This window comes from Paenibacillus sp. LRG-1 (assembly GCF_057220305.1).
Window position 1 is genome coordinate 3,502,745 of the sequence record NZ_CM170126.1, and the last position, 57,671, is coordinate 3,560,415.

Annotated in this window: 56 protein-coding genes (2 of these 56 running past the window's edge); 14 read left to right on the forward strand and 42 right to left on the reverse strand. The window is 47.7% G+C overall.

Going from position 1 to position 57,671, the window contains the following annotated elements:
- The 5 genes from ACUUJN_RS15480 to hydF all read left to right on the forward strand — a co-directional run.
- Positions 1-468 carry the 3' portion of a 4Fe-4S dicluster domain-containing protein gene (locus tag ACUUJN_RS15480; RefSeq protein WP_053325642.1) on the forward strand. 183 nt of this gene lie to the left of the window's left edge, so the window shows 468 of its 651 coding nt (coding positions 184-651); its start codon lies off the left edge, out of view; the stop codon is at positions 466-468.
- Between the two features lie 32 nt (positions 469-500).
- The gene (locus ACUUJN_RS15485; RefSeq protein ID WP_254664471.1) at positions 501-2,006 is read left to right on the forward strand and encodes a [FeFe] hydrogenase, group A; all 1,506 of its coding nucleotides are present in this window, start codon (positions 501-503) and stop codon (positions 2,004-2,006) included.
- Positions 2,007-2,071: 65 nt separating this feature from the next.
- Positions 2,072-2,662 carry a 4Fe-4S dicluster domain-containing protein gene (locus tag ACUUJN_RS15490; RefSeq protein ID WP_028540676.1) on the forward strand — a complete coding sequence of 197 codons (591 nt, stop codon included), beginning with the start codon at positions 2,072-2,074 and terminating at the stop codon, positions 2,660-2,662.
- Positions 2,659-4,107, forward strand: coding sequence for an aspartate ammonia-lyase (locus ACUUJN_RS15495; protein ID WP_076159271.1), 1,449 nt, complete (start codon positions 2,659-2,661; stop codon positions 4,105-4,107). The genes ACUUJN_RS15490 and ACUUJN_RS15495 overlap by 4 nt, the downstream gene beginning before the upstream one ends.
- Positions 4,094-5,347 carry a [FeFe] hydrogenase H-cluster maturation GTPase HydF gene (hydF, locus tag ACUUJN_RS15500; protein WP_053325645.1) on the forward strand — a complete coding sequence of 418 codons (1,254 nt, stop codon included), beginning with the start codon at positions 4,094-4,096 and terminating at the stop codon, positions 5,345-5,347. The genes ACUUJN_RS15495 and hydF overlap by 14 nt, the downstream gene beginning before the upstream one ends.
- A 147-nt stretch (positions 5,348-5,494) precedes the next feature.
- Here the strand turns inward: hydF and hydG are convergent, their stop codons facing one another.
- From hydG to ACUUJN_RS15550, 10 genes are all read right to left on the reverse strand, one after another.
- Positions 5,495-6,907 carry a [FeFe] hydrogenase H-cluster radical SAM maturase HydG gene (gene hydG, locus ACUUJN_RS15505; RefSeq protein WP_013310651.1) on the reverse strand — a complete coding sequence of 471 codons (1,413 nt, stop codon included), beginning with the start codon at positions 6,905-6,907 and terminating at the stop codon, positions 5,495-5,497.
- Between the two features lie 49 nt (positions 6,908-6,956).
- Positions 6,957-8,009, reverse strand: coding sequence for a [FeFe] hydrogenase H-cluster radical SAM maturase HydE (hydE, locus tag ACUUJN_RS15510; RefSeq protein ID WP_226887778.1), 1,053 nt, complete (start codon positions 8,007-8,009; stop codon positions 6,957-6,959).
- 256 nt (positions 8,010-8,265) lie between these two features.
- Positions 8,266-9,882 (reverse strand): alkaline phosphatase, encoded by a 1,617-nt coding sequence (locus ACUUJN_RS15515; protein ID WP_484668690.1) that lies wholly within the window; start codon positions 9,880-9,882, stop codon positions 8,266-8,268.
- 90 nt (positions 9,883-9,972) lie between these two features.
- A complete protein-coding gene (locus ACUUJN_RS15520) occupies positions 9,973-11,139 on the reverse strand; it encodes an amidohydrolase family protein (protein WP_484668691.1) in 1,167 nt (388 codons plus the stop codon).
- The gene (locus tag ACUUJN_RS15525; protein ID WP_028540671.1) at positions 11,129-12,199 is read right to left on the reverse strand and encodes a pyridoxal-phosphate-dependent aminotransferase family protein; all 1,071 of its coding nucleotides are present in this window, start codon (positions 12,197-12,199) and stop codon (positions 11,129-11,131) included. Before ACUUJN_RS15525 ends, ACUUJN_RS15520 begins: the two co-directional genes overlap by 11 nt.
- Positions 12,186-12,968 (reverse strand): ABC transporter ATP-binding protein, encoded by a 783-nt coding sequence (locus ACUUJN_RS15530; protein ID WP_075154381.1) that lies wholly within the window; start codon positions 12,966-12,968, stop codon positions 12,186-12,188. Before ACUUJN_RS15530 ends, ACUUJN_RS15525 begins: the two co-directional genes overlap by 14 nt.
- Positions 12,965-13,738, reverse strand: a complete 774-nt coding sequence (locus ACUUJN_RS15535) for an ABC transporter ATP-binding protein (protein ID WP_048481509.1) — start codon at positions 13,736-13,738, stop codon at positions 12,965-12,967. Before ACUUJN_RS15535 ends, ACUUJN_RS15530 begins: the two co-directional genes overlap by 4 nt.
- Positions 13,723-14,589 carry an ABC transporter permease gene (locus tag ACUUJN_RS15540; protein WP_484668692.1) on the reverse strand — a complete coding sequence of 289 codons (867 nt, stop codon included), beginning with the start codon at positions 14,587-14,589 and terminating at the stop codon, positions 13,723-13,725. Before ACUUJN_RS15540 ends, ACUUJN_RS15535 begins: the two co-directional genes overlap by 16 nt.
- Complete coding sequence (locus tag ACUUJN_RS15545) at positions 14,586-15,584, reverse strand: ABC transporter permease (protein ID WP_484668693.1); 999 nt, start codon at positions 15,582-15,584, stop codon at positions 14,586-14,588. Before ACUUJN_RS15545 ends, ACUUJN_RS15540 begins: the two co-directional genes overlap by 4 nt.
- A 4-nt stretch (positions 15,585-15,588) precedes the next feature.
- A complete protein-coding gene (locus ACUUJN_RS15550) occupies positions 15,589-17,190 on the reverse strand; it encodes an ABC transporter substrate-binding protein (RefSeq protein WP_076264847.1) in 1,602 nt (533 codons plus the stop codon).
- Between the two features lie 274 nt (positions 17,191-17,464).
- On the opposite strand from ACUUJN_RS15550, the gene ACUUJN_RS15555 reads away from it, so the two are divergent.
- Complete coding sequence (locus ACUUJN_RS15555) at positions 17,465-18,382, forward strand: LysR family transcriptional regulator (RefSeq protein WP_023989111.1); 918 nt, start codon at positions 17,465-17,467, stop codon at positions 18,380-18,382.
- A 339-nt stretch (positions 18,383-18,721) separates the two neighbouring features.
- Here the strand turns inward: ACUUJN_RS15555 and ACUUJN_RS15560 are convergent, their stop codons facing one another.
- The 5 genes from ACUUJN_RS15560 to ACUUJN_RS15580 all read right to left on the reverse strand — a co-directional run bounded on the left by ACUUJN_RS15560 (position 18,722) and on the right by ACUUJN_RS15580 (position 22,592).
- A complete protein-coding gene (locus ACUUJN_RS15560) occupies positions 18,722-18,862 on the reverse strand; it encodes a hypothetical protein (protein ID WP_023989112.1) in 141 nt (46 codons plus the stop codon).
- Positions 18,863-18,944: 82 nt separating this feature from the next.
- Complete coding sequence (locus ACUUJN_RS15565; protein ID WP_068941624.1) at positions 18,945-19,745, reverse strand: hypothetical protein; 801 nt, start codon at positions 19,743-19,745, stop codon at positions 18,945-18,947.
- Positions 19,746-19,816: 71 nt separating this feature from the next.
- Complete coding sequence (locus ACUUJN_RS15570; protein WP_028540666.1) at positions 19,817-20,236, reverse strand: hypothetical protein; 420 nt, start codon at positions 20,234-20,236, stop codon at positions 19,817-19,819.
- A 234-nt stretch (positions 20,237-20,470) separates the two neighbouring features.
- On the reverse strand, positions 20,471-21,751 hold the full coding sequence (locus tag ACUUJN_RS15575; RefSeq protein WP_279832814.1) for a helix-turn-helix domain-containing protein: 1,281 nt from the start codon (positions 21,749-21,751) through the stop codon (positions 20,471-20,473).
- A 22-nt stretch (positions 21,752-21,773) separates the two neighbouring features.
- The gene (locus ACUUJN_RS15580; RefSeq protein ID WP_484668694.1) at positions 21,774-22,592 is read right to left on the reverse strand and encodes a carbon-nitrogen family hydrolase; all 819 of its coding nucleotides are present in this window, start codon (positions 22,590-22,592) and stop codon (positions 21,774-21,776) included.
- A gap of 176 nt (positions 22,593-22,768) precedes the next feature.
- On the opposite strand from ACUUJN_RS15580, the gene ACUUJN_RS15585 reads away from it, so the two are divergent.
- The 7 genes from ACUUJN_RS15585 to ACUUJN_RS15615 all read left to right on the forward strand — a co-directional run bounded on the left by ACUUJN_RS15585 (position 22,769) and on the right by ACUUJN_RS15615 (position 30,147).
- On the forward strand, positions 22,769-23,950 hold the full coding sequence (locus ACUUJN_RS15585) for a pyridoxal phosphate-dependent aminotransferase (RefSeq protein WP_264453645.1): 1,182 nt from the start codon (positions 22,769-22,771) through the stop codon (positions 23,948-23,950).
- 241 nt (positions 23,951-24,191) lie between these two features.
- A complete protein-coding gene (gene proB / locus ACUUJN_RS15590; protein WP_028540662.1) occupies positions 24,192-25,397 on the forward strand; it encodes a glutamate 5-kinase in 1,206 nt (401 codons plus the stop codon).
- A gap of 12 nt (positions 25,398-25,409) precedes the next feature.
- Positions 25,410-26,702: a glutamate-5-semialdehyde dehydrogenase gene (locus ACUUJN_RS15595; protein ID WP_418026289.1), complete on the forward strand. Its 1,293-nt coding sequence runs from the start codon at positions 25,410-25,412 to the stop codon at positions 26,700-26,702.
- 39 nt (positions 26,703-26,741) lie between these two features.
- The gene (gene proC / locus ACUUJN_RS15600) at positions 26,742-27,608 is read left to right on the forward strand and encodes a pyrroline-5-carboxylate reductase (protein ID WP_023989119.1); all 867 of its coding nucleotides are present in this window, start codon (positions 26,742-26,744) and stop codon (positions 27,606-27,608) included.
- Positions 27,605-28,816, forward strand: a complete 1,212-nt coding sequence (locus ACUUJN_RS15605) for a 2,3-diketo-5-methylthiopentyl-1-phosphate enolase (RefSeq protein WP_264453644.1) — start codon at positions 27,605-27,607, stop codon at positions 28,814-28,816. The genes proC and ACUUJN_RS15605 overlap by 4 nt, the downstream gene beginning before the upstream one ends.
- Positions 28,813-29,490 (forward strand): 2-hydroxy-3-keto-5-methylthiopentenyl-1-phosphate phosphatase, encoded by a 678-nt coding sequence (locus tag ACUUJN_RS15610; RefSeq protein WP_023989121.1) that lies wholly within the window; start codon positions 28,813-28,815, stop codon positions 29,488-29,490. Before ACUUJN_RS15605 ends, ACUUJN_RS15610 begins: the two co-directional genes overlap by 4 nt.
- Complete coding sequence (locus ACUUJN_RS15615; protein WP_023989122.1) at positions 29,491-30,147, forward strand: methylthioribulose 1-phosphate dehydratase; 657 nt, start codon at positions 29,491-29,493, stop codon at positions 30,145-30,147.
- A 201-nt stretch (positions 30,148-30,348) separates the two neighbouring features.
- Here the strand turns inward: ACUUJN_RS15615 and ACUUJN_RS15620 are convergent, their stop codons facing one another.
- From ACUUJN_RS15620 to ACUUJN_RS15750, 27 genes are all read right to left on the reverse strand, one after another.
- On the reverse strand, positions 30,349-30,960 hold the full coding sequence (locus ACUUJN_RS15620) for a flavin reductase family protein (RefSeq protein ID WP_028540656.1): 612 nt from the start codon (positions 30,958-30,960) through the stop codon (positions 30,349-30,351).
- A 163-nt stretch (positions 30,961-31,123) separates the two neighbouring features.
- Entirely contained in the window at positions 31,124-31,906 is a 783-nt protein-coding gene (locus tag ACUUJN_RS15625) for a hypothetical protein (protein WP_484668695.1), read from the reverse strand.
- A gap of 1 nt (position 31,907) precedes the next feature.
- On the reverse strand, positions 31,908-33,173 hold the full coding sequence (locus tag ACUUJN_RS15630; protein WP_069079757.1) for a multi-tm2 domain protein: 1,266 nt from the start codon (positions 33,171-33,173) through the stop codon (positions 31,908-31,910).
- A gap of 93 nt (positions 33,174-33,266) precedes the next feature.
- The gene (locus ACUUJN_RS15635; protein WP_023989126.1) at positions 33,267-33,737 is read right to left on the reverse strand and encodes a hypothetical protein; all 471 of its coding nucleotides are present in this window, start codon (positions 33,735-33,737) and stop codon (positions 33,267-33,269) included.
- Complete coding sequence (locus ACUUJN_RS15640) at positions 33,734-34,408, reverse strand: RNA polymerase sigma factor (RefSeq protein WP_305954142.1); 675 nt, start codon at positions 34,406-34,408, stop codon at positions 33,734-33,736. The genes ACUUJN_RS15635 and ACUUJN_RS15640 overlap by 4 nt, the downstream gene beginning before the upstream one ends.
- A 136-nt stretch (positions 34,409-34,544) precedes the next feature.
- Complete coding sequence (locus tag ACUUJN_RS15645) at positions 34,545-35,273, reverse strand: DnaD domain-containing protein (protein WP_049828339.1); 729 nt, start codon at positions 35,271-35,273, stop codon at positions 34,545-34,547.
- A 3-nt stretch (positions 35,274-35,276) separates the two neighbouring features.
- Complete coding sequence (gene asnS, locus ACUUJN_RS15650; RefSeq protein ID WP_013310674.1) at positions 35,277-36,572, reverse strand: asparagine--tRNA ligase; 1,296 nt, start codon at positions 36,570-36,572, stop codon at positions 35,277-35,279.
- Between the two features lie 132 nt (positions 36,573-36,704).
- The gene (locus ACUUJN_RS15655; protein ID WP_023989129.1) at positions 36,705-37,901 is read right to left on the reverse strand and encodes an acetate/propionate family kinase; all 1,197 of its coding nucleotides are present in this window, start codon (positions 37,899-37,901) and stop codon (positions 36,705-36,707) included.
- The gene (locus ACUUJN_RS15660; RefSeq protein WP_023989130.1) at positions 37,898-38,770 is read right to left on the reverse strand and encodes a 3-hydroxyacyl-CoA dehydrogenase family protein; all 873 of its coding nucleotides are present in this window, start codon (positions 38,768-38,770) and stop codon (positions 37,898-37,900) included. The genes ACUUJN_RS15655 and ACUUJN_RS15660 overlap by 4 nt, the downstream gene beginning before the upstream one ends.
- Before the next feature lie 136 nt (positions 38,771-38,906).
- Positions 38,907-40,409, reverse strand: coding sequence for an AAA family ATPase (locus tag ACUUJN_RS15665; protein ID WP_338532510.1), 1,503 nt, complete (start codon positions 40,407-40,409; stop codon positions 38,907-38,909).
- A complete protein-coding gene (locus ACUUJN_RS15670) occupies positions 40,402-40,935 on the reverse strand; it encodes a hypothetical protein (protein ID WP_053325660.1) in 534 nt (177 codons plus the stop codon). Before ACUUJN_RS15670 ends, ACUUJN_RS15665 begins: the two co-directional genes overlap by 8 nt.
- 542 nt (positions 40,936-41,477) lie before the next feature.
- A complete protein-coding gene (locus ACUUJN_RS15675; protein WP_075154387.1) occupies positions 41,478-42,002 on the reverse strand; it encodes a cell wall elongation regulator TseB-like domain-containing protein in 525 nt (174 codons plus the stop codon).
- Positions 42,003-42,039: 37 nt separating this feature from the next.
- Positions 42,040-43,341: an amidohydrolase gene (locus tag ACUUJN_RS15680; protein ID WP_484668696.1), complete on the reverse strand. Its 1,302-nt coding sequence runs from the start codon at positions 43,339-43,341 to the stop codon at positions 42,040-42,042.
- Positions 43,328-43,981, reverse strand: a complete 654-nt coding sequence (locus ACUUJN_RS15685) for a redox-sensing transcriptional repressor Rex (protein ID WP_013310684.1) — start codon at positions 43,979-43,981, stop codon at positions 43,328-43,330. Before ACUUJN_RS15685 ends, ACUUJN_RS15680 begins: the two co-directional genes overlap by 14 nt.
- A 44-nt stretch (positions 43,982-44,025) precedes the next feature.
- Positions 44,026-46,893 carry an ATP-dependent DNA helicase DinG gene (dinG, locus tag ACUUJN_RS15690; protein ID WP_023989136.1) on the reverse strand — a complete coding sequence of 956 codons (2,868 nt, stop codon included), beginning with the start codon at positions 46,891-46,893 and terminating at the stop codon, positions 44,026-44,028.
- A gap of 157 nt (positions 46,894-47,050) precedes the next feature.
- On the reverse strand, positions 47,051-47,683 hold the full coding sequence (locus tag ACUUJN_RS15695; protein WP_023989137.1) for a tetratricopeptide repeat protein: 633 nt from the start codon (positions 47,681-47,683) through the stop codon (positions 47,051-47,053).
- An 82-nt stretch (positions 47,684-47,765) separates the two neighbouring features.
- Positions 47,766-48,149: an aspartate 1-decarboxylase gene (gene panD, locus ACUUJN_RS15700; protein WP_013371641.1), complete on the reverse strand. Its 384-nt coding sequence runs from the start codon at positions 48,147-48,149 to the stop codon at positions 47,766-47,768.
- Entirely contained in the window at positions 48,142-49,080 is a 939-nt protein-coding gene (gene panC, locus ACUUJN_RS15705) for a pantoate--beta-alanine ligase (protein ID WP_484668697.1), read from the reverse strand. Before panC ends, panD begins: the two co-directional genes overlap by 8 nt.
- Positions 49,077-49,976: a 3-methyl-2-oxobutanoate hydroxymethyltransferase gene (panB, locus tag ACUUJN_RS15710; protein WP_279832776.1), complete on the reverse strand. Its 900-nt coding sequence runs from the start codon at positions 49,974-49,976 to the stop codon at positions 49,077-49,079. Before panB ends, panC begins: the two co-directional genes overlap by 4 nt.
- Before the next feature lie 345 nt (positions 49,977-50,321).
- Positions 50,322-51,296 (reverse strand): biotin--[acetyl-CoA-carboxylase] ligase, encoded by a 975-nt coding sequence (locus ACUUJN_RS15715; RefSeq protein WP_279832773.1) that lies wholly within the window; start codon positions 51,294-51,296, stop codon positions 50,322-50,324.
- Positions 51,289-52,611, reverse strand: a complete 1,323-nt coding sequence (locus tag ACUUJN_RS15720) for a CCA tRNA nucleotidyltransferase (RefSeq protein WP_279832770.1) — start codon at positions 52,609-52,611, stop codon at positions 51,289-51,291. The genes ACUUJN_RS15715 and ACUUJN_RS15720 overlap by 8 nt, the downstream gene beginning before the upstream one ends.
- A gap of 55 nt (positions 52,612-52,666) precedes the next feature.
- Positions 52,667-53,830, reverse strand: a complete 1,164-nt coding sequence (gene bshA, locus ACUUJN_RS15725) for an N-acetyl-alpha-D-glucosaminyl L-malate synthase BshA (protein WP_279832767.1) — start codon at positions 53,828-53,830, stop codon at positions 52,667-52,669.
- Between the two features lie 206 nt (positions 53,831-54,036).
- The gene (gene bshB1, locus ACUUJN_RS15730) at positions 54,037-54,729 is read right to left on the reverse strand and encodes a bacillithiol biosynthesis deacetylase BshB1 (RefSeq protein ID WP_484668698.1); all 693 of its coding nucleotides are present in this window, start codon (positions 54,727-54,729) and stop codon (positions 54,037-54,039) included.
- Entirely contained in the window at positions 54,726-55,163 is a 438-nt protein-coding gene (gene mgsA, locus ACUUJN_RS15735; RefSeq protein WP_013310694.1) for a methylglyoxal synthase, read from the reverse strand. The genes bshB1 and mgsA overlap by 4 nt, the downstream gene beginning before the upstream one ends.
- Before the next feature lie 56 nt (positions 55,164-55,219).
- Positions 55,220-56,023, reverse strand: a complete 804-nt coding sequence (dapB, locus tag ACUUJN_RS15740; RefSeq protein WP_279832764.1) for a 4-hydroxy-tetrahydrodipicolinate reductase — start codon at positions 56,021-56,023, stop codon at positions 55,220-55,222.
- Positions 56,024-56,054: 31 nt separating this feature from the next.
- Positions 56,055-56,573 carry a tetratricopeptide repeat protein gene (locus ACUUJN_RS15745; RefSeq protein WP_013310696.1) on the reverse strand — a complete coding sequence of 173 codons (519 nt, stop codon included), beginning with the start codon at positions 56,571-56,573 and terminating at the stop codon, positions 56,055-56,057.
- Positions 56,574-56,623: 50 nt separating this feature from the next.
- Complete coding sequence (locus ACUUJN_RS15750; protein ID WP_340958751.1) at positions 56,624-56,953, reverse strand: nucleotide pyrophosphohydrolase; 330 nt, start codon at positions 56,951-56,953, stop codon at positions 56,624-56,626.
- 214 nt (positions 56,954-57,167) lie between these two features.
- On the opposite strand from ACUUJN_RS15750, the gene ACUUJN_RS15755 reads away from it, so the two are divergent.
- Positions 57,168-57,671, forward strand: partial view of a YitT family protein gene (locus tag ACUUJN_RS15755; RefSeq protein WP_023989149.1) — the 5' portion only. It continues 366 nt past the right edge of the window; only the first 504 of its 870 coding nucleotides appear in the window; the start codon lies at positions 57,168-57,170; the stop codon falls past the right edge of the window.

The window sequence follows — 57,671 nt, forward strand, 5'->3', positions numbered from 1 at the left end:
GGCATAGGAGCTTCGGTCGGAACCGTCAGCGTACCTGTTGTACCCAAGGTGTATGTTGTACGTACAGGGGAAATGTATATGCCGGTGCAATGCCGGCATTGCGAAAATGCCCCCTGCGCACATGCTTGTCCGGTACAGGCCATTCGTCAGGAGGACGGCGTCGTCATGATAGATGAGGAACGATGTATCGGCTGTACCTCCTGTGTTTTGGCCTGCCCCTTCGGGGCAATTGAGGTGTCTCCGGTCTACCGGGCAGGACACGTTGTAACGCAGTCCGGCCTGACTCACCGTGCAAATCGAGTCGCCCTTCCCCGCACCGCAGCAAGCAAATGCGATCTGTGCGCGGAAACAGAGAACGGACAGCCTGCATGTGTAGAGGCCTGCCCGAATCATGTCCTACGGCTGGCCAAAGGTATATCCGACTCACCTCCAGAGCCTCGGCGGGAAGTCTTTTTCCCACGCCTATAAGGTCAAAATCAGCCGCAGAAAGGTAGAAAACCATGTCAACCACAATAGACAAGATCTCTTCGCCTCCTTGTATGAAGACGACTGATTGCACAGACCCTGTCATTCATATTGACCCTACGCTCTGCACAGGATGCAGACGTTGTGCTGGGGTTTGTCCAGTAGATGCCATAGAGGGATTGCCCGGAGAACCGCAAACCGTTAATGCAGACCGATGTGTTATTTGCGGTCAATGTGTACAAATATGCAGCGTATACGCATCTGACTGGGCAGGTTCATCTCCACAGGAAGGCGCCGCTAGACGGCTGGAACGTATCCAAGAACGCGATATGCCTTCCGACATCAGAGAGCCGCTATTCGCTGCCTATTATAGCTACAACTTGAATAAGGTAGCCGATATGATGACCAAACCTGGACAGTTTCGGATCGTCCAATGTGCTCCGGCCATTCGTGTTTCACTCGCGGAGGAATTTGGAATGCCGTTCGGCACCTTGACGCCTGGGAAAATGGCTGCTGCTTTGCGCCGCCTTGGCTTCGACCGGGTATACGACACCAACTTTGGAGCTGACGTGACCATCATGGAGGAAGGCACTGAGTTAATTCGTCGCGTGACCGAAGGCGGTCCCTTACCCATGTTCACATCCTGCTGTCCAGCATGGGTACGATATGCAGAGATCGAATATCCCGATCTGCTAGACCATCTATCCAGCTGCAAATCTCCGATGCAAATGTTAGGAGCGCTAATCAAATCTTATGGTGCACAACTGGACGAGGTGGAACCTGCGAATATATACAGCGTTGCCATCATGCCCTGTACCTGTAAACAATTTGAGTGCGATCGTCCCGAAATGGAATCTGACGGTTACCGTGATGTGGATGAGGTACTGACCACACGTGAACTTGCATACTGGATCAAGCAGCGCGGAATTGATTTTGCGAACCTGCCTGATGAAGAATTCGATTCACCGTTAGGGCAATATTCAGGTGCAGGCTCCATTTTTGGAGTCACTGGAGGAGTCATGGAAGCTGCCATCCGTACAGGTTACGAGCTGCTGACAAATGAAAAACTGCCGAAGCTCCAGCTCGATTTTGTACGTGGTGAGGAAGGCATTCGAGTAGCTGAGGTTCAGGTAGGAAAGCTGCAGCTCAAGGTAGCGGTCGTCGCCGGGCTACAACATGCCTATCAGCTACTGGATCGTGTCCAGGCGGGCGAATGTGATTATCATTTTATTGAGGTGATGGGCTGCCCTGCTGGATGTATCAGCGGAGGGGGACAACCCAAGCTCATGTTAGAAAAGCAACGAATTGAAGCTTATCGGGCACGTAAATCCTCCATCTATGGACATGATGCTGCACACCAGGTACGAAAATCGCATGAGAACCCTCACATCATCAAACTTTATGATGAATTTCTAGGTGAGCCGCTGGGTCATGTGTCGCATCATCTGCTGCACACCACCTTCCAACAACGGGGGCCCGGCAAGCAAAGCCGCAGCAACACTATTTCCACCAAAGGGGATGCGGATTACTCCATTCATTAATACATTAAGTTATTTTTATGCTGTATACATTATTTTTGTCGTAAGTTAGAGAGGAGTCGAATTGTATGAACCGTTTTGTTTTAGCTGATCCCGATCAATGTATCGGCTGTCGTACCTGTGAAATCGCATGTGTCATCGCACATTCAGCGGAGAACCCTTTTATCTCGCCGGATGATGAGTTTCATTTTCACCCTCGTCTGAAGGTTATCAAATCATTTGGGGTCACTGCACCCGTTCAGTGTCGTCACTGTGAGGATGCTCCATGCGCCAACGCTTGTCCGAACGGCTCTATTACGAACGCAGATGGCTGCATTCTCATTAATAGCGAAAGCTGCATTGGCTGTAAAACCTGCATGATCGCCTGCCCTTACGGCGCGATTAACATGGTACCCGAGTATCGAAACGGGCAGCCTGTCGTGCAGGATGGATTGTATACCAATATGTCAGGACGCCTGCAACCCAAAGAGCGCATGATTGCCAGCAAATGTGATTTATGCGAAGGCGTGGACGGCGGTCCGGCCTGTATTGGTAAATGTCCAACACAAGCCCTCAAGCTGGTCGAGCCAGATCTGGTTCATGCCCGGGTTGAAGAAAAACGCGCTGCAAGTGCACGTCAGCTACTGCATATGACACGCATTCCGGCAACGGGTCTATGACCGAAGGTTTCCCTCTGTCTACAAATACGCGAACCGAACGGGATGCGCTAGGAGAGATGGAAATTCCCGCAGATGCCTTTTACGGTATTCACACCGCACGCGCGATGAACAATTTTGCGGTCAGTGGCAGACCCGTGAACCAAAACCTGATCCACGCTCTTGTGTTGGTAAAAAAAGTAGCCGCTCAAGTGAATGGTGAGCAGAAACGGCTCCCTGCCCAACGGGCCTCTGCCATTGTAAATGCCTGCGACGAAATACTCGCCGGGAGGCACCAACATATGTTTACCGTGGATGCCATGCAAGGCGGCGCAGGCACCAGTACCCATATGAATGTAAATGAGGTCATTGCTAATTTGGCCATCGTACAGCTAGGAGGCAGACCAGGGCAGTATGAGATTATACATCCTCTGGATGATGTGAACTGCTGCCAGTCTACGAATGATGTCTATCCCACAGCGCTACGAATTGCAGCAATACGGCTGCTTCGGCCTTTATGTGACACGATGTCTTCGTTACAGGATGCTTTACAGCACAAAGAAACGGAATATGCTGACCTGCTCAAACTAGGCCGCACTCAGCTAATGGATGCCCTGCCCATGATGGCCGGGCAGGGCTTTGGTGCCTACGCAAAGGCTATAGCGCGCGACCGCTGGCGTCTCTATAAAGCTGAAGAGCGGCTGCGGGAAATCCCTATTGGAGGCACGGCGATTGGCACAGGTATGAACGCGCCCCGCGCTTACAGCTATCGGATGGTCGAAAAGCTGGCGGATGAGACTGGTTTTGGACTGAGTCGCAGCGACCACCCGATGGACCCGATTCAAAATATGGATGTCTTTGTGGAGGTGTCCGGTCTACTCAAATCAGCCGCCGTGAATCTGTACAAAATATCTGGCGATTTTCGCCTACTGGCCTCTGGTCCTTTCGGTGGTATTGGCGAATACACGCTGCCTCCAGTTCAGGCCGGATCCTCTATTATGCCTGGCAAGGTCAATCCGGTAATAGCTGAAATGGCAGGACTAACAGCCATGCGTGTGATAGCCGAAGATGCGGCTATCACTATGGCCGCTGCCTCCGGTCAGTTGGAACTAAACGCATTCCTGCCGCTGATTGCCGAATCGCTGCTGGAATCGCTACATATTCTGAACAGCGCGGTTCGACTATTCGAGGAAAGATGCGTACGCGGCCTGATCGTGCGTGAGGAACGCTGCACTACAAATCTGCGTAACTCAGCCGTGATGGCTTCTGCGCTGGTCGCGGAGCTTGGCTATGATGAAGCTGCCTCCATTGCATCTGCAGCCATTGTGCAAGGTCGCACACCAGAGGATATTGCAGAAGATCGCGGCCTACTGACCCGTTCGAGGATTGACCAATTATGCCATCCCTATACAGTAACCAAACCCGGAATTCCGGGGCAGGAAGAAGGAACTCACCATGGGAATGAATGATACCCCTCGTAGCAACCGACCACATATTGTCCTGCTCGGTCGCCGCAACGCAGGCAAATCCAGCATTCTGAACACCCTGACGGGTCAGCCCGTCGCTGTGGTATCTCCTGTAGGAGGAACGACCACGGACCCAGTTTTCAAACCGATGGAGCTGCTCCCAGCGGGTCCCATTGTTCTGGTGGATACCGCCGGACTGGACGATGAGGGTGAGGTCGGGGAGCTGCGCCGCAACAAAACGCTAGAAATACTTAATAGTACAGACTTGGCCTTGCTCGTTATCGACGCCACCGTTGGAGTCGGACCATTCGAGCATGAGCTACTCGAAAAGCTCCGCAACAAAAAGATTCCTGTTATTGGGGTATTGAATAAGGTAGATACCCTTACTGAATCAGATAAAACGGCTACAAAGCTGGCAACTGAATTGGATCTCACCCTAATTCCTTTCAGTGCATCTTTGCTCCGGGGAGACACGGAACTGAAAAAGGCTATCACGAATACTCTCCCCCAAAACGAGGATCGTTTCCGTATCGTCGGTGACCTGTTGTCACCCGGCGATGTTGTTGTGCTGGTCGTCCCAATCGACAAAGCTGCACCAAAAGGCCGATTGATCCTGCCACAGCAGCAAACAATCCGCGATACACTAGAGAGCGATGCCATCGCCGTAGTGACCAAAGAACATGAACTACGATTGACGCTGGAGAGATTGGGACGCAAGCCTCGCTTGGTCATTACCGATTCACAGGTTTTTATGAAAGTAGCGGCCGACACGCCCAAGGATGTGCCTCTCACCTCTTTTTCCATCCTGTTTGCCCGTCATAAAGGCGATCTGGACGAACTGGTACGAGGTGCAAGAGCCATTGATCGCCTCAAGGATGGAGACCGTGTACTCATTGCCGAAGCCTGCACTCACCAATGCCAATCTGACGATATTGGTCGAGTGAAAATTCCCCGCTGGCTCCGCCAAACGATAGGCAAACGTCTCATCATCGAGCATGCATCCGGCTCCAGCTTCCCTGATGATCTGAGCGAATATGCACTGGTTATTCATTGCGGTGCATGCATGCTCAATCGGCGTACGATGCTTCATCGAATGTCGGAAACGAAAGCTGCCGGAGTGCCGATTGTGAACTATGGTATTTTCATCGCTTATGTACAGGGGGTCTTTCCCCGTGCTATTGAATGCTTCCCATCTGCTATGCTGGCATGGGAGCAAGCTGTAGAAGCCGGCAGTTATTCCTAAAAGACCTCATCTCATCATTAATATTTTTTTCCAGACGCACAAAAGCAGTCGCGCTGATTCCAACGCGACTGCTTTTTATTTTCAAGTTCTATTATAAATCATGAGAATTTTCATAGTGTGAAATGATACTACGAATAATATAAATTGCTAAAAATACAAATCACGTTCGCCTGCTTCCAGTCGCTCCAGTCTGTCAAGCGTCAAACGGCGCGTCGATTCACGTGGTATACGCTCCAAATTCTCTCGCAGAGCGGCAGCTCCCAGTTCACGCGCCTCCTCATCCCCATAATCCAGCAGATATTCTTGGAAGGTTAGCAGCGAATTCGGCTGGCACACATTATGAATTTGTCCTGATTTGGCAAGCTCCATGAAACGATCTCCAGTTCGCCCCTCACGGTAGCAAGCTGTGCAGTAGCTCGGCATATATCCACCACGGCACAAACTTTTAATAATTTCCGATGGTGAGCGATGATCCCCTACCTCAAATTGAGGCTTATCATCAGTTTCCTGTTTTGCATATGCCCCTACGCCTGTAGCTGAACCTGCACTAATCTGCGACACGCCTAGACCAATGACGCGGTCCCTATATTCCGGCTCCTCGCGTGTGGACAGGATCATACCAGCATAAGGGACAGCCAGTCGAAGAACGGATACAATTTTCATAAAATCCTCATCGTTGACCAGGTACGGATATCGCTCCAGGTCTACATTTTCAGCCGGACGCAATCGTGGAACTGAAACCGTATGAGGGCCACACCCAAAGGCTTCTTCCAAGTGCTCGGCATGTTTCAGCATCGCTACGGTTTCATAACGGAAATCATACAGACCGTACAACACACCGATCCCCACATCATCTATACCCGCACGCATGGCTCTGTCCATTGCGGTGGTGTGCCAATCAAAGTCCCGCTTTGGTCCCTGCAGGTGGAATTTACGATAGCTTTCCCGATGATACGTTTCCTGAAATAAAATATACGTACCAATGCCCACCTCTGCCAGCTTCCGATAGTCCTCCTCGGTTGTGGATGCAATATTCACATTGATCCGCCGAATGCTGCCGTTATCTACCTTGACCTCATAGATCTGGCGCAGACAATCGACGATATAGTCAATGGGACAATGGACTGGGTCTTCCCCCGCTTCCAGCACGAGCCGCTTGTGTCCCAGTTCTTGAAGCACTCTAACCTCCTCCACCAATTCCTCCGGTGTCAGACGGCTACGAGTAAAGCTGTCATTGGTATGTTTATAACCACAATATTCGCAGTTATTCACGCAGTGGTTGCTTACATATAAAGGGGCGAACAGCACAATCCGGTTGCCATAAATTTGTTCTTTGACTGCTCTCGAAGATTTGAACATCTCTTCCAATAATTCAGGATCATCCACATGCAAAAGAGCCGCCGCTTCACTCGCACTCAGTCCCCGGCAGGCTCTCCCCTTTTCTAAAATTTCTAAAATACGGTGTCGATCTGTTGCCTCTTGTTTCCCCTGCTCCACTGCTGCCATAATCTCTGCTTCATTAATAAAATCCGCCGACACTTTCTCCCGTACTCCACTCACGTATACCCATCTCCTTATTTATGGTTACTGCAATGTTTCCGTTATGGCCTCACAAAGTTTCCTGTCTCATAAGCTGTCGTTGCACCCTCAAACTATCGCCACGCCCCATATCGACTTCAAATCCTGCTCCACGGATTCGCAGCTCCAAGCAATGTCGACATTGGGCAGACTCATCGCCCAAACATATTTTATTCTCATAAATCGCATACTTAGGTCTCACCGCTAGTGGCGACAAATTGGGCATCACCACATTGGCCCCTGCCTGAAGCGCCTTCTCCCTGCCTTGGGGATGAATCGTTCCCATTGCCGTGGACGCCGGAATAAGTGCATCTGGAACGACCAATCGGGATAACGAAATAATATCGAGTGCCTTTTCCATGCTCCCCTGACTGGCATCCCGAAGCGGCGTGTTGCTATGCGGTAAAAAGGGGCCAATTCCGATCATATCTGGTGACAGGCTGTGCAGATAGACCAAATCGTCTGCTAATTCACTATTCGTTTGTCCTGGTAACCCCACCATACATCCGGCCCCGATCTGAAAGCCGATTCGTTGCAAAGCCAGCAGACGGCTGCGCCTGCTTTCCATCGTCATCGTCGGATGCAGCTTGGCGTACAAACGGGGGGAAGCTGTCTCATGCCGCAGCAAAAAACGGTCCGCGCCCGCCTCGTATAATTGCTCATAAGTTTCATCATCCCGTTCACCGATGGACAGTGTAACCGCCACATCCGCAAAACGGCTTTTAATTTCGCGAATCAATTTCGTCAGCCGTGCTGCTGTAAACCAGTAATCTTCCCCACTTTGCAGCACAAAGGTCCGATAACCGAGTTCATACCCCTCCGCACAACAGGCCAGAATTTCTTCTGGCTGCAAACGGTAACGATCTGCCTGTTTATTCGAAGCGCGCAGCCCACAGTACATGCAGTCCTGACGACATATACTGGAGAATTCAATTAATCCCCGTAAAAAAACACCTTTGCCATAGCGCTCCAATTTGGTGCGAGCTGCCAGGTGGCGCAGTTGAGCCCGAAGCGTTGGCTCATCATCCAGACGTGTCAGCAGCTCCATCATTTCCATATGCGTCCATTCCTTGCCGTCAGCCAAACGCAGTAATAATTCGTCCGTGACTCATCCCTTCTTCCCTCGTCCATCCGGACTTCACATCATCAGCGGCTTGTACCGTACATGTATTATTCTAGCAATATCGGAGAGGATGTAACGTGATTAGTTTCACAAAAAATCCCATTTTATAAAAACCTCCTCCAACTTCTGCCCCAAAAAATACACATTTATATCAACACACAAAAAAGCTGTCTCTTCCTCTAATGGAAGAAACAGCCCTTGTCGATGGTTCTGCTTATTACTGAATCAAATCAATCGCCTGCTGGGGTACAAAATAATCAACGCCGTTAAATACAACTACACCGTTGAGCGTGGTATTTTTACCATTCAACGTAGCGACATTTTTGTATACCGGAAGCTCCAGCTTGTTACTGCCTTTGGTCACTGTAATAACTTTCGTGTCCGCAGAAAACTTGGCTCCTTTAGCTTCAAAAGCGGCTTTTGCAGGAACAAAAAGCTGCTTGCTGACCGTATCCAAATCCAGTCCAAGTACACGTGTCATATATTTATTAACATCTGTATTGTCGATTACACCGGTTGGACGGTCTCCGTTCGGCGCATACGTGTACAACACGACATCGCCTCCTGTATGTCCGCCTGTAGTCCAGCCAATATTCGCACGTTTGCTAATGATCGGTCCGACAGCATAGTTCATGCTTCCTTCTTTGGCATCCTTAATGGTTTTTACTTCTTCGTCTGTCAAATCGGTGATGCCAAAATATGTGGAAAGCACCTCTTTAATATTGCTGCGATCTGCATTCAGCTTGGCTTCCAAGCCCTCACCCGTCAGCTTCGCTTTTTTCAGCGGGTCTATAAAAGAAGCTAAAGGTGTTTTGTCATAATTGCTAGTTGTATCGCTGCTACCAATCGTCAATCCACCGTTTCCGTGGTCTGTCACTGCTACGACGACTGTATTTTGGTTTTGTTTGGCGTAATCCACAGCAACTTTCACTGCATCGTCAAACGAAAGCACGTCACTAATAATTCCGGTTGGATCATTTGCATGGGCGGCCCAATCCACCTTACTGCCTTCTACCATTAAGAAGAAGCCTTTATCGTTTTTGGACAACACATCAATGGCTTTCGATGTCATTTCTGCCAGACTAGGTTCCTTGGATGCATCGCGATCCAGGTTATACGCAAGGGCTTCAGGAGAAAAGCTACCCCAGAGCTTGCTGGAGGTCGAATTTTTCAACCCTTCAGGTGTCGTGACAAAGTCATAACCCTGGTCTTTAATTTGGGCTACCAAATCCTGGCCATCTTTACGCCCTGCTGCCTCCAAAAACTTGCCGCCTCCACCTAACACTACATCAACCCCGTTGTAGGCTTGCTGCATGCTGAGTGCATCATAATTTTTACGATCAGGATAATGTGCGGTAAAATCAGCTGGTGTCGCATGCATAATCTCCGAAGTCGCAATAATTCCAGTCGATTTCCCTGCCAGCTTGGAAGCCTCAAGAATGGAAGCTACAGGCTTTTTGGCGTCACCCGCTGCAATGGGTTGTTGTCCGGGCATTGTCGCTTCATCAGGAAGGACGCCTACATACCCAGTATGAGATTTATGTCCTGTGGCAAAAGCAGTACCCGCTGGAGCAGAATCGGCAATTGGAGCATCCGCAGAATGCGTACGCACCATGCCGCTTGCCATGCTGTCTAACGTTAAGGAAGATCCTTTGTACCATCTAGCCAGTGCAGTGGCGTCATTAGCCATACCGTCTGGAATCAAAATAATTACGTTTTTAATCGACGTGTCCTTTTCGACTGCCATCGCCGTCCCACCGCTTACTGCTAGCATCATAGTCGCTACGAGTGCTGCCACCGATTTTTTCGTATGTATCCCCCAACATTTTAGCATTCAATTTCCTCCCAGACACTTTATTGTACAATCAGAACTAAGTCTAATCATACTTTGTCAGGAGAATGTTAAGGGGATTGTCTAACTATATTAAAGATGCTCTCTGGAGTATTGGTCTCGCTCAAATTGTCCCTGAATTACCGATACGATACTTTCACGGAGTGCTTTGGCGTTTTGTGACTTATACGGATCAGCATTAAAAAAGATTGTATCTGCTGTGTAGTTTTCTTTTATACGTCCCAATCTGTCCCCATATCCCAAAATTTCAGCGGCGAACTCCGTGGCAGCCTGCCAAGCCTCTTTTCGAGTTAATCCACAGTCTATGAGTGTGTCTAATTCCTCAAGGTTACGTCCATGTAACGAAGGTGTGGCAAAATCTGTACCGAACGCAATTCGTACGCCTGCTCTTTTGGCATAGCTAACGGCTTTAGGGTGGGCTTCGGCGGCGCGGGCGGCGCGGTCACAAATTTCCCTGTCGAGTAAAAGAACTCCAGACGGGTCTGCAGCAATACGATAGATGGAAGCAGTAGGCACAAAGGCTGTCCTGGATTGCGCAAGCCGGTTGGCTTGATCCTCGGTCAAATACATTCCATGCTCTATAGATTCCACTCCAGCGTCAATAGACCAATCCACAGTAGGTCCGCCCCAGGTATGAACCATGACTTTTATGTTGCGTGCATGAGCGCTATGCACAATTAAAGAGAATTCTTCCTCAGAAAAAATCGGGTCCAGCACTGTATCTGGCGACGAGCCTAGTCCCCCCGTTGCAAGAATTTTAATCCAGCTTGCCCCGGAATCAATAATTCCTGTTACCCGCCGTTCCAAATGCTTAAGACCTCGTGCGTCTCCGGCTCCAAGCATATCACCACTGGTATAAACTCTTAAAGGCTGGCTATAATGCTGACCTATATGCTTCACCGTACTTGGCAAAAGCCCACCTGCATCACGCACTGAAGTCACTCCAGCCTGGAAAGTAGCCTCAAAGGCTTGCGCCTGCATCACTTCGATCTCCAATTCATCGCGCTTCTCCTGATCAGTATGATTAAAATCCGTCCATGCCAAATGCGTATGAAGATCAATTACGCCGGGGCTAATCCATAAGTCGCCATCTGGACCATTTTGTTGAGTATGCGTGGATAAGGACTCTGCAATGGACGAAAAACGACCATTGGTGATTGTTATATCAAATCGTTTCCCATCAATCCCCGCCACAAATATATTTTTATAGGTTAACTCTTTTTGAATTTTATTTTCCATCTTCATTCCCCCAAATTAACCTTTGGGCGGCAAGCGCATGATAAGGGTCTTGATGTACAAGCTCAGCAAGCGTTTGGATAGCTTCTTCAACGCTTTGTTGATTTGCCTTCGCCCCAAAATGGTTAATGCGTAAGAGTTTATTATGCAATTCTCCATCTCCGGGTGCGACAATGCCTATGGGCTGTTCGATATTGAAATTACCGCCTTGAGGAATCCGAACCGTTGTAGTCAACGTTGAGTAGCTATCTTTATTCCGCTGCCACGGTTCAAGGCCCAAGGCTTTAATGCCAGCAATTGCAGCAGATGTAGTTAAGCGATGGCGGCGGTTGACTGCTTCCAGACCTTCTTCTTCAATAAGCTTTAATGACTCTATAAGCGCACGGGCTTCCAAAACAGGGATGTTGGCAGGAACTCGCACGGGCGTCACATGATTAGGGGAACGCTTTAAGTCAAGCAAAGACAGTATGGAATTGCGCGGCGCATTTTTGTTGGAGGCCAGAAACTCCCAGCCACGGGGAGAAATCCCCACAGCGCTGATCCCGTTAGGCCCGGATAGTGCTTTTTGCGCCCCTACAGCTACAAAATCAATTCCCCACTCGTCCATGAGCACCGGTTCGCCCCCGATTGCAGAAACTGAATCTATCACGGTTATAATGTTTGATCTACGCGCAAGCTCCATGATTTCCCTTGTTGGATTAGAGCCTCCTGTGACCACTTCCGCCTGCACAAAAGAAAGCGCACATGGGTTATATCGCTCAATCGCTGCGGCGACTTCATCTACAGTTACCACATCATCAAAAGATGTTTTGAGTTCGATGACTTCTGCTCCGCCACGCGCAAGCCAGTTACCAAAAATCGTTCCATATGGACCTGTCACAATGTTTAGAATTTTACGGTCGGGCGCAGATATGCCTGCTGCTATGGCTTCAATTCCCAGGATCGCCTCGCCCGGTATGATTACCGGGGATTCTTGGGTGGACAGGAGTTTGGAGAGCAAGTTAGTTAGCGTATCAAACTCCGATATTGTAAGAGGTACAAATCCTTTATTATTTTGACTCATAAATACCTCCTGCAGAATGGGATATTGGCATTTTAGGAACAGCGGACAAAAGCTCACGGCTATAAGGCGTTTCAGGACGAGAAAAGAATTTCTCCTTGGGGTTGATCTCAACCAGCTTCCCCTGCCGCATTACAGCAACAATATCGCTTATGGCATTTATAACTCCCAAGTCATGAGAGATAAAAAGCATCGTAAGATTAAGCTCCGATTTGAGTGTGCTCAACAGTTCAAGCATACTCCGTTGTACCGAAACATCCAGTGCGCTCGTTGGTTCATCTGCGATAAGTATGCTTGGCTCAACGCTTAATGCGCGGGCAATTGCTATTCGCTGACGCTGACCGCCGGAAAATTCGTGAGGGTATCTGCCAAGGGCGCTTTCATCGATGTGAACACGTGTAAGCAGTTCCCTACATTTCTTGTCCACTTGAGCTCGGTCAACAATCTTGTGAAAAAGTAAGGCTTCGGCAAGGATTTGCCTGATCGTATGCTTTGGATTTAGCGAGGAATCCGGGTTTTGAAAAACCATTTGTATTCTTTTATGCTGCTCCCGGCTCCGTCGCTTGCCCAGTACCTGAGAACCCAGCATGATCCGGCCCTCATCCGGGGCGATCAGCCCGGCTATTACCCGCGCGAGGGTAGACTTTCCTGAACCCGATTCTCCCACAAGACCAAGCGTGGTACGCTCCTGCAGCTCCAGGCTTACTTGATCAAGCGCGGTGAACTTACCATAAGCAACCGTTATATTTTCTATCCGCAAGGCTGTTTTCATAAATCCGCGCTCCTTTCAAGATCCGGGAGAGGAAGCACTGAGCTTATCAGCAACTGTGTATACGGATTTTGCGGGTTTTGTAAAAGGGGCAAAGTGTCTCCCCGCTCTATGATTCTTCCCTCTTTCATAACGCAAAGCTTTGAGCACATCGAAGCAGCTACGGCAAGATTGTGCGTAACAAACACCATGGCAAAACCCAACTCCTTTTGAAGACGTGAAATAACGTCAAGTATTTGCCGTTGAACCGTTACGTCAAGCGCAGTTGTTGGCTCATCACAAAGAAGGATGCCCGGCTTGCACGCCAAAGCCATCGCAATAACAATACGTTGACACTGGCCGCCTGAAAGCTGGCGGGGGTAACGGTCAGTATGCTTTAAGGAATCGGGAAGACCGAGCATTTCAAGCAGTTCCAAAGCTATTGTGCGCGCGACCTTCCGACTCACCTTCTGCCTGTAGTACACAACCTCGGCAAGCTGCCGGGCCACCGGGCAGAGAGGGTCAAGTGCCCTTATCGGGTCTTGAAAAATCATTGCGCATCTGCCATTGCTCCTAATATGCCCGCCAACTTGTTCAATACCGGAGGGAAGCAACCCTATGATGGAGCGAAGCGTGAGCGATTTTCCAGATCCGGATTCCCCCACAAGTCCTATACTTTCGCCCGCTTCAACTTTGAGACTCACATTAGTGACCAATTTATGATTCGATTGCGTCGCGAGCGACAAATTTTCCACTTCTAAAATTGGATTCATAGCATTCATTTTCTTCTCCATATATCTGCTAGCCCATCGCCCACAAGGGATAAGGCTATCCCTGTAAATACTACCGCAAAGCCTGGGATTGCTGAAAGCCACCACTTAGTAGATATAAAGGGCTGCCCATCAGAAATCATAGTTCCCCAATCCGGAGTTGGCGGCGCAATGCCGATACCTAGATAGCCTAGCGTAACAATGGCTACAAGCAGAACAGCCATGTCCGTCATAAGCACTACCACCGCTTGCGGTAACACATTCGGCAGAAGATGGCGCAGTATGATTTTAATATCCGGGATTCCCAGAGTTTTTGCAGCGGCTATCCATTCCTGCTTGCGAAACGATGCGCTAAGACCCTTGACCACGCGCGCGTATACAATCCAGCCAACCAGGACAAATGTAATGTATATCCCCTGTTCACCCGTACCACTTGCAAACGCCACTATAATTACAATCAAATAAAAAGGGAACGCAATAAACGTATCGGTCAAAAGCGTGATAACCGTGTCTACCCATTTACCATAATACCCGGCAAGCATTCCCAGAAACACCCCCATACAAAAAGGGATGATCTCCGCCAGCACCATAATCTTCAAATCAGTCCGTGCGGCATAGATCAGCCGTGTAAACAAATCACGCCCCAGTTGATCGGTTCCCAGCCAGTGTTCGAAGGACGGGGGTTGTAAAGTTGCCGAAATATTTTGATCAGAAGGCTGGTAGGGGCTAATAACCGGTGCGAACACTGCAATACCCATGAGTAACGCAAACATAATACTGCCCCATAAAAGAGATGGAGTATTTAGTATTTTTCCCCAAGAGCGGTTGCTATGACCCGCCTTCTGAATCTGAAGATCTAATTGCGTGCGTTTCATTGTTCTCCTTTCGTCCTGGGATCAAGATACCCAGAAGCAACCTCAATCACGAAGCCGATGATGACCACAGATATCGCACAATAAAGAGCAATCCCCTGTATAACAGGAAAATCCCGGTTCGAAATGGCTGAAAATAACAGGCTTCCGATACCCTTGAGGCCAAAAACCTGTTCAATTACCAACGTGCCGCCCATCAGGTAGGCAATGTTTACGCCAAGCAGCATAAGAGCGGGAAGAGCGGAATTGCGCAGGACATGCTTTACCAATATAGCCCGGTCGGGGATTCCCGCTGCCTTCAAGGTTACAACAAAATCAGATTCCAGCACTTCCAACATCTGCGCTCTTAAAGAACGAACAAGCGAGGGAATTTGCGACAATCCGACAGTGATCGCAGGAAGGGCGAGACTGTACAAGATTCCAAGCCAGCCCTCGCCGACTCCCCCAACGGGGAACCAGCGAAGCCGAACGCTAAATACCAGAATCAGTAGCAGTCCAACCCAAAAAATCGGCATACCGAGCGTTACAGCAGGCAAGATGCGTATAATGTGGTCAAGCAGTCCGTCTTTATGTGTTGCCGCAAGGGTGGCCAGCACCAGCGAAATAATGATGGAAAAAAGACAGGTCATTGCAATGAGCAGCAGCGTCACAGGGGCCCGCTCTGCAATCAACTCTCTTGAAGAAGTCTCAAAAACAATCGAAACGCCGGTATCACCGTGTGTAAAGAAATTGTGCACAAAGCCTATAAACTGCTCCCAAAGAGAACGATCCAGCCCCAACCTATGGCGCATACTCTCAATAGCCTCAGCTGTGGCGTATTCCCCCAGAATCATTTTGGCGGGGTCTCCCGGCACCAGCCTTATGATGAAGAAGACTGCCACCACCACACAGATGACTACTGATGCCGCTCTTATCATAGCGCGCACAAGCCATTTGTGTGGGGAAGTTAGATTTGCAGACAATCCGGCAGACTTTTTAAATAAATTGTGGGCCGTCAAGGATCTAATTACCTTTCACACGTACATCTTCAAAACGAGCGCTGTTATTGGGAAGCACGACCAGGCCATCAATGGAAGAACGAACACCTTTCAGAATATCCGGATAATAAAGCGGGATGTAAGGTACCTCGTCTGCAAGGATTTGTTGAAGCTTGGCGTAAATTCCCGCACGTTCTTCCCCATCAGGTGTTTTTTGCCCCTTGTGCAGGAGCTTGGTAACTTCATTGTTCGTGTAATGAGTCCAGTACGACTTGCTAAAGCCTTCCGGATCTGTCTGGAAAGCGAGGATCGAGTTGGCTTCTGGAGAATCCGCCTGTCCGCTGTTGATCATTGCCGAAAAATCATAGGCAAAGAAACGCTCGCGAAATGAGGCCAACTCAACAGATTCGATTTGAATGTCTATGCCGATCGTTTTGGCGGCCGCCTGAATAATCTGTGCCTCCTGAGTTCTTGAGTTGTTACCAGAGGCAATGAGCAATTTTGTAGAAAACCCATTAGGGAACTTTGATTTTGCAAGCTCTGCTTTGGCAGCGTTCGTATCAAAGCTGAGCGCTTTAATCGTATCGTTCGTGTTGTAGGGAATGGCTGGCGGCAAAAGCGAATTGGCTGGCTTTGCGAAACCAAAGGTAACCGCATTGGTCAATCCATTACGGTCAAGTGCCAACGCCAACGCACGGCGAACGTGCACATCCGAAAAATGCTCGTCCAGGGTATTGAAGAACAATTGCTCTGTCACCCAGCTTCCATTGGTCGCCACTTTGGTATCAGTTCCTTGTTTTAATTCATTTACATTTTCAAGAGCTACAGACTCAATAGCGTCTATCGCGCCAGCCTTCAGCTGGTTAATCGCTTGGCTGTCATCTTCAATGAGCTTGTAGACAAGTTCATCGATATATGGCTTGCCTTTCTGCCAATAGTATTTATTTTTGCTGAAAGTAAGATCACCGGCAGAATCCCATTTCTTAACGACGAAGGGACCGGTACCGACCGGATTCTTAAAGAATTCTTTTTCCGAGACACCGCCAAAATCCTTTGGAAGGATGCCATTGGAGAAATTTGAGAGTTCAGAAATAAACGGCGTATACGGCGCTTTAAGCTTAATTACAAGTGTTTTTTCATCTTGAGCCGAAAGCGAAGCCACCTGTGCCGCTATTGCAAGAGGACCTCCTACATTCAAATGACGCTGAATTGAAAAAACCGCGTCCTCGGCAGTAACTCCTTTGCCGTCTGAAAATTTCAAGCCATCGCGTAAAACAAAAGTATAGGTTAATCCATTCGCGCTAATATTGTGCGACGCCGCAAGCCAATCCACAATTTTTCCATCACCGTTAAAGGCAACCAGCGGCTCAAATACTTTGTCGATAGCAAAAGCATTATTTGATGTAATCTGATTATGCAAATCAAACGAGGTTACGGAAGCCGGGCGGCCATATGTAAAGGTTCCCCCTTCCGCGGGTTGATCAGCGGTTGTGCTTGGGTTAGTTGCGTTTGTATTTTTATCTGCATCATTTTTGGAGCCGGAGCATCCTGCCACGAGAACCAATAAAAGAAATGCTAAAGATCCAACCAAAAACGGTTTCCTAAAAGATACAATAAGTTTGGACATCCCATTTTCCCCTTTTCTCCAATAAAACATATTGTTTTAATATGAATAATATTATGGATGAACCCATTTGCCATGTCAAACAGAATTAAATACCATAATTTATAAAATCAAAGATAAAAGTAAACATAGGGATTTTCCAGCTTGTGAACACATGGAGTTCATATGGGATTGGGAATTTCATTATATTATTGTATAATCAGTCTATGAAGTAATAGGTAAAGCTTATAAGACGACAACCATTATAAAAGCGTATATAAAAGGGGTTTAAAACTCGATGGAATTCAGACAACTTCAATACACCCTGCAAATTGCAGCGGAAAAAAACTTCTCACGCGCAGCAGAAAAACTGCATATTGCTCAGCCCTCTTTGAGCCAACAATTGTCCAAACTGGAAAAAGAACTTGGGGTACTTCTATTTCAACGCAACACCAGCACGGTGGAATTAACACATGCAGGAGCAAGCTTTGTGGAAAAGGCAAAAAAAATAGTCGATGCAGTTGAGCAGCTCCGGCAGGAAATGGACGACATTTCTCAACTGCGAAAAGGGAAGGTTGTGGTTGGCAGTATGCCCATCACAGGTTCTCATTTGCTGCCGCATGTGCTGCCTGTATTCAAGAAAGCTCATCCGGACATTGAAATCGTGTTGGTCGAGGATTCATCCATGAATTTGGAGAAAAAAACTGCCAGTGGGGATACAGATCTCAGCCTGCTATCTCTTCCATTAGTAGAACCTACACTTTCCTATGTGCCGATCGGTGAAGAGTGGATTGATCTTGCCGTTCCTCCAGGTCACCCCCTAGCCCTGCGTAAAAACGGAGACCATCCGAAGCCTGTGCATATGGAAGAACTGAAAGATGAGCCTTTTGTCGTTCTGAAAAAAGGGCAAGGCTTTCGCAAGCTGACGATGGATTTGTGTCATCAAGCTGGCTTTGAACCCAATGTGGTGTTTGAGAGCACTAATATGGAGACGCTCCAATCGCTTGTAGCGACAGGTATGGGAGTGACACTCGTCCCCCGTTTTATCGCCCGGGCCGCCAGCAGCGAGTTTGTTCCAGCATTATTGCCACTCGCCGAACCTACCCCTAGCCGTACCCTAGCCATTGCCTACCGAAACGGACGTTATTTGTCTAAAGCTGCCGAAGCCTTTATTGATACCTTCCGAGAAACGGTCGAGCAACTTTCTCAAAAGTAGCTTCAAATGTGAAAAGGACCGTCTTCCTCCTCAGCCAAAGCCAGAGAAGAAGACGGTCCCGGGGCTTCGCCCCTATGCTTTCAATACTTCATTTACTTTACGGGTTCGATTACACTGTTGCGATGTTGCTTCCATCTGTCTTTAACGAACCACATTTCATGTTCATTTGAATTTCATGTCAGCCTCGCCTGATTACTTTACGCTTGCTCGGAAACTCCACTTTATCCATCCCGCATCACTTCTTTCCTTAAGGTCTCTAGCCTTGGTCTCCCAAGAATGTCCTACCTCAGTTCCAATGTGCTGTGTGATCCCAAAGTGCCTGTCCTCGCCTTTTTGTGATCAGGGTCTCCCTAAATCTGGTGGACTTTTATCCTGATCATAGCCCATTTCATAATTGTTTCCGACAACCTGTCTATTTAAGCCTCTCGGCCGTGACAGGCCATCCCTATTCGCCAGTTCGGATCTACTTTGGTTATCCATCGTTATCAACCTCCTGGTGTCGGGATACTATTATAATACACCTATGGGCTGTATCTGAAACAGGTATCAGAAAACTTTTTTATTATCGAGAAGAACCAAATGCTTGCTGTACCTCGGCTTCACTCACTTGTGTTTTAAAGACCAATTTCGAAGGATCTTGAGGTGAATAAATGACCTCTATAATACTTCCCTGCTGCAGCTTGGATAGTTGGGAAGAAAAAACAACCTTTTGCGTGGTTACATTAAATGTATCGCCGTTGTTTTTCGTAACACTCAGCGTAAATTGAAGCTTAATTTTATTAGGTCCTGCTTCCCCCATGGGTGTGACATCCAGCACTTTCGCATATGCCTGCTCACCGGTTTTGGCAATTTCCATCAGCTCAGGCGATACGCCCTGCTTGACCATTTGCTCATTCATTAACGCTTGTAAATCCGTCTGCGACACCTGCCCTTTCAGGTCAAGTCCTACTTTCAGTTTATCTTTCTCCGATACGACCAACGGAATGATCGAGCCTGGCTGAAATTGAGCCATGGAAGTCAAAGGAATAATCGTCGTCAAAGCAGTATCATATTTGTCTTCTCCATGTTTGGTTACGGTCAACCCGAGCTTTACCTGCGGCTGACTGTTTACATAAGTCCCTGTTAGCTGAACACTTGTAATAATCCCAACCCCAGGAACACCCTTCTTAACCTTACCGCCTTCAAAAAACACACCTAAAATTCCAGGTAGAAAAATAAGCGCAAAGCCTATATAAATTAACGGCCTATACCACGGGGCATCCATAATCACAAATGGATCATCCCATAAATAGTTAGCCAAAAATGGTGAGAAGCCTACACCAAACACCATAAGTACCCCGATAATACTCAAAAATCCTTTCATCCTCCAAAACCCCTTTTTCAATCATCTGTTCAAATTATATGTCAGCAAGAAAGGTGAAACGACCTGCTCATTTACACTGTCACCAGACCCATATAAATCAGCTCCGATGGATTTACCGGATTGCTCCCCAGACCCACCGTATCTCCAGGTCGCGGAATTTGCAGCTTGGATACGAGCGTTTCCAACGTTTTTGGATATCGATTACCGTTTACTTCTGTCACATCTAGCATTAGCACCACAATCGGATCAAAATTCACGAGCTTCCCGGTATCTGTTACCGAAATAACAACCGCAGTCGCTGCCATCGCCAAACCACCGTTAGCCGCCGATTGAGCTTGTCTTGCCGAGTTTAGGCTTTGGTTAATCTGTTCCCGATGCTCTTTGGGTACCAAACCTTTCATAAATAATCCTGACAGGCCTTTATTCATCAGTTGATCTGCTTGTTCTATCGCATCCTGCTGTTTTTTCTTTTTCCCGAATAAGTTCATCATGTGGTTGCACCTCGTATTTTGTATTGTCGTTCCTTATGAATTCAGTATAAAAGAGGGTATATGGCATCACAATACGTTTTGGCGCATACAAAAAAACCGAAAAAACAGGAGCTTTAACCTGTACTTTTCCGGTTTATTTTGAACTCTGGGACGGTTTACACAAAATTTTGCACACTTTGGAGTATTCTTTCGCACGATCATCCGATAGTTTTGTGAAAAACGAGTGAATTCAGGCTATTTTTTACGCAAAAGATAGACCAATTTGCGATAATACGCCGATGATTCTTTATAACGACGACTGTCCTCGGACACAACTGCCAGCGTTTCATATAACTGTTCAAGCCGCGCTGGATGCTGGAGAGCTTCAAAATAAGGCAAGCATTGCAAGGCATGCATCCAAAAGGCGTCCTGATTCCCTTGGGCAAGCGCCAGTTGGCTTTCATAAAAATCAAGCCCCATTTGCTGATCTGTTGTCAGATTTGTTTTACGCAGTTGATCCAAATGCTGTGAGAGAAGCCCCCAATTTTTTCGCGCAAACGCAATCTCACAGCGATAAATTAGCGTAACGGGCAGCATCATCTGCTGCATTTCCTCCCGCTCCCGGCTCACCAGCGCTTCAAAACGCGCTACTTCCTCCAAAGCCTTATCCAGCTCGCCAATCGATGTCAGCATAATAATCCGGTTGTTCAGAATGGTCGTGAGCATATCTGCCGCATTTTCTAAATAGACCAAATTGGCCTCAGCCATAGAGAGCGTTAACAGTGCTTCCTGCACAGAACCCATGGCAAAACAATATCCGCTGTAAGCCACATACAGACCCGTCAAACGGTGAAAAAGCCGATCATCATACACCCTGCGCATCGTCTGCTCGAATACCTGCTTCGCCTGATCAAATTGCTTGACCTGAATACAGGCCTCCATCATAATGTTTTGCGCATTCAGCCAGTTTTCCGTCCCCTCTTCCACCAGACGGCTTAGCTGCTTAACGTTATTCAGCACATCATAATAATGGTTTTTCGAGCGGAAATACTGGATTTTATAAAATAATATTGCTTTTTTTAGCGGTGCGGGCAGCTCCACCTCATCCGAGCGACCAAACTTCTCCAAATAAAAATTCAAATAGGTTTGATGTAAATATTCATAGGCCGTTGGGTCATTTAATTGCTGATAATAAACGGCCTTCATCAAATAAGTCGTCATTTCCACCACAAGCGAATCGTTGCGATCCTCCAGTAGATCCACATAGCTTTCCGTGGCAGGATTAGCCAGCTTGGACAGCTCTGTGAAAATCTTATCTGCTGTAGTCAGCGTCTCTTCATCCTCTGCCGCTGCACGCAAGAGGTAGGAGGGATTTACACCTAAACGCCCAGCAATTTGCTCGGCCAAATCCTCTGCCAACGGGTAACGGTCAGCCAGTATATTTGCGAAATGTGCTGGTGTCACCAGCCCGTCTACCAGCTCTTTACGGGACAGATTTTTCTTTTTACACAAAAATTCAATGCGTTCCTTAAGCATGGAGTATTCCTTTCTACACTGATTATCGGTCATACAGTGAGGGACGCCGATCTTCAAACACCGGAATACGACTACGTACGTCCTGCACCAAGGCAGACTCAATCGTTCCTGTGATGATCCCCTCCTGCTCTCCGCCCTCAGCAATGATTTCTCCCCATGGATCAATAATAAGCGAATGCCCGAAGAAATCAGTATCTCCGCTGCGACCTACCCGGTTACAAGCAATGACATACATTTGATTTTCTATAGCACGTGCGGTTAGCAAGGTACGCCAGTGATGAAGCCGGGGATGAGGCCATTCTGCGGGTACGATCAGCAAATTTGCGCCCGACAGGGCCAAACTGCGGGCTAGTTCAGGAAACCGGATATCATAGCAGATCGACGCCCCTGCCTGAATCCCGCCATCCAGTGCGAATAAAACCTTTTCTTCGCCAGGCTGCAAATATTTTTCTTCATCCATAAGTCGGAATAGATGAATCTTGGAATACGAAGCAACCTCTTTGCCTGTTCGGTCAAAAACGAGCATCGTATTATACACATGACCGTCGCTTTTTTTCTCTGCGATCGACCCAGCTACTACGTTCACTTCATGGGTGGCAGCGAATGCTGCTATCCATGCCCGAGTCTCCGTCCCTTCCTTGTCCGCCAGCTCATGAATGCGATCTAAGGCATAACCTGTGTTCCACATTTCCGGCAGGATAATCAGATCCGGCTTCAGTTCGACTTTCATCGCTTGTTCCATTAAAGCCCGGATATGACTGCGGTTTTCCGGGGGATTTCCTATCTCTATGTGAGCTTGTATGAGTGCAACACTGAACGGCTGAGCTTCCTGATACGTCAAAATCCTTCATCCTCCTTGTGAGCCAGAGCTTCCCGCGACCCATTGTCCGGTATTTTCCCCCATCATAGCCCGATCAGTCTGGATTACGCAACCATGCAAGCTTAATTCCCCCTATACAACTCGGTAAAATCGTGATAGATTATTTCTTAAACTATTCCAAAAGGTCGTGTGAATTGATGACTCATTTTTCTATTCCCTCCGCTGACGTCATGAAACAGTTACCCACTCAATTTTTTGCCACACTTGTACAAAATGTAAACCGTGAAATCGCGGCGGGGCATGATGTCATTAATCTCGGACAGGGGAACCCCGACACGCCCACTCCTTCTCATATTGTAAAAGCTTTGCAGGAATCAGCGGATAACCCGCTGTATCATAAATATTCGCCATTTCGCGGTTACAGCTTTCTTAAGGAAGCCGTTGCCCAGCGCTATCAGGAGGATTACGGTGTGACGCTCAACCCTGAAACCGAGGTCGCCATCCTGTTTGGCGGAAAAACGGGTTTGGTTCAGCTGCCGCAAGTCTTACTCAATCCCGGGGATGTGTGTCTCGTCCCTGATCCCGGCTACCCGGACTACTGGTCTGGTGTAGCCTTGGCTAAAGCGGAAATGTCTTTTCTTCCATTAAAAGAAGAGAACCGTTTTCTGCCCGATTATGAAGCCATTTCCGAAGAAGACCGCCGCCGCGCCAAGTTAATGTTCCTTAACTATCCGAATAATCCAACCTCGGCAACGGCTCCACTTTCCTTTTACGAGGATACAGTTGAATTCGCGCAACGTAACGGTATTGTAGTTGCCAGTGATTTCGCCTATGGCGCTATTGGATTTGATGGCGAACGTCCGGTAAGCTTCCTACAGGCTGAGGGTGCTAAAGAGGTGGGGATTGAGTTCTATACCTTGTCCAAAACGTACAATATGGCGGGCTGGCGTGTTGGTTTCGCGCTCGGTAATGCCGAAATCATCTCGATGATTAATCTCCTACAGGATCATATTTATGTAAGCTTGTTTGGCGGCATTCAGGCAGCGGCGGCGACAGCCTTGACGGCCTCGCAGAACTGCGTAGGCGAGCTGGTAGCCCGCTATGAATCACGCCGTAACGCTTTTTATGATGCACTTGGGCAAATAGGCTGGAAGGCGACGCGCCCAAGCGGCTCCTTTTTCAGTTGGTTGCCTGTGCCGCAGGGCTATACTTCCACTTCTTTTGCCGATCTGTTGTTGCGGGAAGCCAAGGTGGCTGTTGCTCCAGGGATCGGCTTCGGGAATGGCGGCGAAAGATATGTGCGAGCGGGACTGCTCAGCTCAGAAGCTCGACTGACCGAGGCGGCTGATCGAATTGGCAAGCTAAACCTGTTTGGTTAAGCCGTATTTTCCAGCTACAACTTCTTTGCCAAACCTGGTCTTTTCGTGGTATTCTGTATCCAATATCATTTAGCGCGTTGAAGGGACTATTAAGAGAGACTCGGTCCTGTTCAGAGAGTAAATTCCGATAGGCTGCAAGAATTTACCTGGACTCTCTCCCAACTCCTATCCCCGAGCGTCCTGCGCAATCAGGCGGTCCCTGCCGTTAACAGGTTTCAAGTGGGATGATCATGAATCATCAATGAAGGTGGTACCGCGGAAGCACAAACTTTCGTCCTTTGCATACAAAGGATGGAAGTTTTTTTGCATTAAAAAGAGTAAAATTAAGGAAGTGGACGTCTTGTCAACACGAATCGTCATTAAAATCGGAAGCAGCTCTCTAACTGGAGTGGAAGGTGGCTTGAATCGGGAAGCCATCGCTTATTTTGCCCGGGAAATCAGCTTGCTTCGTGCAAAAGGTCATGAAGTGCTGCTGGTTACATCAGGTGCAGTAGCCGCCGGATTCAGAGAGATTGGGTACCCGTTTCGCCCTAAGCTACTGCATGAAAAGCAAGCGGCAGCGGCTGTTGGCCAAGCTCTTCTCATGCAGGCCTATGAGCAGGCTTTTAAAGATTTTGACCTAGTGATCGCGCAGGTTCTACTGACCCGTAGTGACTTTTTGAGCCGCAAACGGATGAATAATGCCGGAATGACCGTAGAAGAATTGCTGCGCCAGCAGGTTATCCCGATCTTTAACGAAAATGATACTGTATCGATTGACGAATTGAAATTCGGCGATAATGATATGCTGTCCGCGCTGGTTGCCAATCTGGTCAAAGCTCAGCATCTGATTATCATTACGGACACCGATGGCGTATATACGGCAGATCCGCGCAAGCATCCGAATGCCGTACGTTTTGAACGTATCGAAGAAATTACAGAGGAGATTTATGCATTAGCTGGAGGTTCTGGATCGTCTGTAGGTACTGGCGGCATGCGATCCAAGATCGAAGCTGCCAAAGTCGCTACACGCGGCGGTGTGCCTGTATATGTGGGACGTGTAAGCGCGAATGGCGATCTAAACGCAGCCGTCGAAGGACACGGACCGGGAACTTATTTTGACACTCACCTCTCTTCACTTCCGATGAAAAAACAGTGGCTTGGATTTATGTCCACCCCTCTGGGCGCGGTGCATGTAGACGAAGGGGCCGAGGAAGCGTTGGTTCACGGAGGACACAGTCTACTTCCGGTTGGCGTACGACGTGTCGAAGGCAGCTTTCATGCCGGAGATGTCGTTGAGGTGCTCGGACCGGAAAATAAAGTTTTAGGACGCGGCATCGTCAATTATGACGATGAACAGCTACGAATTGTACAAGGATTATCCAGCGGCGAGGTTGTGGGCAAAATCGGTCCCATTCACCGGCTTGAGGTGATCCACAGGGATGAATGGATTACATTATGTATGTAGGGAGGCCGTAACATGAGTGATTTAACGACTAACACAGCTACAACCGAGGAGAATCAGTTTAGCGAAGTACGAACCAAAGCCAATCTTGCCAAAAAAAGTGCCGGGGTCATGAACCGCCTGACTACAGCACAGAAAAACGAAGCATTGCTTGCTATGGCTGAAGCTCTAGTAAATCATACTGAAGAGCTGATTGCAGCAAACCATAATGACCTGAAACATGGACGGGAACAGGGAACATCCGAGTCGCTGCTCGACCGCCTCAAGCTGACCGAGGACCGAATCGGAGCTATTGCCGAAGGATTACGCCAAATTGTGGCACTGCCTGACCCGGTCGGCGACATCCTTGAGCAAATTGAACGTCCAAACGGTCTGAGAATTGAGAAGATACGTGTGCCGCTGGGTGTCATCGGCATCATATACGAAGCGCGTCCAAATGTAACCGTGGATGCCGCGGGCCTGTGCTTGAAAACAGGCAATCCGGTTGTGCTACGCGGTGGTTCAGCCGCCCTCTTCTCCAACCGCAAGATTATCGAAGTACTCCAGCAGGCACTAGACGCAACAGCTGTGCCACGCGAGGCGCTTCAACTTATTGAAGATTCAGACCGTGCCTCGGTCAACGAAATGCTCACCTTGAACGGCTTGCTGGATGTAATTATTCCACGCGGCGGGCGTTCACTCATTCAAAATGTTGTTCAGAACGCTACCGTACCTGTCATCGAAACCGGAGCTGGTGTATGCCATACCTTTTTGGACGCTACAGCGGATGCAGCAATGGCCGAAGCGATTACGCTGAATGCCAAGGTGCAAAGACCGTCCGTGTGTAACTCGATGGAAACATTGCTCGTACACTCGGATTATGCAAAAGCACACTTAACAGGATTGGCAGAACGCTTTCGTGATGCGGGGGTTGAGCTACGCGGCTGTGCACGCACACGAGAATTGGCCCCTTGGGCTATTCCTGTTACAGAAGAGGATTACGGCACCGAGTATAATGATTACATTATGAACATCAAGGTCGTAAACAATTTGGACGAAGTACTGGAGCATATTGCCCGTTACGGTACGATGCATTCTGAGTGTATTGTCACCGAGGACAAAGCCCATGTCGAGCGTTTTCTGCAAGAAGTGGACGCGGCAGCCGTGTATCACAATGCATCCACTCGCTTCACGGATGGCTTCGAGTTTGGGTTTGGTGCCGAGATCGGAATCAGCACACAAAAATTACATGCCCGCGGCCCAATGGGATTGCCTGCCTTGACTTCAACCAAATATCGCGTGTACGGTACTGGACAAATCAGGGAATAATAACATAAATCAATCTGTATCCTTGGAGGTTATGAATCTATGTGTGAATCACAAACAAAGGTTTTAATTAATGAGCAAATTACATTTTTCGGGGCAGGATCAATGGCAGAGGCTATTATTCGCGGAATGACGGCTCGTTCTGTCGTCAAACGTAGTGGTATTACCGTCATCAACCGCAGTAATCAGGCTCGCCTTGAGGAACTTCAAAAGCAATATGGAGTCTTGTTCCAAACCGAGGATGCCGCCAAAACCGAGCTTCTGCGTCGTTCTCCGGTCATTGTGCTTGCCATGAAGCCCAAGGATGCTGCACAAGCACTTGGGCAACTCGGCCCACTTCTGTCTGATGAGCAGCTGATTATTTCGGTAATCGCAGGATTGTCCATTCGTACGATGCAAACGTTGCTGGGTCGCAAGCAGCCGATCGCACGGACGATGCCCAATACATCCAGCTCAATTGGGCTGGGAGCCACAGGCATTAGCTTTTCCAAGGAAATCAGCGAAAACCAGCGTAAAAACGTGCTTACGATGTTCGAATCTGTAGGTACGGTAACGGTTATAGAAGAAGAGAAAATGGATGTTTTGACCGGGATATCTGGAAGCGGCCCTGCTTATGTCTACTACCTGATGGAAGCCATGATTGCCGGGGGAATCCGTGGTGGCTTGACCCCTGAGCAAGCGCACGAACTAACGGTGCAAACCGCGCTTGGAGCGGCACGCATGGTGCAGCAAACCGGAGAGGAGCCTTCTGCCCTTCGCCACAAAATCATGTCTCCTAATGGCTCTACGGTAGCTGCATTGGAAATGCTGGACAAAGGTGACTTCTACGAAACGGTGATTGCGGCGGTGCAGCGGTGCGCTGAACGATCCCGCGAGATGGGAGCTGTACTCAAGGAGGGAATTGAATGAGCTATTGCTTGGCGACCTACCGGGTATACGATGACAAAGCCGATTTTAACCAAAAGGCCCAATCTATTGCCATCGGCATGACGGTGGGCAGCTGGACTGAGCTCCCGCAAGCCAAACGGGACGCGATGCAAAAGCATCTTGGCTCGGTTCATTCTGTGGATATTTACGATGGAGGTCCCGGTGAACGGTACGCGGACCTGACCATCGCTTACCCGGATGTCAACTTCAGCCGAGACATTCCTGCTCTGCTGGTCACAGTCTTCGGCAAAATTTCGATGGACGGCCGAATTAAGCTAACGAAGCTGGGTTTCTCGGAAGCATTCCGCTCTGCTTTTCCAGGACCGAAATTCGGTATCAGCGGCTTGCGCGAACAGCTTGGCGTGTATGATCGTCCCCTGCTCATGAGCATTTTCAAATCTGTAATTGGCCTCAATTTGGACGAACTTCGTGAACAGTTTACCCGGCAGGCTCTCGGTGGCGTTGATCTGATCAAGGACGACGAGATCTTGTTTGAAAACGCGCTGACGCCGATTGAAAAACGTGTCGAAGCCTGCATCAAAGCCGCCGAAGCGGCTGAGCGTGAAACCGGTAAAAAGCTGCTGTATGCCGCTAATTTAACGGGGCCGACCTCGCAGCTTAAGACGCAAGCTCTCAAGGCCATTGATGCGGGTGCCAACGCGTTACTGTTTAACGTGTTGGCCTACGGTTACGATGTGCTACATGAACTTAGTAGCGATCCTGCCGTCTCGGTGCCGATTGCAGCCCATCCTTCGTTGGCGGGAGCTGCTTATCCATCGCCGCATTATGGTATTTCGGCGTCCGTCCTACTCGGTCAGCTTATGCGGCTGGCTGGCGCTGACCTCGTCCTCTTCCCTTCTCCCTACGGCTCAGTGACGATGCCGCGTGAGGAAAACATGGCGATCCGCGATGAGCTGATCACCCCTGATCTACCGCTGAAGGCCAGTATGCCGGTCCCTTCCGCAGGGATTCACCCGGGCCTCGTGCCGTTAATTGTACGTGACTTTGGTACTGACGTTGTTGTCAACGCTGGGGGCGGGATTCACGGTCATCCGCTGGGTACAGACGCTGGTGGGCGCGCCTTTGTGCAGGCGATTGAAGCGGTACAGCAAAATGTCCCTCTGGCAGAATACGCCCGTACTCACCCCGAGCTGCAATCTGCGCTCGACACATGGGGAGGTGAACGATGAGCACAGCGAAGAAGCCCGTCATTTTTTGCGATTTTGACGGGACAATTACGAACAGCGACAATATTGTCGCCATTATGAAGCATTTTCAACCTACAGGCTGTGAGCCCATCATGCATCAGATCGTAAATGGGCATACATCCATTCGTGAAGGCGTAGGTGCGATGTTTGCCCTCATGCCTTCGGAGCAAAAGGACGAAATTATCTCATATGTACTTGGACAAGCTGGTATACGCGAGGGCTTTGCACGCTTTTTGGACTATGTACGAGAGCAGCAGATTCAATTTTTCGTCACCAGTGGCGGCATTGATTTTTTTATTGATCCATTGCTAAAACCCTTCGATATTCCACACGACCACGTCTATTGCAACGGAGCGGATTTTTCCGGGGATCGCATCCAGATTACTTGGCCGCATCCATGTGAGGAACCGTGTACAAATGATTGTGGCATGTGTAAAACGACTGTGATTCGTCAATACCCTTCCGAACAATACGAACGGATTTTGATCGGCGACAGCCTGACCGATTTTGAAGGAGCTAAAATTGCCGATCTTGTGTACTCCCGTTCGCATCTGACTTTAAAGTGTCAAGAGCTTGGCGTACCACATGTACCCTTTGAAACATTTGATGACATTATCGAGGATTTAAAGCAAAAACAGGAGCAAGGGGTGCTGTAAATGAGTTTTAACTTGGCAGACATTTCATTGGAAGAAAAACGCCGCGCACTTGAAGAACTCGCTGATGTCAAAGAACTATTCGCATCTCGCAACTGGTTCCCAGGCACGAGCGGCAATTTGTCGATCCGAATTGGTGACTTTCATCCCGAACAATTTTATTTTGCAGTCACCGCCAGCGGCAAGGATAAAACCAAGCGTACTCCGGAAGATTTTCTATTCGTAGACCAGTACGGAAAAGCGGCAGAAGCGACAAACCTCAAGCCAAGCGCAGAGACGCTTATACATTGTGAAATTTACCGCCTAACAGGCTGCGGAGCCGTTTTTCATGTGCATACCGTGTTTAACAATCTGATTTCCGAATATTACGGTGAGCAAGGCGCTGTACCTATCCAAGGTATTGAGCTGATCAAGGCTTTTAACATTTGGAAAGAAAATGCTGCCATTGATATTCCTGTGCTGCCTAATTACGCGGATATTGCCTCGATTGCCAAGCTCGTACCTGGTGTGCTGAATGATCAGGTGCCTGGAATTTTATTGCGTAACCACGGCATTTATGCGTGGGGCCGTGATGTATTTGAGGCTAAAAAGCATTTGGAGGCGTTTGAATTTTTGTTTGAAACGACCTATCGCTCCCTGCTGCTGAAAACTTTGAAGTAAATAAACTCATAAATATCAAAGATGCGTATCCTTATTTGTAAAAGTAGTCATTGAATATCGAGAACGGAGCCTAAGCGATAGCACAGGAACGTTCTCTTTTTTTATAATAAGGGTATTTCTATTCTACTAGCGACATAAAAGGAAATATGATGAATAAGAATCCTCCTGATATAATTTTGGATATGCTGTAAAAAAACGCCCCTATTGGGGACGCTCCAGCGTGAATTGCTCTCCTAGCTTCGCATAGTTGTTCCCAGCCAAACGACTTACTGGACGCAACTCCTTAGCAATCACATACGTATTTTGATACGCTTCCTCGGACAAATGATACTGCACTACGCGTCCGATTAACAGATCACAGGCAGGTGTGTCCTCCTGACCTCCCAACGGTATAACCTGTTCCAGAATACATTCCATACGTATTTTCGCTTCTGCCACACCGGGAACTTCGATTTTTGTACTTTTGACCGGGGTAAGGCCTGCCAGTGTAACCTCACTCTCCTGCGGCAACAGACGGGAAGCCGTCACATTCACCGCTCCCACATTGTCCTCGTCTGTGATATGTACGACAAAAGCCTTATGCTCCATCGCATTACGTGCTGTATCTTTGGGTACTCCATCAACACGTTGTACGGATACAGACAGCAGTGGCGGTTCAGAAGCTACGATGGAAAAATAACTGAACGGCGCACCATTCAGCACCCCTTCGCTGCTCAAAGTCGTTACAAAGGCTACCGGCCTTGGGATGATACTTCCGGTCAACAGCTTATAATTTTCACGCCCTGTAAGCGTGTCAGGATTCAACGAAATCATTTTTCCCCTCATTTCCGATTACAATCGCTATTCGACTGCACATCATCAAGTTTCGCCTGATAAGCAAATGCACCATTAGTTAGCGACATGGATGACATCTCAGGCTTCCCTTTCAGTATCGCGTGAATGATACGAAATGTAAAGTTGGAGCCGGAAGATCTCCCTATTTTTCAATTATATTTCCTCGGCTATCGCGCACAGTAACCGTAATTCCCTCAGGTACAGCAATCGTAACATCAAGCTGCTGCTGAGTCTGCATAAACCGTGTCGGAATTTGACCCAGTAATACATACAAGGTATCGCCGATTTGCTTGGTCTGATATAAATCTTGCCCCTTTATTTCGTCCTCTTTGCCTGTGTATACATAACTCCCGAACACATGCACCTCCGGTGAGGTGGTTGCATCAATTTTGACCGCATAAGGATCTTCTCCCTGTACAATCACCTTGGTCACTCCGGCAGGCAGTTTTTCATGCCAGTCTGGGAGAAGCCTTGTTTCCTGAACCGAACTCATTATTTCTCTGACTTGCGGAGTGATCCCCAATGAACTGACCAAGGCAAATCCGATACAGCAAAAAACCAATACCGCCGTAATAAACATACTGAATAAATCATAACGAATGCGCTCACGCGTCCCTTTCCAAGCAGTATACATTAAAATTTCCAACCCCAGCAAAACAAAAACGACAGGCCACCAGGTCAAAGCCTGGTCCAGTATGCCCGCTCCCCAAAACTTGGAGGCAAACGTTATGCCCCCCAGCAGGACGAGGGAAAGTCCCATTGACAGCCTTCCGACTTTCCACACCCCTGCCGGAGCGTTTGACGCTTTAGAGGAACTATTTTTGTTAGACGATGTACCAAATATACCTGTGGAGCCTCCTCCATCGCTATGAGGATGATGGGCTCCCTTAAAGGGAGCCTCACTCTTTGAAAACTCAGTATCCATTCTATTGCTTCTCCTTTACTCGTTTAGATTTGGAATTCCCAATCATCATCCAAATACCACCGCCAATCAACAATAAGGATACGATAATCGTCCGTAGATACATGTCAACCAAATTATAAATCTCTCCATTCGGAAACAGACGATCCAGAGTAGGAACTAGTACGTTGATTAAGATGTAATAGGCGCCCAGCAATAGCAACCCCAAGCCTACCCAGCGGTGATATTGTGCAAACATACCGATCACAGGCTTGTCGATCAGCGGCTCCCGTCCATAACGGCTTACTTGCTGCAACGCATCAAAAAAGCTGTAAAACCAAACCACCGGAATCAGGAACAAAAAGAGTGAAAGATATAGCACGTCCAGTACATAGATGCCTCCTAAAAACAGAAGCATAAGCTGGAGTCCACGCTTTTGCAAACCGATATACATATGTCCAGCACCGGGAAATACCGATAAAATGGTAGCCAGCATTTTACTCCGCCGTCCCTCGACTCTTCCATGCTCCAGTTCCTCAAACAAAGTCCGGTCCTGAAGCATTTCTCCCGCTTGTTTGCGATGTACATGCTGCACCGCATCAAACATGCAATACAGCCAAATGATCGGCAGCACGCCCGCAAACGCCAAAAATCCGGATTCGTTTGTAATGCTGGTAATAAAAACGAGGATCGCTCCAAAGCCAAAGAAAGATAGCAGAAAAGACAAACCACGCTGCATCAGCCCCAAATGAAGGTGTCCCAATCCAGGAATGAACGACAGCAAAATCGTAAAAAAGCGTTCATTCTCCGATCCTTTTTGAAAAGCAGGTGATCCTGCCATACCATAGTGTCCTTGTTGATAATGGTTATAGCCCGGGCCATATCCCATTCCTGCTCCCGGTGCATCCACATCCGCGTCTGTTGCCCCCTCCGGTACCTCTCCCGTTGAACCAGCATGTCCATAAGGCCCACTTTGCGAGTAATAACCATATGGATTGGGTCCTGCATGTGGGGGATATGGAACAGCAGCTGCACGAGGATCATAACGCAACAAGCTAATAATGATATGCAGCATACTCAGCCCCCAAAAAAGAGCGGCAACAAACATACTGGCCAATAAAGGTAATTCGTCTCTTGAAATCACTGAAAAAAATAATCCTCCCGCCAGACATCCGAAAAACAAAATGGTGTATACAAACGCATTGGCTTTTCTGGTCCAGTAATAGTGACCCACACCGGGAATGATGTTCAATAGAAATGCCAAGAGCTTGCTTCTTTCCGTATAAGGCATCGCTACACTTCCTTTCTATTTATGGGATTTTGATAAAGTCCCCATTTGAAGGTTGTTGTTTGAGTTTTTTCATCTCAGCCTTTATCCGATGATTTAGGGCTTTAATTTATCGAGCCAGGTTGTTGTAGCTCGCATGACCTCTTCACTGTAAGAAACGCGTTCTTTTGGAGGAATCGGCTTTCCATCTGTTTGCGGCATCATTTTGTCAAAGGCTCCACTGGACAATAAGATCAACGTTAGGCTTGCGGCGACAACGTAGTGAAACACAGGTTTTTCAAACCAGCGGCGTTTTTTAAACAGAACTTGATTCGGTTCAGCTTCTATCTCGGGAAGAACGGCCATTACCTGATCTGTGAAGCGCTCCGTATCCATCCAGGCAGAATAATCTTTCATAGTTGACTCCAGTTGCTCCAGTGCGACAAGATATAGCATCAGCGCCTGTTCGTCTTCCAGCAGGAGCTTTTCCAGCCGGGCAGACTCCTCTATCGTGCAAGTTCCTGCAATGTAAGCATGCCAGTCATTCGATTTCCCTTCAATCCACGGTTTATCCTGTTGGTCAGTCATTGCCATTCCTCCTCCTTCCAGTGGTTTCGAATCCATAGCCGCGCCCGATAGAGCCTCGACTCTACTGTTTTTAAAGCTACCTGCGTCTCTTCTGCAATTTGGTCGTAGGTTTTGCCCTGCATATAATAGGCTTGAATAATATCCCGATGTTGCTGGGGCAACTGGGCGATTTTTTGCGATAGTTCTTCAATTTGCTCCTCGCGAATGAGACGAGCCAGCACATCCTCATCCCGGGAAGGGAGCTGTACAAGGGATTGTGCGACGTCTATAAGCTCTGCGGGTCGTCTGTCCTGTTTGCGCTTAATATCCAGCGCTTTGTGGAGCGCAATTCGGCTCAGCCACGTTTTAAAACCTTCGTTCCGGTACTGGGGGAGAGACTTGTACACCTGAACGAATGCCTCCTGCGCGGCATCTTCTGCTTCCTTGCTGTCATGCAGTACCGAATAGGCGACATGAAATACATGCTTGCTGTACAGCTCTACGATCTCACGGAACGCCTGCCGGTCACCGGACCGTATTCGTTCAATGATTCTCTCTATATCAATGACGCTCTCCCCCTTCCCAATACTATAGACGCCAGGAAATTTCCTTCCCCTGCATATTTCAAAAAAATATTTAAAAAGGACACACCCTCCTGACGGAATGGTGTGTCCTCTATCATTAAAGCCTATTTACTCGCTTTCATTTCGGCTTAGTTCACGCGCACAGGCGATATTCCAGATTGTTCTCATTGCACATTAGCCAATTTGCAGTGACAGCCTCGATACATAAGTCTACTGCTTAGCCTAAAAGGCTTAGACCGATATATCAATTGCGTCCGCCACCACGGAATCGCTGGGCGTATTCTTTGGCATCCTGTGCATTACGAACACGGTTTCGGCTCCACTCCAGCAAAATACGGTCTATATACCGGAAATGTACCTTCCCTGCAAATACCGCTTCCTTCAAAGCCAGCAAAATCAGCTCCTCGGGATACCGATCCTGATCCACCCAGCTGGTGATCGTCTCGTATTCCATCGGTGATAATGGCCGCCCGAATTCTTTCTCAAAAATCGTAAACAAATTCCGTTCTTCTGTAAGCGGGGATTCTGATATTCCATTCAGTAAATCCGGCTTTCCGGCAAACAAAATGTCATCTTCATCATGCTGCTCGTTACGCTCGGCGATCATACATTCTGCCAACTTACGATACAGCCCCGTCAAATTGTAACGTTCGAATTGTACGGATGAACTGCGGTCTTCTACGGAATCGATTCTCAAAAATCCTTCTTTCATGAGCTTACTGAAATAGAGTGCGATTTCGTTCGCAGTACATCCGATACGGGTCTGCAATTGTTCCCATGTCGGAAATTCATTACGTTCCGCTTGTTTAAAGGCAAGCAACTGCATCAGTAGCAGCATTTCACCATCTGTCAGCCGAAGTGTCCGATAATGCTTGAGCAGGGCATAGGGAATCTGGACCATTCCGGCTTCCATAGCAAAGGCTACTCCCTCCGCCCATTCTGCCGCTGATGTCTTGTCGAATGATCCGGTCATCGGTTACGGATACAAACGATACAGCATACGTGGGAACGGAATCGTTTCACGCACATGATCGAGTCCACAAATCCATGCTACTGTACGCTCCAGGCCCAGTCCAAAGCCGGAATGCGGAACGGTACCATAGGTGCGCAGATCCATATACCATTGGTAGGCTTCACGAGCCAAGTTATGCTCGTTAAAACGTTCTTCCATCAATGCTGGATCATCAATCCGTTGGGAACCCCCGATAATTTCACCATAGCCTTCAGGAGCGATCATATCGGCACACAGAACAACCTCTGGACGGGTTGGGTCTGGTTTCATATAGAATGCCTTAATGTGAGTTGGCCAATGTGTAATGAACACAGGTTTGTTATATCTTTCAGCAATCGCCGTTTCATGAGGAGCACCAAAGTCTTCGCCCCATGGGATATCGAAACCTTCACCTTGAAGGAAGGCAATCGCCTCATCATACGTAATACGTGGAAATTCGCCTTGAATTTGCTCCAGCTTCGAAACATCGCGTCCGATTGTTTCAAGCTCCTTCGCACAGTTTTTCAGAACAGATTGCACGATATGGCTTACAAACTGCTCCTGAACGCGCAAGGATTCTTCATGATCCACAAAAGCCATCTCAGGCTCGATCATCCAGAACTCAATCAGGTGACGACGTGTTTTGGACTTTTCCGCACGGAAAGTTGGACCAAAGGAATACACTTTGCCCAGCGCCATTGCCGCGGCTTCCATATACAACTGTCCGCTTTGTGTCAAATACGCATCTTCATCAAAATATTTAATGTGGAACAACTCTGTTGTACCTTCTGCAGAGGAAGGAGTCAAAATAGGTGGGTCCACCTTCGTAAAGCCGTTGCCGTTAAAGAATTCCTGTACAGCACGGATAATTTCCGCCCGTACGATCAGAACAGCACGTTGCTTGGCGGAACGCAGCCACAAGTGACGATGATCCATCAGGAAATCTACACCATGCTCTTTGGGTGTAATCGGGTAGTTTTCGGTCAAATGAATAATTTCAATGCCTGTAACCGTTAATTCAAAGCCCGATTGGCTACGCGGTTCTTCACGCACCACTCCAGTAACGTAAAGGGAGCTCTCTTGAGTCAAGGATTTGGCGTCATTCCAAATATCCTCGGACACTTCGCTTTTCACGATAACCCCTTGAATATACCCGCTACCATCGCGCAGTTGCAGGAACTGAATTTTACCACTAGATCGTTTATTGTTTACCCAAGCGCCGATTGTAACCGTTTCCCCTACATGGCGGCCCACTTGGGCAATCGTACTTTTATTCGTCATGACCGTCTCTCTCCTCTTAACCGAAAATCAAACAGCCCTTCCCCCTGGGTCAGGCTGTTTGCTCTCGCTGTTTGGTGCATGCGGAACTCAAACAATAGTCCGCATGCATAAAGTTTACACTTTCGAACCGAACTACTGAACCAAACGGAACGTGTCGCGGGCAATAACCAGTTCTTCGTTCGTTGGAATGATCAGTACTTCTACCTTTGAATTTGCAGTTGTAATCCGACGAGGCTCGCCAGAACGAATAGCATTCAACGATTCATCCAGCTCGATACCGAGGAATGTCAATTGCTCCAACACTCTCTTACGCAGAACGATGGAGTTCTCGCCTACACCTGCTGTAAATGCAATTACGTCTACTCCGTTCATTGCGGCAGCATACGATCCAATGTATTTGCGCAGACGGTATTCATACATTTCGAATGCCAATGTAGAATTAGCTTCGCCTTTTTCCATACCTTCTGTGATTTCACGCATGTCACTGCTGATACCGGAGATAGCTAAAAGTCCACTATGCTTGTTCAACATGGAATTGACTTCATTGACAGTCAATTCTTCTTTGTTCATGACATAAGGTACGATTGCTGGGTCCAAATCACCACTACGAGTACCCATCATAAGACCTTCCAATGGAGTCATACCCATGGAAGTATCAACAGACAAACCGCCTTGAACTGCTGTTACACTACCACCATTACCGATATGACAAGTGATAATCTTCAGGTCTTCCAAAGGACGACCAAGGAATTTGGCGGCTTCCTTACTTACAAAATCATGGGAAGTGCCGTGGGCACCGTAACGACGAACCTTATACTTATTGTACAACACTCTTGGAATGGCGTACATATAAGCTTTTTCAGGCATAGTTTGATGGAACGAGGTATCAAATACCACAACCTGTGGTACATCTGGCATATTCAATTCAGCCGCTTTAATCCCCATCATGGAAGCAGGGTTATGCAGTGGCGCCAGGTCAAACAAGCGACGGATTTCACTCTTCGCTTCAGGCGTTACAACTGCTGACTGTTTGAAGATTTCGCCTCCATGAACCACACGATGGCCCACAGCCTGAATTTCACTAGTACTGGAGATTACACCATGTTCAGCATCTGTGAGTACGTTCAGCACTTTACGGATGGCTGTAGTATGTTCCAAAATCTCGCTAACTTCAGTGTATTCTTCTTTATTGGTTGGCTTATGCGTCAGAATGGAGGAATCCATACCGATGCGCTCTACCAATCCTTTTGCCAGAACGGACTCGTCCGTCATATCATACAATTGGTATTTCAGGGAAGAACTCCCTGCATTGATTACGAGAATTTTCATATCCGGTCACCATCCTTGTCGTACTTAAAGAAGCCTTCGCCCGATTTCACGCCCAGATTACCTGCACGCACCATTTTCTTCAGTACGATGGACGGACGATATTTCAATTCGCCGAATTCACGGAACATACGCTCCAGAGCAGCCAAAACGGAATCCAGACCAAAGCGGTCAGCCATTTCCAAAGGGCCGCTTTGGAAGTTATATCCGATTCGCATAGCGTCATCGATATCATCAGCGGAAGCCACGCCTTCTTGAAGTACATGGGCCGCTTCGTTAATCAGCAGACAGATAATCCGGCTTGTTACGAATCCAGGAGATTCATAAATCATGACTCCTTTTTTCTCCACTATCTCTTCCACGAACATTTTAGTGTTTTCAAATGTATCGTCCGAAGTTTTCAAACCACGAATAATTTCTACAAGATCAATACGGGATACTGGATAAATAAAGTGCATACCAATAACACGCTCAGGATACTTGGTCGAGCTAGCAAGCTCGGTCAGGCTCAGCGTGGATGTATTACTTGCAAGAATAATATTGCTTGGACACACATGGTCTAGCTCTTGGAACACTGCTTTCTTCTCGTCCAGATTCTCTGTAATAGTCTCAATGACCATATCACAGCTGCCGAGCTCCGCTAAATGGATTACTTTTTGAATACGGGATAAGATCAATTTTTTCTCAGCTTGAGTAATTGCCCACTTTTCCAGTTGTTTGTCCAGACTCGTTTCAATCATATTGTAGGCGTAGTCTAGTTTCTCTGGTGTCTGCTCTACCAGCAGCACATCGATTCCTTTGGACGCGAGCATTTCAGAAATCCCCTGTCCCATGGTGCCGCCGCCGATGACGCCGATTTTTTTAAATTGCATGATTCTTTACTCCACCCTTTCCTGGTCACTCTCATATATTGTATCCTTCTTTGTCGAAAAATACATGTTTATGTCCCAATAGATAATAATATCTTAGCACGGACTAAAAGTAAAAAAAAATAACCAGCATAAAAAATTATGCTGGTAATAAAGCATTTTCACTAAATTGACATCTAAATTGGTCTCCAGACAGAGTTTCTTCCTTCATCAGGATGTCAAGTGAGTTGTCGAACACAGGACGATGCTTTTCCAGCAGCTCCGAAGTTCGGGTATGCAGGTCAGCCATTATCTCGCCATTTTCCCGCATGAGTTCTTCTTTGGTTACCATTTCCATGTTAATAATGCCAAGTGAAGTCAAACCGGAAGTCATCATCGTATGGACGATGTTCAGCGCCTGCTCAAAATCATTACTTGAGCCGGTACTGCGACCGCCATAGTACATTTCTTCCGCCGTAGCCCCTGCGAGCGAGATCATAATTTGCTCCTCCAGGAACTGCTTGGTGTATAAATAATGCTCTTGCTGTGGATTGTGGCGCACATAGCCAAGCGCTTTCCCACGAGGGCTAAGTGCTACCTGGCTTACGCTACCGGGACGAACAATTTCGGCCATAATAGCATGTCCTAGTTCATGAATCGCTACACGTTTTTTCTCTTCCAAGGTCGATTCTCGGTCTGTCTTTTCACCCATCATCACTTTGTCAATTGCCATCGACAGATGCTTCTGCGCAATCATTTTCTGATCCTGTCTCATCGCATAGATTGCCGCTTCATTCATCACGCTCTCCAGCTGTGCGCCGGAAAACCCGTAAGATTCCTCAGCAATTTTGTCCAGATTTGCATCTTCCTGAATCGGTTTGTTTTTGGCATGAATTTTTAGAATATGAAGACGGCCCTTCTTGTCAGGCAGATCCACTTGAATATGACGATCAAAACGCCCTGGACGCGTTAAGGCGCTGTCCAGCATTTCTTTACGGTTTGTTGCCGCAATGATCAAAATCCGCGGTGTATCTGCGGAATAAATACCATCCATTTCTGTCAGTAACTGATTCAAAGTCTGATCATATTCTCGTTGCTGTCCACCCTCACGTTTACCACCAATTACATCGATTTCGTCAATAAAAATAATTGCATTTTCCTTCTTTTCCTTGGCTGCACGAGTACGCGCCTCCCGAAACAACTCACGGACACGACCCGCTCCAACACCAACGTACATTTCAACAAATTCACTACCTGAGGCTGCAACAAATACAGAATTAGTGTAGTGTGCCGCTGCCTTCGCCATCAGCGTTTTTCCTGTTCCCGGAGGACCAGTGAGCAAAACGCCTTTTAATGGACGGATACCAAACTTGGAAATTTCATCATGTCGATTCAAAAAATCCAGGGCCTCGCGCAGTTCCTGCTTAGCGCTTTCTTGCCCACCGATTTCCTCAAAAGTCAGCTTGTCCGGACCATTTTTTTTACGTTTACGCTCTTGCCCAGCACCTACGGCCAAACCGCCACGCGCATGCATAAGCATTAACAAGCCGCTGAACATCACGCCAGCAACCAGAAGAGGGATAATATTTACCCCAATAAAAACGAGAAATATAATGGTTACCGGCACAATGCCGATTAATATTTCCTTAATCCATCTAGGCATTAGGCCATACCCCCATTTGCTGAGATTGACGTGGCAAAACGATAAACTTGGTCGCTTTACCTTCGCTGAGTCGGATATAGACATTGTTCGAATCCATGTCGGTATCAGCTTTGATACCCGTCTTTTTCTTTTTCATCTGCTCAACTGTAGATGAAATTTGAGTATACTTTTTATTTTCCATCGCTTCGGCCACAGGAAACATAGCCTCAGACCACCATTGATTCAGTGCTGAATTGGAACGATCTGCGATATCCAACTTAATGGTGCGGCTGCCAATGATGGATTGTCCTTTTTGCTTAACCACATCGACCAATCTGGCCACATCCGCCTGCGGTTTGAGATCTAGTTTCAATACAACCTGATCCTGTTTAATATCTATTTGAGCGCTTGTCACGCCTGGATATTGAGATACCAGTTTTTCCAGAGGACTTTGCATTGTAACCTGACGGTAAATGAACCATCCCCCAAATAGCAGCAAAGCTGCCAAAACTGCCGCCACAACGATAGGAACTACACGCAATTTCAAACAACATCCTCCTCTCAAAATGTAAAACCCAGAAGAAACGGGACGAATGTCAACAAACAACCAAATTGCATGATCTTATAGTGATCAGCAATTCTTTTTTCTATCATTTTTGTCTATCACTTATAAAATATAGTATATCATAACGTATATCTAATATCGAAGGCAATGTGTGGAGGAGTTGTGATGAGGCAAAATCTTTGGTTATGGTGGAGGCGAGACGCTGCGTGTAGGATTTGATCTTACGATCGCTGTTGCCACCGGATTTTTTCGATTAGATTCTTATGGGGAAAATCCGGCGGCAAAGGCGAACGCTCCGCTTCTCCAGATTCAAATCCTCCACTCCGCTATTGCCCGCCACAAAGATGAATTTGACCTAGGAGAGAAGATGGATAGGTAAAGATGCTTCACTGGCTTTCAGCCAGCTTTACGGCATAGCAAAACCAAAAGACGTAAATACGAATTTTGTCGTATTTACGTCTTTTTCTTGAGCTTTTAATCATTTACTAGTCATTCATTCCACATTTGCCAATCCTCACACCAGCTCAGTTATTGGGCAAAGTATATTTCACACCCGTCGCTACCCCATCTGAGAAACGATAAAAGGTGTAGTAATGATGACTTCCATCATCGTAAAACAACTGCCACACATATTCGCCATTGAACACACTCGGCTGAAGCCTTACAATTTTTGCACCTGGAAGCTGCTGCTGAATTATTGCCGTCATTTTTTGCTCATCGACTCCGTTCTTCAGCAACTCGGTGTGAACACCGCTATTATCTGCGGCAGGTACGTTAGGTTGTCCTTCCACTTTTTGAAAAGGAACCCACACCATTATATTTTCATTCTGTGCATTTTTCCCTTGAACCACCCAGTATACCTGATCCCACACAGACTTCCATGTTTGAGTCGTGCTAACCAGACCACCTGATTGCTTGGCCTTAATGATAGCAGCATTTTCCTCAGCCACCTGGTCTTGAGTAACATAGGAATAATACCAGAAAATGCTGATCAGGATCAGTATCACGGCCAAAATGGCGACCGCTATCCACTTTTTCTTATTTTTCAAACCCGTGCTTCCTCTCTAAGGGGATGTGACACCTAAATTAGCGCGACAGCAGCCCTTCAAAGGCGGCTTGTGCCTCATGTTTGATACGTTCCTCGTCCATAGTCAGGCATTCGCCGTTTTTCACAACCTGGCGACCGTCTACCCACACATGAGCCACGTCCTTGGCGCTTGCAGAGTATACCGCATGGGAAATAAGATCTGTACGCGGCAAGAAATGTGCCTGATTCAGATCCAACGCGATAAAGTCAGCCTTGTTGCCCGCTGCCAACGCTCCTACTTCTTTTAAACCAATCGACTTTGCACCGTATTCTGTTGCAAGACGCAGCGCTTCACTTGCAGGAACTGCCGTAGGGTCACCGGATACACCCTTGTGAATAAGTGCCGCCAGACGCATTTCCTCGAACATATCCAGGTTATTATTGCTGGCAGGACCATCCGTTCCGAGAGAAACAGTAACCCCTGCACGCAGCAATTCAGGCACTCTGGCCACACCACTTGCCAGCTTCAAGTTGCTACCAGGATTGTGCGAAACCGCTACACCACTTTCAGCCAGTAAAGCTATTTCTTCGTCGTTCAAATGAACGCCATGGGCAACAAGCGAAGGACGGGAGAAAAAGCCAAGCTTATCCAAATGTGCAACTGGACGCAAACCGTAGTCGCGTATGTTTTGCTCCACTTCGGCGATCGTCTCAGACATGTGCGTATGCAGTGGCAAGTCCAGATCATGCGCAGCTTGTACGAATTTTTCAATAAACGCAGGTGGACATGTGTATGGCGCGTGCGGAGACATCATCGTTGTAATACGCCCGTCTGCTTTACCATGCCAGTTACGCGCAAAAGTCACGGCCTCAGCCAGCTTGATTCGCTGTTCTTCTTCCGAGCATAGTCCAATTGCTCCACGCATCAGACTTGCACGAATACCTGACTCTTCAGCTACACGAGCCACCTCATCCATATGATCGTACATATCCAGGAAGGTCGTTGTTCCACCTTTCAGCATTTCCAGCACAGACAAGGACGTACCCCAGTACACGTCCGTAGATGTAAACTTGGCTTCCATAGGCCACATTTTCTCCTGAAGCCATACTTGAAGTGCCAAGTCATCTCCATGCCCACGCAGCAGAGACATCGCCGCATGACCATGAGTATTAATCAGACCAGGTAAAAACAATAGCCCCTTACCATCGATCGCTTCCGTCTCTTCCTCACCCGCAGGCAAAGTCTCGCCAATATAAGTAATACGGCTATCCTCCACAATCATAAAACCATGGACTACCCCAGCTTCTGATCCATTTACGGCAAAAGAGCCGTTTTTAATCATCCATTTATTCACTGTCATATTGTGTTTCTTCCTTTCCGTCCTCCAAATAATAAGCGAGGCTAAGCAAATCAGTTGTAAAGTCTGTGGCATGAATCCGAATGTTGGCCGGTGCCTTGAGAGTAGTCGGTGCAAAGTTCAGGATCGCTCCAATTCCGCTCTCAATAAGCCTGTCAGCCACGTGCTGTGCTTCAAAATCAGGTACGGTAATAATCCCGATTCGAATGTTTTTTTCTTTCACAGTCGCTTCCAGTTCATCCATCGGTTGAACGACCAATGTATTGATCTTGGTCCCTACCTTATCCGGAAACGCATCAAATACTGCGACAATCTTCATATTGTCTTTTAAATAAGCGTTATAATTCGAAAGGGCTTGCCCCAGATTACCCGCACCGACCAATACGACATTAATTTGCTGGTCGATTTTCAGGATATGGCGTATTTTCTCAATTAGATAAGAAACATCATAACCGATACCCTTCCGACCAAAATCTCCAAAATAGGCGAGATCTTTACGGATTTGGGCCGGGTTCAAATCTAGCCTCTGTCCCAACTCTTGAGAAGAGACCGTAGCCACCTCCCGTTTGTGAAGTGCATTCAGATAACGTAAATATACGGGTAACCTCCGTACGACAGCCTCTGAAATTTTATCTGATTTCATACTTGCTCCCCCTAATTGTAACGAACATACTTAGTGTCCGTCCGTTATGCCTCTGTCTCCGGGGCGGATTGGAGCCATTCGGCGATGCGGGGCACCATTTGCTCCGATGGCATATGCTCCATTTTTGGTCCCGGTAACGAGTACAAAAAGTGCTTTCCGTAATAGGATTCGATCACACGCGTATCGTAAACGATAACGACCCCGTGGTCGCTCGCTGTACGTACTAACCGACCAAATCCCTGTTTGAAGCGAATGACCGCTTGTGGTACAGACAGCTTCATAAATGGATTCTTCTTCTGCTGCTGAAGCAGCTCGCTTTTTGCCTCCAGCAACGGGTGATTCGGCGGTTGAAACGGCAAGCGAACAATGGCCAGACAAGTCAGAGCCTTTCCTGGAATATCGACGCCTTCCCAGAAGCTGCTGGTTCCCAGCAATACAGAAGCTTTGGCTTCCTGAAAACGGCGGGTTAGCTTGCTGCGACTCCCACTGTCCACACCTTGTCCCAGCACAGTAATTTCGCTGGATGCTAAGGCCTCTTTGAGCGGCTCATACACTTGCCGGAGCATCCGATAGGAAGTAAACAGAACGAGCATTCTCCCCCGCGTCGCCTGAGCAGTCGCTCCTAGAGAGCTAACGAGCATATCTACAAAGTGTGCATCTCCTACACTGCCCTTCACGCTTGGGAAATCCCGTGGAATGACCAGCAACACCTGATCCCTGTAATTAAAGGGTGACGGGAGCTGCGAAGTCATCAGCCGCTCTTGATCTGCGGCCTCCTGCAAGCCGAGCTGATCGATCATGTACTGAAACGACTTATCTACCGATAAGGTAGCAGACGTCAGAATAATGCTTCTTTTTTTGTCAAAAAACATTTCTTTCAACTGGCGGCTCACATCGACGGGCACCGCATAAAATTGCAATGATTTACTACGGAATTGCCCACTCGCTTCGAGCCAGTATACGGTTGTTTCATCATCGAGTCGGATAAAAAAGCGCAAATTTTCTCGGATTCCCGCCAAATCCTTGAGCAGACCCGTGATATCTGTAATAAGGCTATCTGCCGCATAATCGTCATGTTCTTCCTTGACGTCCAGCATCAGCTTGTCGCCCTTGCGCAAAATTTCGCTCATCGTTACATATAGCTGATTTTCCAAAGCCCCCGCCTGATCCCACTTTGCAGGCTTGGCCGAAGGTTTGAGACGGGAAGAAAACTGTCCTGTTTCACCCGGTGTCGCATCGCTTCGCTCTGGCAACATGCCAAACAGCTTGTCGCTTAGCAGGTCCCAAGTTTCCTTAACCTCTAACACGAGCGGATACAGCTGGTCGATGGTTGAGGCCCAATCCGCCGACTTCTCGTGCCCCGATTTCGCCAACTGTTGACGAAGTGAAGGCAGTTGTCCATTCTTGCTGTCTTTGAACAGTCGCGTCAGTGTATGCACGAGTGTGAAATATTTCATATGCATACCTAGGTGCTTACCAGCTACTTCCTCCAGGTGATGAGCTTCATCAATCACCAGATGTTCATAGCTCGGCAACAACTGGTGACTGGCTTTGACGTCTGTGAACAACTTAGAGTGATTCGTAATAACGACATCCGCTATTCCTGCTTCATGGCGTGCACGATGATAATAGCATTTGCGGAACCATGGACAAGAACGACCAAGACAGGACTCTGAATCACTCGCCACCGTTTCCCAGAAATCCCCTCCACGGTTGCTCAGGTTTAGTTCTTCATCATCACCGGTTTCTGTTAGCGTCAACCAGACGATCATTTGAGCCGCTGTAATTAAATCTTCCTTTGGTGTCGCGAAGTCTCTTCTGTTTATTTTATGTTCAAACTTACGCAGACACAAATAATGTCCCCGACCCTTGAAAATAGCAGCCCGGAATGGAAACGGAATCACCTTGGTCAGCATCGGAATGTCGCGCTCGCGTAATTGCTCCTGCAGGTTGATCGTATGTGTACTTACCATAACGCGCTGTCCTTTTTTTACACTGTGATACAGCGATGGGAGCAAATAACCGAGAGACTTTCCTGTTCCTGTACCTGCTTCGATCAGCAGATGCTTGTCTTCACTCAGTGCCTGATTTACACCCTCAATCATCTGTATCTGCGCCTCGCGCTCCTCATATTGGCTCAAGGATGAACGCAAATTGTCCCGCACATCATCCATGTACTCCTCAAAGGAAACACCTGAAAGTGGATTCGGGTCATCTTCTCTACGCGGTGCAGCTAGCTCCGTCCAATCTTCCACTTTTAGCGCAAGTTGACGAAAAAACTGATGTCCCTCCAAATCCTGAATAGGATCAAGCTCTTTCTCTTCACGCACCCCATCAAGAAACCATCCAAGGTCACTGTCTTCCTCTGCAAACAAATCACTAAGCCGCTGTATCGTTATCAGAGGTAATGCTTGAAGCTCACCCAGACACTTTAAAAACACCTCAGCCGTAGCCAACGCGTCGCTGTCTGCTTGGTGAGGGCGATCATGCGCCAGCCCGAACTCAGAAGACACAAAACCCAACTGATACGAAGATAGCGATGGAAACATAATTTTCAGAAAATCCATTGTATCCAAGATTCTTCCGCTAAACGGCAAATATCCGCACCGATCCAGAGCGTTTTGCAAAAAATTAAAATCAAACGCCACATTATGACCGACCAGCACAACATCGTCCAGCATAGGCACGAGCTCCATCATCATTTCTTCAAGTGCAGGAGCATCCTTGACGTCATCGTCTGTAATTCCGGTCAATCCAGTGATAAAAGGTGGAATAGATCTGCCAGGGTTCACATAAGAGCCGTAAACACGGGAAATGCTGTTATCATGATCTATAATTGCAAGTCCGACTTGAATGATGTCATCCGCGGACTGGGTGCCTGTCGTTTCAAAATCCAATACCGCAAATTTCATTCGGGCTTAATCCTTTCTTATGACACTTACAAAAATAATAACTCTATATATTAGCATAGCAGAAGATCGCCTGTTTGGAAATTAAGACAGCCAAAAAAGACGATGCACACGCCGCCTGAGGAGGTGGGCATGCATCGTCTTACTCGGTGTCTGACAACTACATCCAGGTCATCATGGAGCTGTCGTATCGAAGCATTTCGGTACCGGACAAACAGGCTTCCATATTGTGCAGCGGCTCGGGTAACGCAGGATCGAACTGATGTGCGAGAGCAAAACATTTTTGCGCCTCCTCTACGTCAGCCTGCTTTGCCAACAGACAGCCTAGCGCATTATAGATGACCGCCTTTAGTCCTGCCTGCTCAGTCAGGTCCAGCACCTTCTGAAAATGGCATACAGCCTCTGCTGGATCATCTAGTTGAAAATAGGCCATTCCCATATACATGCGACTCTGCCAGCTGTTCGGAAAATGCTGTAGTACCTGCTCAAATTGTTGGATCGCCTCAGGGTACATGAGTAATCGATAATACCCTTGCCCCCGATTAAAAGCTGGCAGCTCTTTTTCAGGCAGCTCCGTGTCAGACATATCGGTCTCCGCGGAAAACCCAGCCGCACGCAGGCAAACCATTTTTTCCTCAAAGGCCAGCCACTCATCCATAATTCCGTCACTCATTCTCCGCAGCAGACTCCAGTGCTGTAGCAGCTCCTGCCTGCGGGAGCCCTGGGCTGATGGGTAATGCTTCACGATATCATCTAACATGCTGTTCATTTCTGCGAATACATGCTGGAACATGTGCATCCCGCCCTTATGAAAGATGGATTAATACACTCACATTTTTCGCTTAAAAGACGGGTTTCATCCGTACTCCCATTCATTACATGATCGTCGCGTGTACTTCTTTGTTCATCGTTTGGGCTGGTTTATTATGTTCATCAACAAATACCACTGTTGGTTTGTATGTTTTGGCCTCTTCATTCGACATGGAAGCATAGGAAATAATAATGACTGTATCACCAGGCTGCACCAAACGGGCTGCCGCACCGTTAAGACAGATCACTCCGCTCCCACGCGGTCCGGGGATAACATAGGTTTCGAGTCGAGCTCCATTGTTATTGTTTACAATTTGAACCTTTTCATTCTCCAACAGATCCGATGTCTCCATGAGATCTTCATCTATAGTGATACTCCCCACATAGTTCAGGTTAGCTTCCGTAACGGTAGCGCGGTGAATTTTGGATTTCATCATGGTTCTAAACATGGGAAAGCACCTCCGCCTTCTGTATTCTTATATTGTCAATTAGTCGGGTATTGCCAAATTTCACAGCCAGCGCTACGATGACGTCTTCCTGAACATCACATAGCCGCTGCTCGGGAAGAAGGGGCCCCAGACCGGGAAAAGTTAATATTTCAATGTAATCAATGTCTGCTAAAGGAGAGGAAGTAATGGTGGACTCCACCATTTGATGTAGCTGACGAATCGTAATTGTGTTTGTTACAATATCTTCGCTCACTTCTTGCACCTTACGCAGTGACTGGGACAGCACCAACGCCTGCTCGCGCTGTTCTGCACTTAAATACACATTACGGGAGCTGAGGGCCAAACCATCCGCCTCTCTGACGATGGGACAAGGTACGATAGTCACGTTCATATTGAGATCAGTCACCATCTGCTGAAGCACAGCAACCTGCTGCGCGTCCTTCATTCCAAAAAAGGCCAAATCAGGACCTATCATGTTAAAAAGCTTAGCTACCACCGTAGTCACACCATCAAAATGGCCGGGACGAGAAGCACCGCACAAGCGATCTGTCAAAGCGGATACACGAATTTTGGTTTGGGTTGGTTGTGGATACATTTCTGCTACAGTTGGCAAAAATACAATATCCACGCCCTCGCGCCGTGCTACCTCCAAATCACGAGCTTCATCGCGGGGGTAGCTTTCCAGATCTTCATTCGGTCCAAATTGAATCGGATTTACGAAAATGCTAAGCACTACCGTATCTGCCATTTCACGCGCCTTGTGCATCAAACTCGCATGTCCTTCATGCAGGTATCCCATTGTTGGTACAAAGCCGACTTTATGTTGCTGTAAAGAAGCAGAATCGTTTACTGTTTTTGCTCCGTTTGTCCCAAGCTGCCGACGTTCAGCAATAATCTTGCGCAGCTGAGCCACTTCTCTTACGATGATCATGACCGAGATTCCACCTTTTCCTTAGCTTGTTCCTGTGTCTGTCCTTTTGCCTTACCGTATAGGGATTCCACAACGCGGTCATCCGCGCTGAACACATGCTCTGCAGCCGGAAATGCCCGCCCTTTCACATCACTCACATACTGCTCAATGCTGCTGCGGACCAAGCCGCCTACATCGGCATAGGTTTTAACAAAGCGTTTGCTGAAATAAGGCGATGCGTACTGAATCAGATCGTGATAAACAAGTACCTGACCGTCACATCCCCGTCCAGCACCAATTCCAATGGTTGGAATGGAAAGCTCTTTAGAAATCGCTGTTGCCACTTCCTCAGTTACCAATTCCAGTACAACGCCAAAAGCACCCGCCTGCTCCAGCGCCTTGGCGTCCGCCATCAACCGGCGTGCGTCCGCTTCGTCCTTGCCTTGAATGCGATAGCCACCAATTTGATTAACCGATTGCGGAGTAAGCCCGATATGTCCCAATACAGGCACACCTGCCTGAACAGTTGCTTTTACGACATCGGCAATTTCAGCTCCGCCCTCCAATTTAACAGCATGCACATGTCCTTCCTGCATCAGACGGCGGATGCCCTGAAGACTTTCTGATACGCTGCTGTGATATGTCATAAAAGGCATGTCCGCTACGATAAATGTATGTTCCGCGCCTCTTGCGACTGCCCGGGAATGGTACACGATATCATCCAAGGTTACAGGGATGGTTGAATCGTAACCAAGAACTACGTTACCCAGCGAGTCACCTACGAGAATCATGTCAATTCCCGCCTCCTCGGCTATTTTAGCCGATGGATAATCATAGGCGGTCAGCATACTGAGCGGAATGCCCTCTTGCTTCATTTTTTTCATTTTCACAATATTCAGTGCTTGTTTTCCTGCCATTGCGAATGGCTCCCTTCCATCTTTTTTTGGCACAAAAAATAACCTTTTATGAACGCCTGTACATCTGCGTCATCAAAAGGTCCGAACAGCCAAAAAAGACACTCATTTTGAGATCGTCCCTTCTGTCTCGGTCCTGTTCGGCTCAGAGCAGAATCCAACGTAACCTTCAAATGAAGTTATGATGGTCTTACAAACTTGCTAAAGTAGAGCATGTGCCCCTGGAGTGCAGCTCGGACCGTCCGATGCCGCCTCCTGCACAGTATAACAAAAAACATCAGCTTTTTCACGTGAAGTTTTGCACAGGGAATAGAACGATTTCGGTCGTTTTCATAGCTAAGGTCGCTTCTATAATTGTATATCCCCTGAAATGACCTGAATTCGCTCTCCCTGATCCGTTTCTATCACGAGTGCCCCGGAAGGGTCCAAGCCAACAGCTGTACCTTCTACAGTTATCCCTTGTCCGGTATGTGCCCGTACACTACGGTTCATAGTCACGGACAAAGCCTCCCACAGCATGGCTATAGGCTGGAACCCCTGCTCGGCATACAACTTACTTAGCTGTTCCATCTCTTCCAGCACTGAGGCAATCAGCACAGTACGGTCAATTTCACGCCCTGCTTCTATTTTCAATGACGTTCCCACCTGCGATAACTCTTCCGGGTAATCTTCTTTATTCAAATTTACGTCAATGCCGATCCCTGCAATACAATAGCGAACCCGTTGATCCTCTGTTGCAGATTCCAACAGAATACCGGATACTTTGCGACCATGAATCAGCAGATCGTTTGGCCATTTGATACCAGCCTCCACACCCGTCAGCCGACGAATGGCTCTACACACTGCTACACCTGTAAGTAGCGTTAGCTGGGGGGTAAAAGCCAAGGGCTGGGTAGGGCGCAACACAATGCTCAGCCAGACTCCTTTGCCACGAGGTGAATACCACTTCCGCCCCAGACGTCCCCGACCTGCCGTTTGTTCCTCTGCAAGCACTACTGTCCCCTCTGCCGCGCCCTCTTCTGCCAAACGCATGGCATCCTGCTGAGTGGATACCGTCGAATCCAGTACAACGATACGCTGGCCAAACGATTGGGTATTTAATATATCGGCCAATTTGGAGACTTCTAGCCGATCCGGTCGGGATATCAACCGATAGCCCCGACGCGAGGAGGCATCAATGTTGTAGCCTAACTCACGCAGTTTGTTGATCTGCTTCCATACTGCTGTTCGGCTAACCGAGAGCCGTCGGCTGATTTCCTCCCCTGATACGTAATCGGATGTACCTTCCTCCAGTATGCCTAACAATCTTTCATGATTATTCACTACTCATCACCCGTTTCGCTTCCTGAAGCAATGTTTCTGTTTCATTCGGAATATCTCCACAGGCAACAGCTTGTAAAAGCTGTTCCATCATCTGACCCAGCCAAGGTCCGCCTGGTCGATTCATCGCCTGAACCAGTTCATTTCCTGTAATATTTAAATCTTTGATACGAACGACTACAGCCTGCTTTGTCCACAAGCTTGCCAGTTCGGCTGTTTTCGCCACATGCTTTTCTACCCATGGCGGTAATCCGCGGAATGAAGCAGGCAGTGTCTTGTAAAGATCAAGCCAGTCTGAAGCTGTATTCTTTCCCAGTCTAATTAGCAGTCGAATCCAGCTACGACGCAGTGCCTCATCGTTGACAATGTCAGACTCCCCCGGAACGGAATCGCCAGCTATGGCACCAGCACTGTAGATTAATTCGGTCTCCCATTCCAGCAGATGAACCAGCCGAAGTCGTACCGCGTTGGAAAAGGTCCAAGCTCTTAGTAGCTCGTCAGCTACCTCTGAGGTAAGTCTACAAGACATTAAGAGCAGGCCCCACCGCAGTTCTTCTTGCAGTTGAACGATCCCCTTGAGCGCTTGTGCTTCACATTGCTCCCAGGGAACCGGAACCTTCGTACAGCCGAGCAATCCGCTACGCCCCAGCATCTCCAACCCACGTAAAGGGTCAGGGCCCGCCAGCATCTTTTCCAGCTCGACCCGCACACGTTCCATGGCTATGTAACGAAGTCCCTCTCTGCGCCGAATCATACCTTTCCAGGTGTTGAATGCAACGCGGAACCGAAATACAGAGGCAAAACGGATGCAACGCAGCATCCGCAACCCGTCCTCCTCAAAGCGTTCCTCGGCTCGGCCTACACAACGAACGAGAGCAGCTCGTAAATCGGCTTCTCCTCCAAATGGGTCCACCCGCTCTCCGTGTTCTGCCATCGCAATCGCATTCATAGTAAAATCCCGTCGCATCAAATCCTCACGGATATCCTTCACGAAGGCAACTTCCGTTGGACGGCGGTGATCGGCATAACCGCTTTCCGTACGAAAAGTGGTCACCTCGAACGCATGGCCACCCTGCATGACCGTAACCGTCCCATGCTGAATTCCTGTCGGAATGACGTGAGGGAACAGCGCTATGACCTGTTCAGGCTCAGCCGAAGTAGTCAAATCCATATCATGAATGGCTCTTCCTAATAGCTCATCCCGCACACAGCCACCGACCCAGTAAGCTTCGTGGCCTGCTGCTGTTAGTGTATGTATGACCTCTCTGCCATGAAGTGCCATCTCTTGGTCAGCATATTGCCAAGTGTTTGTATTCATAGGGTTTCCCCCTTTGCAAGTATTCAATATAAAAAACGGACGCGAGTCCGCCCTCTTAAACGCTGATCGGTTTAAGATCCGGCACCTCGCGTCCCAACACACGGTAATATATCTCTTCATATTGACGGGTAATCAGCTCATCACAAAAAACGGTACGGGCGCGGGTCAGACACGCTTCACGGAAACGTTCCGCCATCGCTTCATCGGACAACAGCTCTACTGCATAATCAGCCATTGCCTCAGTATTACCGATTTCAGCAAGATACCCCGTACTTCCATGCACAACGAGTTCAGGTACTCCTCCTGCCTGAGAACCGATTGTCGGCACTCCACAGGCCATTGCTTCCAGTGCAACCAGACCAAAACTTTCTTTTTCCGAGGGAAGCAGCAGCACATCCGCCATAGAAATCACTTCTGCGATCTGATCCTGCTTACCTAAAAAGAAGACCTTATCTTGCAGACCTAAATTTTCGATTTTGCAACGGATTTTTGGAAGATCCGGTCCTTCTCCCACCAACAGCAGCTTCGCAGGTATTTTACGTTGCACTTTTTCAAATATATCCAGCACATCTCCCACCCTTTTGACAGGACGGAAATTGGAAATATGCATCATTATTTTTTCATGCGGTTGGGCAAAATCTCTTCTAAGCGCCGCGGCATCTCGTGGATAATATACCCGTTTATCTACAAAATTGTAGGTTAAATCAATAGGTCGTGTAATTTCCAACGCATCTATTGTCTCCCGAATCAAATCCTTGGAAACCGCTGTTACAGCGTCACTTTTGTTAATAGCCAACCGAATCAGGTCCTTCAACGATTCATCCTGTGCCAACACGGTAATGTCCGTACCGTGCAAGGTGGTTACCACCTTCAGATGATCACCCACCATTTCCTTCGCCAAGTAAGCGCATACTGCATGGGGTACCGCATAATGAACATGGAGTACGTCCAAATTCTTCATTTGTGCGACTTGGGCCATTTTGGTCGCCAGTGACAAATCATAGGGTGGATATCTAAACACGTAATAATCGTTAACTTCAACCTCATGATAAAAAATATTTTTCTGAAACGCCCCGCCTAATCTGAACGGAATGCTATTGGCAATGAAATGGACCTCATGCCCTTTTTCTGCCAGCAACTTACCCAACTCAGTAGCCACTACGCCGGAGCCACCCAACGACGGATAACAGGTAATTCCAATTTTCAATTTGTCATTCAAGCTAAGCTGCCTCCTTCCGCTCATCAGTGATAACTTTCCTGCCGATTTATTTTAACATTCTGCAAAATACTCAAGTATAGAATTCTTATGTCAGGATTTTGCAAAATTCGATTCCAAACGCTCCGAAGTACAAGATATAGACAAACTAAACCATTTCGATCTATATCTTATCATTGGAAGTCGCTTATTGGATTTTTGCAAAATCCTTATGTGAATAGCTTAACCAGGTATGGCGTTTTGGACGCAAAGCCTTCTGCATACGAAATCAGTTTGCGTTGACCCAACAACGAGTCGCGAGCTTTTACGCGTTCCACATATCCCTGATTTAATGGTGTGGATACTGTATCCTTTCCAGGTGCTGCCTGAAATTGCGAAGCATAACTCAACAAAGACCGTTCTTTGGCTTCATAATGCTCGGTGATATCCACAATCAAATCCGTTCTGCCAATATCATTAATAAAATAAAAATATAATTGCTCTACCTGTACCGCAGGATTTTCTGGCATAAAACGTCGCAACTTGGCGTTAAATACCGCTTCCTCCACTAACTTACTGCACATGACATGGTCTGGATGCCGATCCTCCCAATAAGGAGCAAATACGACTTTCGGTGCATGGCGCCGTATTTCTGCTGTAACTGCAGCTACATGTTCTGGAGTTACATATAATTCACGATCCGGCAGACCTAGATTCGTCCGCACGGCAAGTCCGAGTACTTTTGCAGCGTGTTCTGCCTCTGCCATACGAGTATCCACATCACCATTGGATGACATTTCAGCCCGCGTCAAATCGCACACACCCACCTTTAAACCAGCGGCTGTATGCTTGGCAATCGTGCCTCCCATTCCTATTTCTGCATCGTCGGCATGGGCTCCGAAAATCAAGATGTCCAGTGTCATTTTATATCACCTTGCTGGTCAATCCCCGGTTTATATTTATGTACCAGCTCACGCCAAGCAAAATCGCCACGGTCTAGCGCCTTAACCAGTATTTCAGCAGTTGCAACGTTAGTTGCCAGAGGAATCCCTTGTACATCACACAAACGTAACAAGGCGCTAATGTCCGGCTCATGCGGTTGGGCCATGAGCGGATCACGCAAGAATATAATCAAGTCCATGTCATTTTGCGCAACCATAGCCCCGATTTGCTGATCTCCTCCAAGCGGCCCGGACATGAAACGGTGAATTTGAAGCTTGGTTTGCTCCATAATGCGCAGACCTGTTGTACCTGTTGAAAATAACTGGTGATCTGTAAAAACATGCTCATAGGCCGTTATAAAATTTACCATTTCATCCTTTTTTCGGTCATGCGCTATAAATGCAATCTTTAACATTCAAAGTTCCTCCTGCCTCATTCTATAATTTCATTCGTCAAATCATTCGCATATTCTTAATCGATGTAATGCTCAAATCCATATACAAGCCCTGGCTGCTCCATGACCTTCTGAATACCGATTTTAACACCCGGCATATAGCCCGCCCGTTCATAAGAGTCCTGGCGAATTTTCAGAGATTGCCCAAACCCTCCGAATATAACTTCCTGCTGCGCGAACACACCGGGAAGACGGACACTATGGATACGAAAACCTTGATAGTAACCGCCACGTGATCCTTCTAACGTTTCTTCCTCTTCCGGGTTGCCCTGTCGTAACTCCTGACGCTGCTCGGCGATCAGTTCTGCAGTCTTAATGGCTGTACCCGATGGCGCGTCCAATTTTTGGTCACCATGATATTCGATGATTTCCAGATGCGGGAAGTATTTCGCTGCCTGAGCCGCAAATCGCATCATCAAAATGACTCCAATCGAAAAGTTAGGCGCGATCAGACCACCAATCTGCTGCTCACGACACTGCTTGTCCAGTTCATCAATCTGTTCGGGGGTAAACCCTGTCGTTCCGATAACCGGACGAACTCCATGCTTGATAGCAAGCGCTGTATGTGCGTACGCAAAACGCGGCCCCGTAAAATCGACCATGACATCCGCTCGACTCTCCAGTAAAGCCTGCTCCACATCCTCCACAATAGCGATACCCGCTTCCGGTAGTCCGACGAGAAGGCCGGCATCACTGCCGGCATGTGTTCTGTTCACTGCGGCCACAAGCTGTAGTTCCTCATCCTGAAGAACCAATTTGATAACTTCACGGCCCATACGCCCTGCTGCTCCTACAACAGCCACTTTTATTGGTTCTGACATATCCCTACAACTCCTTATGCATCCATTTGTGTTAGATCTGTTCATTCATCTGCTGGCATAACTTCTTCATGAGGTTGGCAAGCTGCACATTGTGAGGAAACAGTGCAGCCGCCTCACGAGCAGCCTGCACAGCCAGCTTATACTCATTCAATTCGTCATAAATCAATGCGAGCAGCAAAAAAGCATCCCCACATAACGGATCGAGGGCTATTGCTCGTTCCAGTAGTAAAATCGCATCCTGACGCACCTGTGGCGTAGCTCTGTCAACATCCAGCATTTTTCTGGCCTTCTCCGTATGCTGCCTGGCTTCCTGTGCATGCAGATGGAGAACATATTCATCCTGCTGTGGAGCGAGACGAACCGCATGCTCTGCATATGCAAGAGCCTGCTCCAAACGACCACTGCGAGCATAGGTAACCGAGCACCGGAAATAATGCTCCGCATGATCAGGCTGGGCTGAAATTGCTTTTTCAAACCATTCCACGGCCTGCTCAAAATCGTTCTGCAAAATGCACTGATAAGCTTTCTGAACGTATTCCTCCGCCTTCATGACACTGCACCTCCGGGTAACCGGTTTGGTACAGCATATGTACAAAACGCCTAATCGGTGTCCTTTTTAGTCCAACGATTCGCGTCACGCGTGTTAAATTTTTGCATGACCTTATCATGAGCCTCGGTCAAATTTATACCTAGTGAGTTCGCAAAGCAAACTGTGATGAACAAAATGTCCCCCAGCTCCAGCTCAATGGAATTGTCCGCCTCATCCGTTTTTTTCGGTTTCTCGCCAAAGGAGTGATTAACCTCCCTCGCCAGTTCCCCGACTTCCTCAGACATCCGGGCCAACATCGCCAAAGGGCTAAAATACCCTTCCTTAAATTGAGATATATACTGGTCTACCTCACGTTGAATTTCATCTAATGATTTTTTCATGAAACACGCAATCCCCCCATGTGCAGGTTTATTCATATGTTATCGTAAAGCACATTTTAAAACAAATTTTTTTTAATTGTGTACTTATGATCCCAACTTACAGTCATCAGTCTTTTAAAGCTAGCGTAAAAAGGTATACTACATATAAGGAGCTGCGATTTAGCAAAATCAGCATGAAGTCGTTCTTCCTTAAACTGCTACTGCGAGGGATTATATGAAGATATCCAAGTCCATGGAACAGCTTAAAATGATTTTATCCATTGTGCTCGGGACCGCCATTTATGCATTCGGTCTGCTTTATTTTATTATACCCAGTAAACTGATGGAAGGTGGTATTACAGGGATCACCCTGCTGCTTAATTATGCTTTTTCGATTTCACCCTCTCTCTCCACATTACTTCTGAACATTCCTTTATTTTTAATTGGTTGGAAAATGCTTGGGGGCAAGCAAATTCTATATACAGGGGTAGGTATCGGGTCGCTCACTTTTTTTCTGTGGTTATTTGAAAAAATGATTCATTTCGGATGGATGGGAACATTTCAGACTGAACACGATTTTATACTTTCTTCATTATATGCAGGGGTTACGCTTGGGGCCGGGTTAGGTATTGTGTTCCGCTTTGGCGGCACTACGGGCGGCTCGGATATTATCGCTCGTATTCTAAACCGGAAGTTTGGCTGGAGTATGGGAAGGATTCTGCTGGTAATTGATATTGTC

Bases quoted from the DNA above. Each gene is read 5' to 3' on its own strand.
- ACUUJN_RS15485 (WP_254664471.1), top strand. From the start codon at position 501: ATGTCAACCACAATAGACAAGATCTCTTCGCCTCCTTGTATGAAGACG.
- ACUUJN_RS15490 (WP_028540676.1), top strand. From the start codon at position 2,072: ATGAACCGTTTTGTTTTAGCTGATCCCGATCAATGTATCGGCTGTCGT.
- ACUUJN_RS15495 (WP_076159271.1), top strand. From the start codon at position 2,659: ATGACCGAAGGTTTCCCTCTGTCTACAAATACGCGAACCGAACGGGAT.
- hydF (WP_053325645.1), top strand. From the start codon at position 4,094: ATGGGAATGAATGATACCCCTCGTAGCAACCGACCACATATTGTCCTG.
- ACUUJN_RS15515 (WP_484668690.1), bottom strand. From the start codon at position 9,882: ATGCTAAAATGTTGGGGGATACATACGAAAAAATCGGTGGCAGCACTC.
- ACUUJN_RS15520 (WP_484668691.1), bottom strand. From the start codon at position 11,139: ATGGAAAATAAAATTCAAAAAGAGTTAACCTATAAAAATATATTTGTG.
- ACUUJN_RS15525 (WP_028540671.1), bottom strand. From the start codon at position 12,199: ATGAGTCAAAATAATAAAGGATTTGTACCTCTTACAATATCGGAGTTT.
- ACUUJN_RS15530 (WP_075154381.1), bottom strand. From the start codon at position 12,968: ATGAAAACAGCCTTGCGGATAGAAAATATAACGGTTGCTTATGGTAAG.
- ACUUJN_RS15535 (WP_048481509.1), bottom strand. From the start codon at position 13,738: ATGGAGAAGAAAATGAATGCTATGAATCCAATTTTAGAAGTGGAAAAT.
- ACUUJN_RS15540 (WP_484668692.1), bottom strand. From the start codon at position 14,589: ATGAAACGCACGCAATTAGATCTTCAGATTCAGAAGGCGGGTCATAGC.
- ACUUJN_RS15550 (WP_076264847.1), bottom strand. From the start codon at position 17,190: ATGTCCAAACTTATTGTATCTTTTAGGAAACCGTTTTTGGTTGGATCT.
- ACUUJN_RS15555 (WP_023989111.1), top strand. From the start codon at position 17,465: ATGGAATTCAGACAACTTCAATACACCCTGCAAATTGCAGCGGAAAAA.
- ACUUJN_RS15560 (WP_023989112.1), bottom strand. From the start codon at position 18,862: ATGGATAACCAAAGTAGATCCGAACTGGCGAATAGGGATGGCCTGTCA.
- ACUUJN_RS15565 (WP_068941624.1), bottom strand. From the start codon at position 19,745: ATGAAAGGATTTTTGAGTATTATCGGGGTACTTATGGTGTTTGGTGTA.
- ACUUJN_RS15570 (WP_028540666.1), bottom strand. From the start codon at position 20,236: ATGATGAACTTATTCGGGAAAAAGAAAAAACAGCAGGATGCGATAGAA.
- ACUUJN_RS15575 (WP_279832814.1), bottom strand. From the start codon at position 21,751: ATGCTTAAGGAACGCATTGAATTTTTGTGTAAAAAGAAAAATCTGTCC.
- ACUUJN_RS15585 (WP_264453645.1), top strand. From the start codon at position 22,769: ATGACTCATTTTTCTATTCCCTCCGCTGACGTCATGAAACAGTTACCC.
- proB (WP_028540662.1), top strand. From the start codon at position 24,192: ATGAAGGTGGTACCGCGGAAGCACAAACTTTCGTCCTTTGCATACAAA.
- ACUUJN_RS15595 (WP_418026289.1), top strand. From the start codon at position 25,410: ATGAGTGATTTAACGACTAACACAGCTACAACCGAGGAGAATCAGTTT.
- proC (WP_023989119.1), top strand. From the start codon at position 26,742: ATGTGTGAATCACAAACAAAGGTTTTAATTAATGAGCAAATTACATTT.
- ACUUJN_RS15605 (WP_264453644.1), top strand. From the start codon at position 27,605: ATGAGCTATTGCTTGGCGACCTACCGGGTATACGATGACAAAGCCGAT.
- ACUUJN_RS15610 (WP_023989121.1), top strand. From the start codon at position 28,813: ATGAGCACAGCGAAGAAGCCCGTCATTTTTTGCGATTTTGACGGGACA.
- ACUUJN_RS15615 (WP_023989122.1), top strand. From the start codon at position 29,491: ATGAGTTTTAACTTGGCAGACATTTCATTGGAAGAAAAACGCCGCGCA.
- ACUUJN_RS15620 (WP_028540656.1), bottom strand. From the start codon at position 30,960: ATGATTTCGTTGAATCCTGACACGCTTACAGGGCGTGAAAATTATAAG.
- ACUUJN_RS15625 (WP_484668695.1), bottom strand. From the start codon at position 31,906: ATGGATACTGAGTTTTCAAAGAGTGAGGCTCCCTTTAAGGGAGCCCAT.
- ACUUJN_RS15630 (WP_069079757.1), bottom strand. From the start codon at position 33,173: ATGCCTTATACGGAAAGAAGCAAGCTCTTGGCATTTCTATTGAACATC.
- ACUUJN_RS15635 (WP_023989126.1), bottom strand. From the start codon at position 33,737: ATGACTGACCAACAGGATAAACCGTGGATTGAAGGGAAATCGAATGAC.
- ACUUJN_RS15645 (WP_049828339.1), bottom strand. From the start codon at position 35,273: ATGACCGGATCATTCGACAAGACATCAGCGGCAGAATGGGCGGAGGGA.
- asnS (WP_013310674.1), bottom strand. From the start codon at position 36,572: ATGACGAATAAAAGTACGATTGCCCAAGTGGGCCGCCATGTAGGGGAA.
- ACUUJN_RS15655 (WP_023989129.1), bottom strand. From the start codon at position 37,901: ATGAAAATTCTCGTAATCAATGCAGGGAGTTCTTCCCTGAAATACCAA.
- ACUUJN_RS15660 (WP_023989130.1), bottom strand. From the start codon at position 38,770: ATGCAATTTAAAAAAATCGGCGTCATCGGCGGCGGCACCATGGGACAG.
- ACUUJN_RS15665 (WP_338532510.1), bottom strand. From the start codon at position 40,409: ATGCCTAGATGGATTAAGGAAATATTAATCGGCATTGTGCCGGTAACC.
- ACUUJN_RS15680 (WP_484668696.1), bottom strand. From the start codon at position 43,341: ATGACAGTGAATAAATGGATGATTAAAAACGGCTCTTTTGCCGTAAAT.
- ACUUJN_RS15685 (WP_013310684.1), bottom strand. From the start codon at position 43,981: ATGAAATCAGATAAAATTTCAGAGGCTGTCGTACGGAGGTTACCCGTA.
- dinG (WP_023989136.1), bottom strand. From the start codon at position 46,893: ATGAAATTTGCGGTATTGGATTTTGAAACGACAGGCACCCAGTCCGCG.
- ACUUJN_RS15695 (WP_023989137.1), bottom strand. From the start codon at position 47,683: ATGTTCCAGCATGTATTCGCAGAAATGAACAGCATGTTAGATGATATC.
- panD (WP_013371641.1), bottom strand. From the start codon at position 48,149: ATGTTTAGAACCATGATGAAATCCAAAATTCACCGCGCTACCGTTACG.
- panC (WP_484668697.1), bottom strand. From the start codon at position 49,080: ATGATCATCGTAAGAGAAGTGGCTCAGCTGCGCAAGATTATTGCTGAA.
- panB (WP_279832776.1), bottom strand. From the start codon at position 49,976: ATGGCAGGAAAACAAGCACTGAATATTGTGAAAATGAAAAAAATGAAG.
- ACUUJN_RS15720 (WP_279832770.1), bottom strand. From the start codon at position 52,611: ATGAATACAAACACTTGGCAATATGCTGACCAAGAGATGGCACTTCAT.
- bshB1 (WP_484668698.1), bottom strand. From the start codon at position 54,729: ATGACACTGGACATCTTGATTTTCGGAGCCCATGCCGACGATGCAGAA.
- mgsA (WP_013310694.1), bottom strand. From the start codon at position 55,163: ATGTTAAAGATTGCATTTATAGCGCATGACCGAAAAAAGGATGAAATG.
- dapB (WP_279832764.1), bottom strand. From the start codon at position 56,023: ATGTCAGAACCAATAAAAGTGGCTGTTGTAGGAGCAGCAGGGCGTATG.
- ACUUJN_RS15745 (WP_013310696.1), bottom strand. From the start codon at position 56,573: ATGAAGGCGGAGGAATACGTTCAGAAAGCTTATCAGTGCATTTTGCAG.
- ACUUJN_RS15750 (WP_340958751.1), bottom strand. From the start codon at position 56,953: ATGAAAAAATCATTAGATGAAATTCAACGTGAGGTAGACCAGTATATA.